The following is a 57120-nucleotide window of genomic DNA, read 5'->3' on the forward strand; positions in this document are numbered from 1 at the left end:
TCCGGTAACCTGGTTAGACCAGGCGTATATGAGATAGAATTGGGGCTGCCGGTTGAAGAATTTATCTATTCTGAGGAATGGTGCGGAGGTATCGCCAATGGCAAACGCCTGAAAGCTACTGTTGCCGGAGGATCATCGGTGCCTATATTGCCTGCCAATTTAACCTTAAAACTGGCTAATGGCGAGCCAAGATTGATGAGCTATGAATCATTGTCGGAAGGTGGTTTTGCTACCGGAAGTATGATGGGATCGGGTGGTTTTATCGCTTTTGATGAAGACCAGTGCATCGTTAGAAATACCTGGAACTTTTCGCGTTTTTACCACCATGAGAGTTGCGGACAATGCTCGCCATGTCGTGAAGGAACCGGCTGGATGGAGAAAGTGCTGCACAGAATAGAATACGGTCATGGCAAAATGAGCGATATTGATTTGCTGGTTGACGTGTCTAAAAAGATAGAAGGAAATACAATTTGTCCGCTTGGTGATGCTGCTGCCTGGCCTGTGGCCAGTGCGATCAGGCATTTCAGGGATGAATTTGAATGGCATGTAAATGAGCCGGTGAAGAGCTTAACTACAAATTACGGACTGGCAAATTATGCTGAGCCGATTGCAAAAGCCGTTACTACAGAGAATTAACATCAGACAATCTTTAACAATGAGTGATAAAGTTAAGGTAACCATAGACGGAATAACAGTAGAAGTAGCGCCCGGTACCTCTATCCTGAATGCTGCAAGACAGATTGGGGGAGATATTGTACCACCTGCAATGTGCTATTATTCTAAATTAGAAGGCAGTGGCGGAAAATGCCGTACCTGTATTGTTAAGGTGAGCAAGGGATCCGAAAAAGATCCGCGTCCGATGCCCAAACTGGTTGCATCCTGTCGTACAACAGTGATGGATGGGATGGAAGTGATGAACATTACTTCACCGGAAGTGCTTGAGGCACGTAGTGGTGTAGTTGAAATGTTGTTGATTAACCACCCGCTGGATTGCCCGGTGTGTGACCAGGCCGGAGAGTGCGACCTGCAGAACCTGGGCTATGAACATGGTTTACAGAAAACAAGATACGAGTTTGAACGCCGTACTTTTGAGCGTATAGATATAGGCGATAAGATACAACTGCACATGAACAGGTGCATTTTGTGCTATCGTTGTGTATTTACTGCCGATCAGATCACCAATAAAAGGGTTCATGGAATCCTGAACAGAGGTGACCACTCAGAGATCTCTACTTATATCCAGACTGCTGTAGACAATGATTTTTCGGGTAACGTTATTGATGTATGCCCGGTTGGCGCCTTAACTGATAAAACTTTCCGGTTTAAGAACAGGGTGTGGTTTACCAAACCTATTGATGCACATAGGGATTGCCCTACCTGCAGTGGTAAAGTAACCCTGTGGTATAAAGGAGAAGATGTGTTAAGGGTAACAGCACGTAAGGATATTTATGGTGAGGTGGAAGAATTCATCTGCAATACCTGCAGATTTGACAAGAAGAAAACGGCCGACTGGGTAATAGAGCACCCTACCCATATCAGCGATACTTCTGTGATTGCTTCCAATCATTATGAGACTTTAAAACCGCTTCCGGTAATACAATCCAATCCTAAACTCCAGGCCGCAAACAAGGTAGAACTAGAAAAAACCACTAAATTCTAATGGATATAGCTTTTGTAATAGAAAAATTTGTACTTGTGGCTATCATTTTTGGTATCAGTTTACTGATTGCCATGTATTCTACTTATGCAGAAAGAAAAGTGGCAGCCTTTTTACAGGACAGGCTTGGGCCTGACAGGGCGGGGCCAGCCGGGATGTTCCAGCCCCTGGCGGATGGCTTGAAAATGTTTATGAAGGAAGAGATCATTCCTTCAAATGCGAGTAAATGGCTGTTTATGGTAGGGCCCGGACTGGCCATGCTTACTGCATGTATCGGTACTGCGGTGATTCCATGGGGAAGCCCGATTACGATTGGCGATAAAGTAATTCCTTTGCAGGTAACAGATATCAATGTGGGCTTATTGTACATTTTTGGTGTAGTCTCTTTGGGTGTTTATGGTGTAATGATTGGGGGATGGGCATCTAACAATAAGTACTCTTTGCTGAGTGCCATACGTGCCGCTTCCCAAAACATCAGCTATGAAATTGCTATGGGCTTGTCTATTATTGCACTGCTCCTGGTAACCAATACATTGAGTTTAAAAGAAATTGTGGAACAGCAGCATGGCTGGCACTGGAACGTACTGTACCAGCCGCTTGGGTTTATCCTGTTTATGGTTTGTTCTTTTGCGGAGACCAACAGGGCGCCTTTCGATTTACCGGAATGCGAAACAGAGCTGATCGGTGGCTATCATACAGAATATTCGTCTATGAAGCTGGGTTTCTACCTCTTTGCTGAATACATCAATATGTTCGTTTCTTCGGCGGTAATGGCCACGCTATATTTTGGTGGTTACAATTATCCGGGCATGGACCAGATGGCCATATGGTTAGGCCCAACCTGGGCACCGCTTTTCGGAACACTCGTTTTCTTCATTAAAATATTTGCATTTATATTTTTCTTCATGTGGGTGCGCTGGACCATTCCGCGTTTCCGCTATGACCAATTGATGCATCTGGGTTGGAAAGCATTGATCCCACTTGCGATAGCGAACATCGTGATCACGGGTATTGTGATTGCAATAATTGAAAAGTTTTAAGGCCCGCATCTGCGGATAAATAATAAGGAGGTTTAATGGAACCATTGACCAGTAAAAAGAAAGTATTAGAGAAAAAGCCACTGACCCTTGCCGAGCGTCTTTATTTGCCGGCGATTGCCAAAGGGATGTCTATTACCATCAGCCACTTTTTTAAGAAAGAGGCCACGATCAGGTATCCGGAAGTGGAAAGGGAATTCTCGACCAATTTCAGGGGGATGCACTCGCTGAAAAGAGATGAAGAAGGACGGGAACGCTGTACCGCCTGTGGTTTATGTGCACTATCCTGTCCGGCGGAAGCAATTACCATGATTGCTGCAGAGCGCAAACCTGAAGAGAAGGATTTATACCGCGAAGAGAAATATGCTTCAGTGTATGAGATCAATATGCTGCGCTGCATTTTTTGTGGTCTATGCGAGGAGGCCTGTCCGAAAGAAGCCATCTACCTGGATGGACCGATTGTTCCGGCCGATTACCTGCGCAAGGATTTCATCTATGGTAAAGATAAGCTGGTTGAACAACCATTAACTAAGAAATAAATAAACTAAACAAGAAAAATTAATGGGTACATCGGTATTCTATTTTGTAGCAACATTAAGCATCATCTTTTCCCTCCTGGTTATTTTTTCAAAGAACCCGGTGCATAGTGTGCTTTACCTGATCGTTACATTTTTTACTTTTACGGTTCACTATATCCTGCTGAATGCACAATTTCTTGCTGTGGTAAACTTTATTGTTTACATGGGGGCTATCATGGTATTGTTCCTGTTTGTGCTGATGCTGCTGAACCTGAATAAGGACAATGAGCCGCTTAAATCGGGCTTGCTTAAAATAGTAGGGGTAATTGCAGGCTGCTGTCTGTTGGTTACGCTGGCCGGCGCATTGAAAGCCACGGCCATTTCTGATCCCGTGGTACTGAAAAATCCAAATCTGGGCCTGGTAAAAAACCTGGGCAAGGAATTGTTTGGACCTTTCATGCTGCCATTTGAACTTTGCTCCATTCTATTGCTTTCGGCAATGGTAGGTGCCATATTGTTAACTAAAAAAGAAAAAGTATAATGGGTAACATTACTCAGGAATTACAGGGTGTTCCGCTTAACCACTACATCTGGCTGAGCGCGATTATTTTCACCATCGGTGTGATTGGTGTACTGACCCGCAGAAATGCAATTGTGATCTTCATGTCTATTGAGCTGATGCTGAACGCAGTGAATTTATTGCTGACGGCTTTTTCGGTACACAGCAATGATCCTTCCGGTCAGGTATTCGTATTCTTTATTATGGCTTTGGCTGCTGCAGAGGTTGCGGTAGGCCTGAGTATCATTGTAATGGTTTATAGAAATACCCAGTCTACCGATATAAATGTATTGAATCGCCTTAAGTGGTAATTATTAAGAAGAATATAAGATGATAAATTTAGTTTGGCTGGTTCCGTTAATTCCTCTGTTGGGCTTTGTAATAAACGGTCTTGGGAGAAATTCACTATCTAAAAACCTGATTGGTTTTATAGGAAGCAGTGTGATATTCATTTCATTTGCAATCAGTGTAGGCATCTTTTTTGAACTGGGTGCAGATGCCAATAAATCTCATGAGATATTTCTTTTTAACTGGATCAGTGCAGGAACGCTTGACATTCCATTGTCATTCCTTGTCGATCCATTGAGCTCGCTGATGTTGCTGATCATTACCGGTGTGGGTTTTCTGATTCATATTTATTCGATTGGCTATATGCACAGCGATGAGGGCTTTGGTAAGTTCTTCAGCTATCTGAACCTGTTCATCTTTTTCATGCTGCTGCTGGTTTTAGGCTCAAATTATATTGTGATGTTCATTGGCTGGGAAGGTGTAGGGCTTTGTTCTTACCTGCTGATCGGCTTCTGGTATACCAATAGCAGCTACGCCTCTGCGGCTAAAAAAGCTTTTGTGATGAACCGTATTGGCGACCTTGGCTTTTTGCTGGGTGTATTCCTGATCTTCACTACCTTTGGCAGTATTGAATTCAGCAAGATCTGGCCTCAGGCAGCAAACATGCTTCCGGGAAATGGGACCATTGCTTTAATTGCCTTGTTGCTATTTATTGGTGCTTGCGGTAAATCCGCCCAGCTGCCTTTGTTTACCTGGCTGCCTGATGCGATGGCCGGCCCAACCCCTGTTTCGGCACTGATCCACGCAGCTACCATGGTAACTGCTGGTATTTATATGATTGCCAGATCGAACCTGCTGTTCGACCTTGCCCCAATGATCCAGCATGTGATTGCCATTGTTGGTCTGGCTACAGCAATTGTAGCTGCCATTATTGCTTTAACCCAAACGGATATTAAAAAAGTACTGGCCTATTCAACCGTATCCCAATTGGGTTACATGTTCCTGGGCCTGGGTGTGGGTGCTTATAACGGGGCTTTTTTCCATGTCATTACCCATGCTTTCTTTAAGGCATTGTTGTTCCTGTGTGCAGGTTCTGTGATTCATGCTTTGCACCATGAACAGGATATGCGCCATATGGGCGGATTGCGTAAAAAACTGCCGGTAACCTTTTTGACCATGCTGATTGGTACCATAGCAATAGCCGGTTTACCTCCATTCTCTGGTTTCTTTTCTAAGGACGAGATTTTAGCGCATGTTTACCTGCATGATAAGGTGATGTGGGGAATTGCCGTGTTTGGCGCATTTTTAACCGCGTTTTATATGTTCAGGATGCTGTTCCTTACGTTTTACGGTAAGTACAGGGGGACGCACCATGCTGAAGAAAAAATCCACGAGTCGCCTAAATCGATGACCCTTCCTTTGATCGTTCTGGCAGTTTTATCCGCTATAGGCGGGGCAATTGGTATTCCTGAGGCATTGGGTGGAAACCACTGGCTTTCGCACTGGCTGTCGCCGGTAATCAAACATACCGGAGAAGCACCTGACCATGCTACAGAATACATGCTGATGGCAGTTTCTGTAGTAGGTGTACTGATCTCCATTGGCCTGGCTTATGGTAAATATGTGAAGCAAAATCATATTCCTGTACCTGACGAAACGAAACGTCCGGCACTGGCCAGTCTTTCGTACCACAAGTTTTATTTTGATGAAATCTACGATGCGGTGATCAGAAAACCCCTGGATGTCTTATCAGGCTTTTGCTATAAGATTGTTGACAATAAGATCGTGGATGGCATTGTAAACGGCTTTGGCTGGACTGCATCTGAAGCCAGCAAAGGCATGCGTTTGATCCAGTCTGGAAATGTTGGCTTTTATATTTTTATGATGGTGATAGGCATCATCTCATTGTTATTGTATACTTATTTATCTCTGTAAAAGATCGTTCAAGAAAAGATAATGGAACAACTTTTAATACTTCTCCTATTTTTACCATTGCTTGGTGCCCTGGTTACCGCATTTTCCGGAAATGCAGCAAAGCATGTTGCATTGGGTTCGGCAGTCGCATCTCTGGCCCTGGCATTGATCATGGTATGCAATTTTATACCGGATGCAAGTACACAATTTGTTGTAAACTGTCCCTGGATAAGAGATCTTGGCATCAGTTTTCATGCAGGGGTTGATGGGATCAGCATGATCACCATATTGCTGACCAATGTACTTGTACCTTTGATCATCCTGGCTGCTTATCAGCATCAATATAAAAGTGCAAATGCATTTTTTGCATTGATCCTGTTTATGCAGACCGGTTTGCTGGTGGTATTTACGGCAATGGATGCCTTTCTTTTCTATATCGGATGGGAAGCAGCCCTGATTCCAATTTACTTTATCTGTGCAGTTTGGGGCGGTAAAAACAGGATAAAGGTAAACATGAAGTTCTTTGTATATACCATTGCGGGTTCTTTATTTATGCTGCTGGGGATCATTTATCTTTATCTGCAGAATCCGGCCAGTAATTTCGACATACAGGCTTTTTACAGCCTGAACCTGGATGGTACACAACAAACCTGGATATTCTGGGCCTTCTTTGTGGCCTTTGCCATTAAGATGCCGGTATTCCCTTTTCATACCTGGCAGCCGGATACTTATACCGAAGCTCCTGCGGCCGGAACTATGTTGCTTTCGGGTATCATGCTAAAGATGGGTATTTATGGGGTGATCAGGTGGTTGTTGCCTGTAGTGCCTGCCGGAGTTGCGCAATGGGGACAGCTGGCGATTATTTTATCCATTATCGGGGTGGTTTATGCCTCATTGATCGCTTTTACACAAAAAGATGCAAAGCGCCTGGTGGCTTATTCTTCAATCGGTCACGTAGGCCTGATCTCGGCGGGTATATTCGCTTTAAATGTGCAGGGGATGCAGGGCGCCATGATCCAGATGCTGAGCCATGGTGTCAATGTGGTAGGTCTATTCTTTGTGCTCGACATTATTGCCAGCCGTGTGGGTACTTATAAGATTGCGGAACTGGGAGGAATTGCAAAACAGGCGCCTAAGCTGGCCATCGTATTTTTGATCATTGTGCTGGGAACCGTTGCCCTGCCGGGTACCAATGGCTTTATTGGCGAGTTCCTTTTGTTGATCGGTATTTATCAATATAGCCTCTGGGCAGCTGTATTTGCTGGTCTTACCATCATCTTTGGTGCGGTTTATATGTTCAGGATGTACCAGAATGTAATGCTGGGTAAAACCAATGACCTGACCATTGGCTTTACAGATATTAAAGGTTCGGAACAGCTGGTGTTGTATATTATCTGTGCGCTGGTTATCGTTTTGGGGGTTTACCCTAAGCCGGTTTTGCAGTTGTCAGAAGCCTCGGTACAACATTTATTAGAACAGGTAACTCAAAAATTAAATCAGTAAAAGAAGGAAATGAATATCATCATAACAATAACTGTTACAGCTTTGGTAGTGCTTTACGCAGGTTTGTTTAAAGCTAAAAAAGCGTTATTACCCCTTACCTTACTGGGTTTGCTCCTATCGCTGGCATTTGTAGTTACAGGCTGGAATACCGATCAGACCTATTATGGCATGATGCAGATGGATAATTTTGCACTGGCTTTTACCGGCTTAACTGTTTCGGGGACTTTACTTATATTCTTACTTACACAGAACTATTTTGCTGCCGACAGTGAAAATATAGCGGAATATTTTACACTGATCCTGTTTGCGCTGGCGGGTATAGTGATCATGGTTTCCTATAAAAACATGTCGATGCTGTTCATCGGACTGGAGATCATGTCGGTCAGCCTTTACATACTGGCAGGTATCAGAAAAGGAAATTTTGCTTCTAATGAAGCGTCATTGAAATACTTTCTGATGGGGGCCTTTTCTACCGGCTTCCTGTTGTTTGGTATTGCGCTGATTTATGGCGCTACGGGGTCTTTTGACCTTGATACGATTAACAAGTTCCTGGTGAGCAATTATAAAACCATACCACCCATGTTTTACCCAGGGGTAATTCTGCTGCTGATCGGTTTGTGCTTTAAAATCGGGGCTGCACCATTTCACTTCTGGACACCAGATGTATATGAGGGGGCACCTACACTGATCACGGCATTTATGTCAACCGTAGTAAAAACAGCTGGTTTTGCCGCGTTCTTAAGGTTGTTTGCCGGCACACTTGCGCCATTGCACGATTTCTGGCTGCCGCCAATGATGGGTATTGTATGTTTAACGTTGCTGATTGGTAACGTTACAGCTCTTTTCCAGAAAAACTTTAAAAGAATGCTGGCCTACTCCAGTATCTCGCATGCAGGCTACCTGCTTTTCTCGCTGATCACCTTAACAGGAAATTCATCGAGTAACGTGCTGGTGTATGCGGCTGCCTATACTTTTGCAAGCATCATTGCCTTTGCAGTATTGATCCTGGTCAAACAAAAAACCGGAGATGACAGCTTTGAAAGTTTCAACGGGCTAGCCAAACGCAACCCTTTAACGGCATTGGTACTTACTATAGCTATGTTGTCGCTGGCGGGTATTCCTTTAACTGCAGGTTTTATAGGCAAGTACCTGATGTTTGTGAATGTAATGAAAGAATACCAGATATATCTGGTGGCATTTGCGATTTTAAATGCACTTGTTGGCTTTTATTATTACTTCAGGGTTATAGTTGCCATGTACTTCAAAGATGGTCATGAAACGGAGCTCCAGACGCCTGCGCAATACCAGGTGGCATTGGTGTTATCGGTAGTGATTACAGTGATTTTAGGCGTATATCCGGCGGTAATTTTAAATCTGATATAGTCTCTTCTCTAGATAATTATTTGTAGTTTTACGAATAATTGAAATATGCAAGATTTCTGGAATACGTTACAGCACTTCATTGATCCCGAAAAATTACTTAGAGAAGGTGGTTTTTACGTTGTAATGTTTGTGATCTTTGCCGAAACAGGCTTGTTCTTTGGATTTTTTCTTCCGGGGGATTACCTCTTGTTTCTTGCCGGGATGTTCGTGGCAACAGGTAAGTTAGACGTAAATATATATGTCCTGATTATCGGCCTATGTGTTTCTGCTGTATCCGGTAATTTTGTAGGCTATTGGTTTGGGCGAAAGACGGGGCCGGTACTGTATCACAGAAAGGAATCTTTCTTCTTTAAAAGACGTTATTTGAAGGCCGCAGAAGAATATTACCATAAACAAGGAGCCTTTGCGCTGATTATGGGTAGATTTGTACCGATTGTAAGGACCTTTGCACCGATTTTTGCTGGTGTTGTAAAGCTGGATTTTAAGCGGTTTGCTTTATACAACGTTGCCGGGGCATTGATCTGGATAGCATCCTTAACTTTGCTAGGATATTTTCTGGGCAAGAGATTTGAAAAAGAAATTAACGATTATTTATTATATATTATTATAGGCTTTATTGTTATTACAACTATTCCGTTAATCGTCACATTTGTGAGAAAGAAGGTAGTGAAAGATAACAACGACGAATTATCAAATACGCAACAATAAAATGAAAGACGACCATCATCCGTGGCACAGTGTTTCTCCGGGCAATAACGTGCCTGAGACTGTAAATGCCATTATTGAAATTCCAAAAGGATCAAAAGCAAAGTACGAAATCGATAAAGATTCAAACCTGATTAAATTAGACCGTGTGCTGTTTTCGTCAGTGATGTATCCTGCAAATTATGGTTTTATCCCGCAAACTTACTGCGATGATAATGACCCTCTTGATATTCTGGTACTGTGTTCTGTAGATGTTTACCCGATGACCATCATTGAAGCCAAAGTTATTGGTGTGATGCACATGGTGGACAATGGCGAACAGGATGACAAGATCATTGCCGTAGCTAAGAACGACATGTCTGTGAACTACATCAATGACCTGGCCGAACTACCTCCGCATACCATGAAAGAAATTGTAAAGTTTTTCCAGGACTATAAGGCCCTTGAAGAAAAGAAAGTAACCATTGAACATTTACTGGGTGTACGTTATGCCCACAAAGTGATACAGGAAAGCATAGAGCTTTACGACAAGAAGTTTAGAAATAATTCTTAAATGGAAGCATTTAAAATATTTTTTACCTTTTTTCTGGTAGCCCTTAATGGTTTTTTTGTTGCAGCAGAGTTTGCAATAGTGAAAGTAAGGGCTTCCCAGATTGAGATAAAAGCTAAATCCGGGAGCAGGGTTGCGAATATCGCAAAGCACATTACCCAGCATTTGGATGGGTATCTGGCTGCGACGCAACTTGGAATCACCCTGGCCTCACTGGGGCTGGGTTGGGTTGGCGAGTCGGTAATGCACAGCATTGTGCACGACCTGCTGATCAATTTCTCCTTGTCGGAGGTATACATCACTTCTATTTCTACCGGAATAGCCTTTATGTTCATTACCGTAATGCACATTGTATTTGGAGAGCTTGCTCCTAAATCGGTAGCCATTCAACGACCTGTTGCAACTACTCTTTTCATAGCATTGCCACTGCAAGGTTTTTATCTGATATTCAGACCCTTCATCTGGGTATTGAATGGATTTGCCAATGTGGTACTCAAGATCTTCGGCATTTCCAATGTAGGCGGGCATGATTCTGTACACAGTACAGAAGAATTGCATTACCTGCTGGATCAGGGGAAAGAAAGTGGTGCGTTGGATACCAATGAGCACGAGTTGATCAAGAACGTTTTTGATTTTAACGAGCGCGTGGTAAAAAATATTATGGTTCCACGAACCAAAATTATGGGTGTAGAGGTTTCTACACCAAAAAAAGAAGTTGTAGAGAAGATCATTGCAGAAGGATATTCCCGCTTGCCGGTATATGATGATATCATTGATAAGATCATCGGTATTGTACATGCCAAGGATATCCTTCCTTTACTTGCAGAAAATAAAGACTGGGGATTGAAGGATATCATCAGGAAGCCTTACTTTGTTCCTGAAACGAAAAAGATCAATGACCTGCTGAGCGAGCTCCAGCAGAAACGCATACAGATCGCCATTGTGATTGACGAATTTGGCGGTACTGCGGGTATGGTTACCCTGGAAGATATCGTGGAAGAAATTGTTGGCGAGATACAGGATGAATACGATGAGGAAAAGCCTAATGTTGAAAAGATTTCAGATACGGAATTCATCATCAACGCCTACGCCACTGTTTACGATGTGAACGAGCACCTGCCGCATGACCTGCCGGAGGATGAGGACTTTGATACGGTGGGTGGACTGGTTTCCCATGCTTTTGGTAAAATACCCGAGGTGGGCGACAGTGAAGAATGCTACGGTTATCTGTTTACGATCCTGAAGAAAACCGAACAGAACATAGAAACCATAAAGCTGGAACTGGTAATCAGTAAGAAGGATATGATCGACCTCCATTAAAATCAACACCATGCATGTTTTTTATACCCCGGATATCAGCGCTGATGCGTATTTGTTAAGTGAGGAGGAAAGCAGGCATTGTACAAAGGTATTGCGTTTGGGCATAGGTGCCCAGGTTTACCTGATCGATGGTGTCGGGGGGCTTTACAAGGCAGAGATTACCGGCGAAGCAAAGAGAAATGTAGCCCTTAGGGTAATAGAAACCCAAAGGGAATACAACAAGCGCAGTCAGCATCTTCATATCGCCGTTGCTCCTACAAAAAATATAGACCGGCTGGAGTGGTTCCTTGAGAAGGCCACTGAAATCGGTATTGAAGAAATTACGACGGTGATCTGTGAGCGCTCGGAACGTAAGGTGATTAAGGAAGACCGGTTGTATAAAGTGATCACATCAGCTGTAAAGCAATCGCTACAGGCCTATCATCCGGTATTGAACCCTCAAATTGCTTTGGCCGACTTCCTGAAACAAAATAACAACAGCACGAAGATGATTGCCCATTGCCTGGACAATGAGCCAAGGCAATATATGAGCGATTTGATACAGCCGGCACAGGGTTATACCATTCTGATAGGGCCCGAGGGCGATTTTACACCCAGGGAAATTGAAATGGCTTTGCAGGCGGGCTATAAACCCTTAACTTTAGGTAATACACGGCTCAGGACGGAAACCGCTGCCCTGGCAGCCTGTTTTGAAGCAAATTATTTAAACAGATGAAAATCAGGTTAGGCGGATTTCTGATATTGTTGCTGCTGAGCAGTTTTTGGGTTCCTACCTATAAAATGGCCAAGCTAAAGTATAACGGCGGGGGTGATTGGTATGCAAACCGGACAGCGTTACCCAATCTGATCGATTTCTGTAATAAAAACCTGAAAACGAATTTTAGTCCACAGGACGCGATTGTGGAAGTGGGCAGTGCAGAGATTTTCAATTATCCTTTCGTTTATTTAACCGGGCATGGCAATGTTGTTTTTAGTACTGCCGAAGCCACCAATTTACGAAGGTACTTAACAGGTGGTGGTTTTTTGCATATAGATGATAACTACGGCCTGGATAAGTTTATCCGTACGGAGATGAAAAAAGTATTCCCGGAGCTTAGCTTTGCTGAGCTTCCCGCAAACCACAGCCTGTATAACCAGAAGTATAAATTTCCTAATGGTTTGCCCAAGATTCATGAACATGATGGTAAAGCACCGAAAGGATATGCCTTGATGTGGGAAGGTAGGATGGTTTGTTATTATACCTATGAATGCGATTTAGGCAATGGCTGGGAAGATTTCGGCACCTATCCCGAAGATACACAGGAAAAACGGACTAATGCACTTAAAATGGGTGCTAATCTGGTGCAGTATGCATTAACACAATAAAAGAAGCAGATGAAAGTAAACGTAAATGATCATTATAATTTTGAGGTAGGGCTGGAGCGGGATGTGCTTACAGTGGAAGGTGCCGAGGTTCGTCTGGATTCAGCGGTGCTGTCTGACAAACATGTAAGCATCATCTACCAGAACAGATCTTATAACATAGAGCTGGTGTCAGAAGATAAAGGTGAAAAAACCAGTATAATAAAAGTAAATGGCAATTTATATCAGGTTGCAATTCAGGACCAATATGACCTGTTGTTACAGCAGCTTGGGTTCGACAATTCCAAAACCAGTAAGATGAAGGAGATTAAGGCCCCAATGCCTGGCCTGGTGCTGAATGTGATTGTCCAGGAAGGGCAGGAAGTGAACAAGGGTGATAACCTGCTGGTCCTTGAAGCGATGAAAATGGAGAACATCATCAAATCGCCCGCCAGTGGGACTGTCAAAAAGATCCTTGTCAGCAAGGGCGATAAAGTCGAAAAGAACGAAATACTGATACAGTTTTCATAAAAAAGGAGCAGGTTTAACCTGCTCCTTTTTTATGAAAGACGACTATGTCTTTAGCGGCTTTTAAAGGCTCTTCCTGCTTTCGGTTTAAACTGTGGTTTTCCGGTGGATCTGATTTCCGGCGCTCCCAGCATGGTCATTGCACATCTGAAACCGATATCGGCTGTAGCCTCATCTTGCTGCAGGAACCTTCTGCTGGCCGGGTTTAACCATAGCGCCTGGTCATTCCACGAGCCTCCTTTATAAACCCTTGATTTATCATTGATCAGGGTAATTTCTCCATAGAATTCACTTTGTGGATCCCTGTATCCCCTTTGGTCTGCATAAGTATTTTTTACAGAATCAGCTGGTTTGTTTGCTGAAGCCTGTTTCTCTGCCCAGGTCTGTTTTTTTGCATAAAGGGCATCCGTCATTACCGGTTTATTGTATTTATCAATAGCCAGTTTTCCGGTTGAAGGATCAGCAATTTTCTTATCCTGGTAATAGTTACCACGGTAAGGGTTAAACGCATCTGCAGCTTCAAAAGTATGGGAACGATAAACATCGGCCACCCATTCATTTACGTTTCCTGCCATATTGTAAAGTCCAAAATCATTAGGGGTATAAGACCTTACGGCTACAGTAATACTACCTTTATCATTCAATGATCCGCCTACACCCATATAATCCCCTTTGGTCCTTTTAAAGTTGGCAAGGATCAAACCGCGGGTACTTTTCCTGGCCGAGCTTAGACCCAGTCCGCTCCATGGGTATATTTTATTGCTATTGATGTTCTCATATTGGGTATTGCCAATAAGGCCCAGAGCGGCATATTCCCACTCGGCCTCTGTAGGTAAGCGGTAAGGCTGCTTTAAGATCCCATCCTCCAGGCGCACGGTTCTGGTAGCGGTATTTCTTCCTCCTGTGGTACCTGCTGCCGCTGTATTTGCAGGGTTAAGGTCTTTCATGGCCTTTCTACCTTTGTCGTCATGCTGGCCGGCCAGATAAGTATCTGTACTGAATGGGCCGGTTGGCAGTGGAGTTGCGGGGGCTGCCGCGTTGGCCCTTGCGGAACCGCCATTTAAATCTTTGAAGGTGGTCATATAACCACGCTCACGAAGCAGGAGTTCGTTTACACGGTCTGTCCGCCATTCGCAATACCTTTCTGCCTGTTCCCAGGAAACGCCTACCACAGGATAATCCTGATAGGCCGGATGTCTCAGATAATTATCTACATAAGGCTCGTTGTAGGAAAGCGGTCTGCGCCATACCAGGGTGTCTGGCATTTCATTGTAGTAATATTCGTAATCTTTAGGGAAGTTGGTGCGGATCCAGTTCAGGTATTCCAGCCAGTTGGTATTGGAAACCTCTGTTTCATCCATATAGAAAGAAGAAACTGTTGTTTCTCTTTTGTGGTTGTACGAACTCAGCTCCTGTCCCGGAACATTGATTGCGCTTCCGCTCATCACAAAAACCCCGCCCTCTATTTCTACCAGTCCGGGGCCTGGACCGCGTTTGTACCTGTTGTTAACTACAAAACCACCATATTCCTTCTTGTTGTAGTCCATACCGGTTTTGTCTGATTTACCTGATCTGGATTTACAGGAGACAAAAGACGTTACAGCCACAAGGGATATAAGTAAGTATAAGTATGTTTTCTTCATATGGGAATGATATATATGTTCTTTTAAGGTGCCTGATGTTTTGTATAAAAACACTTTAGCACTACTAAGAGTTAAAATTACGTAAAAAAAGGGTTACGCACCAAGAAGATAATTAATAAAGTGAAAATAACTTTCCGGATTAAAACCGGTAGTTAGGGTAACAATACTTTGAAATTACTGAACACTATGTTAACTTGCAGACAATAATTGTTTAAATTATTTATAGCGGATGAATTTTAGATGTATTGTTAAAGCTGCTTTAAGCGTTATCTCCTTAGTGGCAGCTGGAGCAACGCTGCGTGCCCAGGTAGTCCAGCCGGGCACCCAAACCAATGGCAGCCAAGCGAACAACATCATTACTGCGGTACCTTTTTTGCTGATCACACCGGATGCACGTGCAGGTGGTATGGCTGATGCAGGTGTGGCCGTGCAGCCCGATGCCAATGCCATGAGCATTAATCCCGCCAAGCTTGCTTTTTTAGAGAAAAAATACGGTTTTTCTGTTTCCTATAGTCCCTGGTTAAAAAGTCTTGTCCCGGATGTAAACCTGACTTATGTCAGCGGCTTTTATAAACCCGACGAACGAACCACGCTGGGCAGTTCACTGCGTTATTTCAACCTTGGAGAGATTCAGCTGACAGACATTAACCAGCAGGACCTGGGTGTTTATAGTCCGAATGAGCTGGCTTTTGATGTCACCTATTCCAGGCGTATGGGCGAAAGCTTTTCCCTGGGCACCTCATTGCGTTATATTTACTCCAACCTGAGTTCTGGGCAGTTTACGGCCGGACAGGAGACCCATGCCGGCTCGGCACTTGCAATAGACGCGTCGGCATATTTTAAAAAGCCAACAGTATTTCTGGGTACTGATGCCATACTTTCTGCAGGGCTCAACCTCTCCAATATTGGCACTAAATTGAGTTATTCTGATGGGGGGAGCCGGTATTTTCTGCCTGCAAATTTAAAAATCGGTGGAGCGTCCACTTTTTTGATGGACGACTATAACCAGTTTACCTTTGCACTTGATTTTAACAAACTGCTGGCGCCCACTGAGCCTGTTTACGATGTAAACGGAAAGATTTTGCGGGGCCGGGATCCGGACCGTTCTGTTCCTGCAGGGGTTTTCGGGTCCTTTACAGATGCACCTGGAGGTTTCAGCGAAGAGATCAAGGAAATAAATATAGCGGCAGGGATAGAATACTGGTATAACCAGCAATTTGCCTTCAGGGCAGGTTATTTTTATGAAAGTCCGAAAAAAGGAAACAGGCGTTACGCCACACTTGGGGCCGGGTTAAAATACAATGTATTTAATATAGACATTGCCTATCTCATTGCCAATGCCGAGAAAAGCCCCCTGGCAAATACACTAAGGTTTACCATGCTTTTCAATTTCGGGGAAGCCAGGCGTTGACCATGCATTTAACAAATACAAAAGATAAACAGATAAAGAGAATGAAGATTAAAGTAGGTTTTGGATTTGATGTACACCAGTTAAAGGAAAATCACCCTTTTATTGTGGGGGGCGTTCAACTGGAACACCATAGCGGGGCTTTTGGGCACTCTGATGCTGATGTGCTGCTGCACGCTGTATGTGATGCTTTGCTGGGTGCAGCGAATTTAAGGGATATTGGTTTTCATTTTAAAAACACAGATCCCCGCTGGAAAGGGATCAGTAGCTTGGTCCTTTTGCAGGAAACTGTAAAACTGCTCAAAGAAAAAGGCTATGAAATCGGGAACATCGATGCCATGTTGTGCATGGAAGCACCTAAGATCAACCCGCATATCCCTGCCATGCAGCAGAATATTGCCGAAGCGGCAGGGATATCCATAGAAGATATTTCTATCAAAGCCACAACCAATGAGCAGATGGGCTTCATCGGAAGGGAAGAAGGGGTTGTTGCTTATGCGGTGTGCCTGATACAGAAGTAGGTTAGGCTTGTTTTACAAACTGAAGTTCACCCAGGATTTTGACATCTTCGCTTACCATTACACCGCCTGTTTCCAAGGCGGCATTCCAGGTTAAACCAAAGTCTGTACGGTTAATCTTGCCGCTGATGGTAAAACCCGCTTTGGTATTTCCCCATGGGTCTGTAGCAATCCCGCCGAATTCTACGTCAAGTTTTACCGGTTTGGTAATGCCTTTAATGGTCAGGTTGCCTTTTAATTTGTAATCATCGTCATCTTTTTCCAGTGATGTAGATTCGAAAGTGATTTTCGGGAATTGATCGGCGTCGAAGAAATCGCCGCTTTTCAGGTGGTTGTCGCGGTCATTATTGCCCGTATCTATAGATGCTGTTTCTGCTTCAAATTTAACGCTGGCATCCTCGAAATCATCTGATGGACTGGTTAATGATGCGTTTAATGATTTCAGGCTGCCGGTTACAGTGGTAATCATTAAGTGTTTTACTTTAAATTGCAGTTCGCTGTGTGCGGGGTCTAATGCCCAGTTTGTAGTTGCCATAATATTGTTGTGTTAGGTATTTCAATTATTTAACAACACAAAGTTATGGCGCTATGTTTAGCCAGGCATTGATGTATGATAAGAAAGCATTAAGAAAAAGTTAAGCTTTAAAATGCTTATGCGCCAGGTCTTTGCGTACCCGGCTCAAAGATTCCGGGGTAATGCCCAGATAGGAAGCGATCATCCATTGCGGAACCCTTAAAGTAAGGTTGGGGTAGAGCTTGATAAAATTCAGGTAACGTTCTTCTGCCGTTGCGCTGAGCAGCATATTGATCCTTTTCTGCATAAACCTGATGGAATTGTTCAATATGGTGTGGTTCAGGTCGTGCATGCAGGGTACGACCTTAGCTGCTTCATTGATGTAATCTTTTGGGATTACGACAGCTTCGGTATGCTCAATAGCATCAATAAAGAAGTCCGAGCCTTCATTAAAAAGCATCCCGTTACGGTCCGACAGCCACCATTGTTCAGGAGCGAACTGAATGATGTGTGTTTTGCCTTTGCTGTCAATGGAATAACTGCGCAGCAGGCCGCTCATAACAAAATAACCATGCGTAGAAACTTCACCTTTCATCAGGATCATTTCATTCCGTTCAAAGGTTTTTATTCGCAATTTGTCAGAAATCAGTGCAAACTGTTCGTCGGTAAGGGCTACTTTATTTTGTAAATAGGCTTTAAACTGTTCCAGCATAGAGATATGGATGATGCTATTTTTTATGAGGTTCAATATTGGAGAAATCTACACCGCATTTGCAGTTACCCCCACAGGCACCTTTTTTTTGGAATATTGCGCGGTAAACCATGCGCCCCACATAAAATATGGCGGCAGCAAAAAGTAATATCACCAAGATGTTTTGAATATCCATAATACAAAATTAACGGACCTCAGGTCAATCGGGGTCTGTTGAATGTCAATTTACTGTTCCATCAGGCCAATTGTTCCGCCTACCCAGTCAAAATCCTGATTGTACCTCACTCCAATCATTTTACCCCGGCTTAGTCTGGCCAGGTTAATGCATAACCTGGGTTCTTCGCCATCGGGCCAGAGGTACATGAGCCTGACCTCCACTTTTACCCCTCCATCAGGAGCTTGTACCACCGGTTCATACACTACCTTTTTCTGCAGGACCCAGTTTTCAGGATCGGGAATGCCGTGAATGTCGGAGGCTTTTACATCTATGATTACACCCATCCCAGCAAAAGAGAACAAGGGTTTCAACACATAGTTTTCCAGATCGGGGGGAATGGTCTTTAAGGTGTTCAGAAAAATGGTTTCCGGTAAAAACCGGCTTTTCAGGAAAGGCATGGTATATTTACTGATCCTGTAAAACCAGTTGGGGTGGGTAATCCATTCTATATCCAGTTCTGCTCTTGGGTCAAAACTTTCCTTAAACAGGTCGGTCTGATCGGCGATCTCATCAAAGATCAGTCGGTTATATATTCTCCTTAACCTTATCTTTTGCCCTCCCTCCTGGTAAAACAACTGATTACCTTCTTTAAAGATATCGGTGAGGCTCAGTATTTTTATGCCCAGAAATGCTTGTGTGATATAAAAATCTATAGCCGTTTTCTGGTTGGGGGCATCCAGGTCCATCAGCGCCACTTCATGGGGCTGGTAAGGGCCCAGGATTACTTTTTTCAGCAGGTCTATGTATTTACCTTCATCCATTCCCTCAAAATAGGGCGTTAAATTTTCAGGCAGTTCAAATGTCTTTTTATAGGTTTTCCCTAAAACCGCCTGGAACCCATATAACGAAGGGAAGCCCTGCATTTCTATCAGCTTAGGCAGGAGGGCGCCCTGTTCATCTTTGCAGATCCCGAAATCGAAGGTCAGGAAATGTGGGTGTCCGTTTTCTCCGGGCACGTTCCATTGTGCCGGAATGGCGGCTTGAGTCAGTGCGATGAAATCGGGCCCCTTAATCAGGTTAATGATGTCTTCCCCGGCAGCAATCAGTTGTTTTTTTAAGGACGCCGGGATAAAAACAGGTGTCTCTGCTACACGGAAAGGAATTTTTGTATGGCCTTCCTGCAGGGCAAGGAGCAGTTTCCGGTACTTTTCTTCGGAAAAGGAAGCATTGAACTGTTTTCTGTACTGTGCGATCATATCAGGCCTCCTGTAAGGTGTTGATGGCCTCATTTAAAAAATTAGGCAGTACAATGCGCTGTGTTAAGGCAATCCGCATCGGGTCGTCCAGGCTATGGAGCATATCGTTATATTTTTGCTCACCATGATTTTCAATGATGACTTTCTTTTTATCTTCCTGCAACAGGTAGGTTTTCATGCCCAGAGGGTCAGCTTCCGGATGAAACTGGGTGCCTACAATCTCTTTGGTAAAGCGTATGGACATCACGCAGCGTTCGAGATCAACATGCGGGCGTTCTTTTTCCAGGGCCAGTACGCTGGCTTCGGCGGCGCAGAACAAAGCATCGTCGGGGTTGGTAACCTGCCAGTCGCGGCTGTCCACTGTATAAAAGGGGTTGGGCAATCCGTCAAATAAGGTGTCTTCTTCCCCTTCTTCCGTCAGAAAAACAGGGAAAATGCCAAAAGCCGTGGAGCGCCTTCTGATCACCCGGCCCAATCCGAATTTCCGGCAGGCCATCTGGAAAGAATGGCAGATTAAAAAAACGTGTTTTTTTAGCTGTGCGTTACCTTTATTAAAGGTCACAATATCATCCAGCAGCTTAAAGAAGTCATTTTCCCATTGCTGGCCTTCGCCATCGTAGGGACTACCAGGACCACCACTTGAAATATAGATGTCGTAATCCAGACCGGGTATTTCGCCTTTTTGTCTTAAATCAAACAGATCAAAAGATAAATCCACTTCCATTTCCTCCCTGTAACGCAGCAAGACTTCCTGTATCCCTCGCATCCCCTGGTTGGTAACCCCGTTATTCATGTCAATAACAGCTACCTTAATCTTATTTCTGTCGGTCATAACCACTACTTAGCCCCAATCAATGTTTGTGTAGTAATGTAGTCTACTACGGCCTCAAAGTTACCAAATTGTTCGTAAACAGACAATTGCCGGTCGGCCCCTGTTCCGTTTTCCAATATTTTCGTTACATAATTGATCTCGTTGCGGCAGCCCAGATCGTCTACCACATCGTCTACAAAGTCGAGCAGCTCCAAAACCAGGTTGCGGCAGTTCACTTCCATTTCCTTGCCAAAATCAATCAGGTTGCCGTCGATGCCATAGCGTGCAGCCCGCCATTTATTTTCGTTAATGAGTGCCCTGGAGTAACTGATGAACTTCATGTTCTGCAGGCGCAGTTTGTACAATTTGGCACATAAAGCCTGGAAGAGGGCCACAAAGGCCATAGTTTCATCGATCAGCATCGGGCAGTCGCAGATCCTGAACTCTATGGTCTCAAAAAATGGATGTACCCTGATGTCCCACCAGATCTTTTTGGCATTGTCGATGCTGTTGGTTTTAATGAGTAGTTTTACGTAGTTGTCGTAATCTTCAATGCTGTTGAAAATATCGGGGATGCCTGTTCTCGGAAATTTGTCAAACACCTTGGTACGAAAGGATTTATAGCCGGTATTCCTGCCCTCCCAGAAAGGAGAGTTGGTAGACAGCGCAAATACGTGGGGTAAAAAGTAACGCACCTGGTTGGCAATGTGTATGGCCAGCTCACGCGATTGAAAACCCACATGTACATGCAGGCCAAAGATCAGGTTAGAACGGGCTGCCTCCTGAAGTTCATTTACAATTTCGCTGTAGCGCGGGTGTTCAGTGATCAGCTGTTTTTCCCAATGGGAAAAGGGATGTGTACCTGCGGCACCGATCCTCAGGCCAAGCTCCCCGGCCAGCTGCGAAACGGTATAACGCAACTGTGAAATTTCTTCCCGGGCCTGCGTTGTATTTCTGCAGATACCAGTGCCCACTTCCACAACGGCCTGGTGCATTTCGGCCTTTACCTGGTCTTTATGTATTTTTTGTGCTGCCTCCACTATTTTCTGATCGTGTGAGGTCAGTTCCCTGGTCACAGGGTCTATCACCATATATTCTTCCTCGATCCCGAGTGTAAAATCGTTCATCATGTTTTTCCTTCCTAATGGTACCCGTTCTTATTTTTTAGCTGCAGTCTTTTTAGGTTTTAGTGCTGCTTCTTTTTTGGCCGTATTGCTCTTTGCCGCAGCAGGTTTAGCCGGCACTTTTTTTACCGTAGGTTTGCCAATTAGCGGTAAGCCTGTCGCGCCGGTTTTGATGTACTCGCCCCAGGTCAGGTTATCTCGGCCATCTACCTGCGCTTTTGCTCTTTCAATGGCGTACTTTGCACTGGTTTCTACTACCCAGTCAAAATTTTCCTGTCCAACGCTGGCTACGTCGGCATCCGGGGCCGGGTTGCAGAAATCTATGGCATACGGAATCCCGTCGCGCACGGCAAATTCTACGGTATTGAAATCGTAACCCAGGTACTGGTTCAGCTTCAGCACATAATTTTCGATGGTTTGCAGCAGCTTTTTACTGGAAGGAGGAGTGTCTACCACGTAACGCAGGTGAAAAGGGTTGCGGGGTTCGTACTGCATGATGCGTACATATTTCCCGCCGATGCAATAGCAGCGGAAGTATTCCTCAAAAATAATCTCTTCCTGCAGCATCATTACCGTTTGTTTGGTCTGACTGTGCTTGTCGAAAAAGTCCTCCTTATCGTTTAACTTGTATACTTCTTTCCAGCCGCCGCCATCAAAAGGCTTCATATAGGCCGGGAAACCGGTATACTGAAAAATCGCCTCCCAGTCTAACGGGAATACCAGGTTACTGAACGACTGGTCTGAGGTATCATCCGGTTGTTCGTAAGAAGGGATCAATGCTGTTTTTGGAACCGGTACGCCCAGTTTTTCTGCAAGGGCATTGTTGAAAAATTTCTCATCGGCACTCCACCAGAAGGGGTTATTGATAACAGCCGTTCCGGTAATGGCCGCGTTTTTCATCGCCGCGCGATAAAAAGGAACATCTTGTGAAATACGGTCGATAATGACCGCATAATTTAAAGGTTCGGCCTGGAAGATCTTGTCGATGCTGACAAATTCGGCCTGGAATTCCTTTCCTCCGATCTGGTTCACACGTTTTACAAAAGCTTCCGGAAAAGATCTTTCCTTTCCAAATAAAATTCCAATTTTCTTCATCTTTCAGTTTGTTTTTCAAGGGTATATACTCAGTTCAGGGATGTCGGTTGACAGGGTTTTTTTATGGTAATTGACTTAAATATTGAGGTAGCATTTGTCGCCATATCGGCCAGTCGTGGTCTGCATTCTGCCTGATGTCCAGCCAGTGATGAATTCCCTTGCCGGTCAGGATCTGAGACATGCGTTCATTGTCTGCACGGCACATATCCCGGTCTGTTGTGCCCAGAATGATCTTCATTTGCCAGAGTTCGGGGTTATTGTCATTTGGTACAAAATCTACGGGGTTGTTAAAATAGACGTCATCGTTATAAAAGCCGTCAAGCTGTCCTTTTATGTCGAACGCACCACTCATGCTGAACAGGTGGCTCACAAGCCAGGGGTGCCTGAAAGCAAAGTTGGCCGCATGATACCCGCCAAAACTGCAGCCGGCGGCAATGATTTTTGCATGCCCGGTTTCCTGTCGCATTAGGGCGGAAACTTCTTCAAGCAACAATTTATCATACCAGATGTGGTTTTTTACCCTGTCGGCCGGATGGATATCCTTGTTGTACCAGCTCATGCGGTCTATACTGTCTGCACAATAAACCTTGATTTTGCCTTCGTCTATGAACCAGCGGATGGAATCTATCATTCCAAAATCCTTGTTCTCAAAATACCGGCCCATGCTGGTAGGAAACAACAATATTGGGTAGCCGCTATGCCCAAAAGCGAGGAGTTCAAAATCGGCGTTCAGATTGTGACTATACCACTTTTTATATGCTTCTTCCATAGCGCACAGATTAGATGCTTTAAGTTAGACAAACAATTTGTTAAAGACCAAACAATAATTGCATTTATTCACCTTAATTTACTTTTTTGCAAAAAGCACTGAACCGCTTAAGTATTTTTTACAGAGATTATTACCTTTGCGAATTATTTGTGAGAAAGGGGAATCGCTGAATTATGTATACCGTCATGTTACTTCCGGAAGTTGTAAAAACTGAACATATTTTAAAGTCTGCCTACCTGAAAAGGGAAGTAGCGCTGGAAATCTTTATTCCGGAGAACCTGCTGGGCAATGAGCAGCTGAATCTGCTGTTGCTGAACGACGGTCAGGATACAGAGGCACTTCAGCTACAGGAAACATTGAACGGACTTTACCGTAATTTTAAGATTGAACCGCTTGTGGTGGTTGCCATCAAAGCAGGCACAGATCGCCTGCAGGAGTATGGTGTGGCCGGTAAACCCGATTTTATGGGCCGGGGAAGCAAAGCCGGAGCTTATACCGATTTTATCATCAAAGAACTCGTGCCATTTGTACAGGCTGAAGTTGAAATGCCGATCAATGGCAAACGGGCCTTTGCCGGCTGCTCATTGGGTGGGCTTACCGCTTTTGATATTGCCTGGAACAACGACAATTACTTTGATGCTGTAGGTGTTTTTTCGGGATCTTTCTGGTGGCGGAAAAAAGACCTGAAAGATGGTTACACCGATAACGACCGTATTCTGCACGAAAGTATAGCAGAAACAACTACAAAACCTGAACTGAAATTCTGGTTAATGACCGGAACTGAGGATGAGCAGGCGGACCGGAACAGGAACTTTATTATTGATTCTATTGATGATACGGTTGATGTCATCAAGGAACTCCTGAAAAAAGGCTATGAGCGGCCACATGACATCTGCTATTACGAAATGGTTGGGGGCAAACATGAAGTGCCTACCTGGGCAAAGGCGATGCCTGCGTTTTTATGCTGGGCGTTTGGCCGGAAAATTACACCTATAGATTAATTTCTGCATAAAAACTTAACACCCGGCTTAAGCTAATTGCTTGATATGTCGATAATAAACCCTATCTTTGCGCGAAAAATCAGACGCATTTTATGCAAAAAATTAGAAATATAGCAATCATAGCCCACGTTGACCACGGTAAAACTACACTGGTTGATAAGATCTTACACTCTTGTTCAATCTTCCGTGATAACGAACAATCCGGGGATTTAATACTTGACAACAACGATCTGGAACGTGAGCGTGGTATCACCATCGTTTCAAAAAACGTTTCGGTTAAATATAAGGATGTTAAAATCAATATCATTGATACACCTGGTCACGCCGACTTCGGTGGTGAGGTAGAACGGGTATTGAAAATGGCCGATGGCGTACTCTTATTGTGTGATGCTTTTGAAGGAGCAATGCCTCAAACCCGTTTCGTAACGCAAAAAGCATTGGCTCTAGGCTTGAAACCGATTGTGGTTGTAAATAAGGTAGATAAAGAAAACTGTCGCCCAGAAGAGGTTTATGAGCAAATCTTTGAATTGTTCTTTAACCTTGAGGCTACCGAAGATCAACTGGATTTCCCGGTAATTTATGGTTCATCTAAACAAGGATGGATGAGCACGGACTGGAAAGTGCCTACTACAGATATTTTTGCGCTTTTGGACGCAGTTGTAGAAAGCATTCCTGCTGCACCAACCAATGACGGTACTTTGCAGATGCAGATCACCTCACTGGATTATTCTTCTTTCGTTGGCCGTATTGCTATCGGTCGAGTACATCGGGGAAGCATTAAGGAAAACCAGCCGGTTACCCTGATCAAACGCGATGGAAAGATTGTAAAATCGAGGGTAAAAGAATTATACACCTTTGAAGGTCTTGGAAAAATCCGCACTACAGAGGTTAAATCTGGTGATATCTGCGCTGTAGTAGGTATTGAAGGATTTGATATTGGCGATACGATTGCTGATTTTGACGCTCCGGAGCAACTGCCGGTAATCAAAATTGATGAGCCGACGATGAACATGCTGTTCACCATCAATAACTCTCCTTTCTTTGGTAAGGAAGGTAAATTCGTGACTTCACAACGTGTGAAAGAACGTTTGTACAAAGAGATGGAAAAAAACCTGGCGTTGAAAGTAGTTGAAACTGAATCGCCTGATGCTTATCTGGTCTATGGAAGGGGTATCCTGCATTTGTCAGTCCTGATTGAGACCATGCGCCGTGAGGGGTATGAAATTCAGGTTGGTCAGCCACAGGTTATTGTGAAGGAAATTGACGGTAAAAAATGTGAGCCTGTTGAAACCCTGATTGTGGATGTTCCGGGGGAAGTTGCCGGTAAAGTGATTGAGCTGGTAACACAACGTAAAGGTGAGTTGCTGATTATGGAGCCAAAAGGAGATCTGCAGCACCTGGAGTTTGAGATTCCTTCACGCGGTATCATTGGTTTAAGAAATAACGTACTTACAGCAACTGCTGGAGAAGCCATTATGGCACATCGTTTCAAAGCTTATGAACCATGGAAAGGAACTATCCCGGGCAGATTAAACGGTGTTCTTGTATCTATGGAAAAAGGTAATACCACGGCCTATTCCATTGACAAATTACAGGATCGCGGACGTTTCTTCGTTGATCCGGGAGTGGATATTTATGAGGGGCAGATCCTTGGTGAACACATTCGTGATAATGATTTGGTGATCAATGTAGTTAAAGGTAAAGCACTGACCAATATGCGTGCTTCGGGAAGTGACGACAATACCCGTATTGCTCCGGCTATTAAATTCTCACTGGAAGAGGCCATGGAGTACATCCAGGCTGATGAATACATAGAGGTAACACCGGTAAGCATGCGTTTGCGCAAAATCTATTTGACAGAGAACGAACGTAAAGTCAATGCTAAGAAATTTCAATAATTAGCATTGTTGCTTTGAAAATAGAAAACCTGTAAGCATTTTGTTTACAGGTTTTTTTATGGGATTAATCGTTAGTTTTACGGTGGCGAACAAAATACACCGCCAGATTGGCCGCAATAATGATATGGTTGATCAGGTTGGGCACCAGCCCGTAATACCTGGTAAATATGCGGAAGCGTTCTTTTAAGCTAGCCAGGTGTTTTTTCTTGGAAATGCCGCCTACCAGGTATTTGGCCACATACATATGGGTGTTTACAATGCTGGAAGCATTTTTTGCGGCTCTGATGATCCAGTCTATATCCGAACTGTACTTATATTTCAGATTAAAGGCTCCGGCGATACTCCTTTTTACATAGATGGCCTGGTGGCTGATGCTCATGCCATATTTAAAGCTTTTCCAGTTGAAATGCTCGGGGGCACAATGGCGTCTCTGGCCCAGGCTTTGCCATTGTTCGTCGAACATTTCAGTTTCGCCGTAATAGATATCGGCTGATGCGGCGCTTTCGAATACTTCTTTAACGGTTTCTGGGGCGTACAGCTCGTCACCAGAATTCATGAACAGGACATAGTCGCCCGTTGCGAGCCGAAGCCCCTTGTTCATGGCATCGTAAATGCCTTTGTCGGGCTCGGAAATGAACTGGGCCAGTCTGGATTTATAATTATAAATGATGTCTTTTGTGCCGTCGGTTGATGCGCCATCAATGATGATGTATTCTATATTCGGGTAGGTCTGGTTAAGTACGGAACGCATGGTACGTTCTATATCTTTTGCATTATTATAGACGATGGTGATGACGCTTAACTTTGGTTGCATGGGCTTGGACAATGATTATTTGGGTTGGAGGTCGAGAAGCGAGTGGTACAATAGCTGATGCTTTTCGGCAATAACGGCCTCAGAGAACTGGGTCAGGATGGTCCTTCGCGCTTCTTTCTGAATATCAGGAGCGTTCTCGTCGTGATATAGCCATTCTATTCCTGTGGCCAGGTCTGCGGCCGACTGGTATTCGGCCAGGTACCCGTTTTCGAGGTGTTTTACCATATCGGGGATGCCACCTGTTTTAAATGCAACTACAGGCGTAGCGCAGGCCAGGCTTTCCATAACGGTATTTGGGAGGTTATCTTCCAGTGAGGGCGCGATGAACACATCGGCGGCTGAATAGCATTTGGCCAGGTGCTCATCGTTGTTAATGTTGCCTAAAAAGGTGGTTTTGAAAGGGAATTCGGGTACTTCAGCATGGTCTTTATTGCCGAAGATGACAAGTTCTATATTTTCTTTTACAATGCCGGGTCTTGTGGCCAGGTCGTTCAGGGCATCAATAAGATAGGAGGTGCCTTTGTGCTTGTCGTTTTTTGAGGCCATAAAGCCGCTCATCATAACAAATTTATCAGGGTGAATCTTCAGTATTTTTTTTGCCTCTGCTTTTACATAGGGCTTAAATACATTGGTTTCGATGGTGTTGGGGATTACGGTGACTTCCCTGAAACCCATAAGGCTGCTTATTTTTACCGATTTTGCCATCCAGTTGCTTGGGGCAACGATGTGGCAGTTGAGTTCGGAATAGGCTTTCTTTTTACGCAGCCAGGTTTTATGGGAAAGGTCATTTTTTCCGCTGAACCTGAGCAGGGGGCAGGACCCGCATTCTTTATGGTAGTTCTCGCAGGAGTAGCGTACATGGCAGCCGCCGGTAAAAGCATTGCTGTCGTGAAAGGTCCATACCACAGGCTTTTCGAGCTCGTCCAGTTCTGCCAGGAATTTTGGAGAGAGGAAGCCATGGTTGATCCAGTGCAGGTGTATGATGTCGGCCGATTTAACTTCAGGATGATGAACAACCGAGCGCCCGAACCACTGCAGGGAAAAGGGTGTTTTCAGTGCTTTTGAAAATGCTTTTGAGAGATAACGTTCGGCCAGGATATGAAAAATAGCCCATGCTTTTTGAAATGGATTTTTACTGAAGGTGCCTGTTTTATTGCTGGGTTTGAACTGGAAATATACCAGTACTTGCGATGAAGTCCCTGCGGCATTCAGGGCGTCACTTAAACGCAGGCAGGCGCGTCCGGCACCGCCGTTACCTTCGTATGTATTTAAGTGGACTACTTTCAATTTATCAAATTTAAGGATTATTCTGGAAGAATAACGATTATATTAGAGGGCATAAAATCATAAATTCATGTCATTTGAGTGGGGATATTCGCCCAAAGTTGAAAAATTTATACCGCTGGGGGATTTTCCTGCAGACAGGTACCTGATTATTGCCCGGCAAGCCATAGAAAACCTGGGTTGGAAATTGAGCCATTTGTCTGCTTCAGGCATCATTGCCTATACAGGTTTGTCTGTTCAATCGTACAGCGAGGAAATTTCCATCCGCATTATTTCAAATTTTGCTGTTTTTAAGAGCGAATGTATAGGGGTGCAGCTGCTGTTTACAGATTATGGTAAGAACCAGCAGAACCTGGATAAGTTTTTTCATGAATTTGAATATGTAGAATACCACCTGAAAGACATCTGGGAGGAGCGTTTGCAGGATTTCCATGCGCATATTGCCCAACATGACGATTCCTACCTGGATCAGGCACCCTTAAAGGCCAAGAACAGGATAAAGAATGTACTTTATCTTTTCTATCCGCAGAAAGATTACCTGGTAACACCGGTTATAATGATTCTGAATATTTTCCTCTGGCTGGCCAAGCTTTTCACAATTGTGGGAATGTCGGCTGTTTTTCATGCCCAACTGGCCGACAGGAGCTTAAGGGGAATGGATATATTGATGAAAGTAAATTATTATTTTGGGGTTAACTCGAGGTGGCTGACTTTAGATGGGCAGTGGTGGCGTTTACTGAGCAGTCAGTTTTTTCACTTTTCGCTGGCGCACCTTTTCTTTAATATGTATGCGCTGGTGTATATCGGCCTGATGATAGAGAACAAACTTGGCAGTGTAAAAACGCTGTTTATTTACCTTTTGAGTGGGACTTGCGGCGCGCTGCTTAGTGTTTATAGTCACGAACTGGGTTTTCTAGCAGGTGCTTCAGGAGCTATAATGGGCATGTTTGGCGCCTTTTTGGCCCTTTTGCTAAGTCAGGCCTTTGAAAAGACAGCCAACAAGGCCTTGCTGATCAGTACGCTGATCCTGGTGGCCTACATGTTGCTGAGCGGATTTATAGGCGAAAACCGGATAGACAATGCCGCACACCTGGGCGGACTGGTTTCGGGTTTCGTAATGGGTTATTTGCTGTATAATCAAGAGATATTGGGTGGTGTTGTTCCGGCACCCTACCGGTTTGGGTTGTCGGGTGTCCTGGTGCTTGTTTTCGGACTGGTTATTTTTAAAATTTCACCCCAGTACCAGGTGGATGAGTATGCTAGGCTGAAATACGATTTCAATGTGAACGATAGTAAGTTTGGCCAGGTATATCAGATAGAACGTGACATGCCGGTAGAGCAAAAATTGAAAATGGTAAAGCAGCATGGAATTGAGGTTTGGGAAAGGAACATTCGAATTACCCGGGAAATGGACAAACTGGTGCTGCTGGAAAAAGATGAGTTGGACAAGAAGTACCGCAAGGCTATTGCAAAAGCTGCGCATGAAGCAGTTTTGCTGCTATATGAAGATTATAAAGATGGAAACCTGAACAATAGAGATCGGATACAGGTCAAGATGAATGAGGTCGGCAGGCTGAAATCAAAGTTGCAGGCCATCCATGGCGAAGGTTTCGCTGATGCAGTGGTAGAAGAATAAAGCTAGCTGTTTAAGTGCTGGTGGATGTAACGCTTTAACCTTTGCCATAAGCTCCCTTTTCGGTGTGCCAGGAAATTTTTTATTGCGGCGTAGGCTTCGGGGTTTTCCCTGATCTCTTCCGGAAAGGAGGTGATGGGTTTGGGATTGATGATGACATTGTAGATTTCATTGATTCCGGAATGGACCCCTGTACCATCGTGTCCGATATTGTTAATGAGCGAACTGGAAGGGTTTAGGGTGAGCCCTCCTTTCAGGAAGATAGACGCATACCATCTGATGGCCCAGGAATTATTTTTTCCGTTTTTAAATTCTTTGACCTGTTTCCAGAAATTCATTTTATGACCGATAGAGAAATCGGCGATTTTACGTTTGTCGAATTGGCTGATGAGCACGTCGATATTGGGCTCGAAATGCTGCCAGGCCCTGTCCCAGGTTGCCCAGCCCCAGCTGCCGGCGGCACGGTAAAAAAAAGTCTGTGGTAAATGGTCGGTGTTGAGCGGATACATGTAAGCGCAGATGTGCATGACCTGTTCCTGATCGTGGTAACGTGTCAGGGCATCGTTAAAATAGGTTAGCGTATGGGGTGAGGAAATGAGGTCGTCTTCAAAAACAATGACGTTGCCGTAGTCGTTAATCAGCTGGGTAACCCCGTCGATGATTGAATTTGCCAGTCCCATGTTCTGGCTGCGGGTGATGATCTTTACCGATTTAAAGCCTTCGGTTTCCCGGATGATCGTACGGACATCATTTACAGCGGCCTCATCTTTTGCGGATTTGGGCGCATCGGAATAAATAAACAGGCGGCTTTCTCTTGCCAGGTCGTTCTGTTTAAGGAAAGAGAGTGTGCGGCGGGTGTGTTCTGGTCTGTTGTAAACGAACAGGGCTATGGGTGCTGGATTTTGCATTAAAACAAAATTATATGGGGTAAAGTTAAAAAAGATTACCTTCGGTTATAGAAATAAGAACAAGAATGATTGAGGAAAAATATGCTTTAGGGAAGGCCATTTATGGTGATGATTTTAATATTGACCAGATCAAAGCATGGTATGATGAAGAAAGTGAGGCTTATGCCGACCTGGGAAGTAAGGAAAAAGATACTTACGATTATAGTTACCATAAAATTAACCGTTTGCACGGGTTTAAATATTTGCCGGAAAAGCAGTTTGAGCGCGGCTTGGCCTTTGGTGCTGCCTGGGGGCATGAGATCCTTCCTATAGCAGACCGGATTACGGAGCTGCACATTATAGAACCTTCCGACCACATGCGGTCGGAGCAGATCGGGAATTTAAAGCCGGTATACAGTAAACCTACAGTAGAAGGTGCGATCCACTACCCTGATGGTCACTTCGACCTGGTGACCTGTCTGGGAGTAATCCATCATATTCCGAATGTCTCTTTTGTGATCAGCGAACTGTGCCGGGTAACCAAAGCGGGTGGTTATATTTTACTGAGAGAGCCTGTTATTTCTATGGGCGATTGGACTGTTCCCAGAAAGGGGCTTACCCGCAATGAAAGGGGCATCCCGCTACCTATTTTCAGGAAGATACTTGCAGAGCAGAATGTGGAGGTGGTAAATGAGGCACTCTGTTTTTGCATGAGTTCTTTTTTTCAGCGTTTTTGGAGCAGGTTTTCGAGCAGGCCGGTATATACGCTGGATACTTACCTTTGGTTTGATAAATGGATGTCTAGGCTGACGGAAGGTAACCTGCACTACCATGCAACCAGCAAATTACAGCGGATTGCAGGTCAGAGTGTATACTATGTGCTGAAAAAGAAATAATCATATACCCAGACAGTTTTCACTGCGGTAAAAGACCGAGGTTGCTTTAGGGTAGAAAAGACCAGGTGAAATGCCGCTGAAAGAGAGTTCTTTAAATTGATGGGCTTTAAAGAACTGTCGCGCCTCTTCATATTCCTTACGCTCTGAGTCGTCCAATACCACTACGCCGGCAGGTGTAAGGGCACTGATGCTGTTTTTGCAGCAGTTTACCCTGTCGCGGCCATCCACTATAATGATGTCGAATTTTTCATCTAGCAGACTGGCTTTTTTGCTGTATTCACCGCCACGTTCCAGCTTAGTAAAGATCATTTCTGCATTCTGCGCCTTGCTGTCCACAATTTTATGGTACCAGCTTTCGTCATGTTCTACCGAGACTACCCGGCTTACATGTTTGGCATAGAACAGGGTAGAGCTTCCGGATCCATATTCGAATATTGTCTGGGTTTTATTTAAGCGGGTTTTTATGAAGTCAATAAATGAGTAGGTTACCCAGGGTATGGGTTGCCCGTCTTTGTCAACGGCAGCATGCTGTTCAAAGGCATTGAACCATCCTATATTTTCGAGGTACCCTTTGTGATTGAAGGATAACAATGCTTTAAGCCTTTTTGGCTTGGTAATGAGGGTTGCTAGTGCTTTTAAGTTGCTCAACGTTTAAATATTTTTTGAAATGCAGTCAGCAAAAATAGGGATTTTAACATCATTATTCCCTGTCCACGCAATTTTGGTACCAGTAATATAGAGAAGGTGGATACGAAATAGGAGATCAATGTGGCTATTGCGGCCCCCAGGCCTCCCATGTGCGGGATGAGCCAGAGGTTAAGGAGTACGTTGAGTATAGCCCCAATAGTGGTCCTGACAAATGTGAACTTGTTAAAGTTTTCGGCAATCATATACTGGGTGTTGGCCGTGCCCAGGAAAACAAAGATGCCCGACCATACGTGTATGGCGAGTATGGGTGCTGCGCCGGCATATTCTTTGTTAAATAACCCATAGATCACAGGCGCGGCTATGGTAACCCCGAGGGCGAACAGCATACTGAACCACACCATGATGTCGTACAGGTTCTGTAGTCTTTTCTGGTAGCGTGCAGGGTCATCGCGCCGGGCATTCAGGATGGCCGGGAAGAGCGAAGAAACGATAATGGTTGGCACGAAGTACCAGGCGGAACTGAAAGTAACGGCAGTGGTGTATAAACCCTGGGCGTCCGGGCCAACCATTTCATGAAGCATGAGCTGGTCAATATACATGTACAGGGATACCATTAAACCAGAAATGATGAGCGGCCATGAGAAAGACATCAGGCGTTTGGCCAGTATGCGGTCAAATTTCCATTGCCCAATACTTCTTCCTTTTCTGTTGTAAACGATGAGGTAGCCTATTGCCAGCGTGAGGAAATCGAAAATAGACGCATATACGAACCAAATTAACGCACAATTGCCGAAGATCAGCACCAGTTTTATAATCGCGGCAAGCAGTGTGGCGGCAATTTGTACCTGCATGATGTATTTAGACTGGACTTCTGACTGGAAATAGGAATCAATGATATTGAAGGACTGAAAAAGGCCGGTGAAGGAAAGAATCAGCACATAAATATAAGGGGTTTTTTCCAGGTCGTGTAACTGCCAGGCGATATAGATTACGGGAATGCAAAGCAGGCCGGCCATGACTTTCATCGCAAAGGCGGTACCCAAAATGCGGTCGCGCTCTTTAGGATAAGCGTGCAGTTCCTTTACCGTAAACTGGTCGAGCCCCAGAGAGGCCACAGCTGCAAAAAGCGCAACATATACGATGGCCCCGTTTAATATCCCATAATTAAAGGCCCCAAGGTGATTGGCAATCTGTATACCGACCAGCATTTTTATGACCAGGCTTCCGATTTTTCCAAACATGAGCATGCCGGTATTTTTCAGGTACTTGTTGAATGCTGTTTGATCAAAGCCTTTAATGGCGGGAAATTTCATGCCTGCAAAGATGCAAATTAAAAATGATGGAGCAGTTCTTCCAGGTTATTGATCTGCCATTCCACATCTCCGGGTTTTTCTTTGTTCAGTGGGTTGAAATAGATTGCTTTTATCCCAAAGTCCTGTGCCCCTCTGATGTCGGCCTCCAGGCTATCGCCGATCATGATGCATTCATGCTTTCGTGCCCCGGCCTTATTCAGGGCATATTCAAAAATGGCTTTGTGTGGCTTATTTATACCTACATCTTCAGAGATAATCACATTCCGGAAATAGGGGTTCAAACCCGAAACATTCATTTTGGTAAGGGTAGTCTCTTTGAAACCGTTGGAAATGATGTGGAGGCTATATTTTTTATAGAGGTAGCCCAATACCTCTTCAGAGCCTCTGAACAGGTGCGTTTTGGTGGGGCTAATCCTTACATAGTCTTCTTCAAACTGTGTCGGGATCTGGTCGGGCGGTACTCCCAACTGTCTGAAGGTTTTGTTGAACCTTTGTGACCGCAGCTGTTCTTTGCTGATCCTGCCTACATGGTACTCTGCCCAAAGCCGATGGTTGTTTTCTGTATAAGTTGCAATGAATTCCTCACAGGAACTGAGGCCAACTTTTTGGAGCTGGTACAGTTCATAGAGTTCCTTTAGCGTTTCCTGGGCATTGCGGTCAAAATCCCAGATGGTATGGTCTAAATCAAAAAAAATATGCCTGATCATTCTTTACGTTTTCGGGGAGTGGGGGGCTATATTTTTGGTCCATAGGCCAGGTCCCCGGCATCTCCCAATCCGGGCACAATGTACGATTTACTGGTCATTTCTTCATCAATTGCGCCCATCCATAATTTTGCTTTGGGCAGGTTTGCCCTTACATGCCTGATGCCTTCGGAACTGGCGATGGCCGATACGATGTGCAGTTCTTTGATCGGGTAACTGCGCATGAGCTCTTTACAGCAAAGTACCATGCTCATACCGGTAGCCAACATGGGGTCCGCCATGATCACGATCCTGTCGCTGAGGTCTGGCGCAGAGACATATTCGAGTGCGATTTCGAAGCTACCGCTTTTGTGAACTTTTCTAAATGCTGCCAGGAATGCGGATTCGGCCCTGTCGAAGATATTCAGCATGCCTTTGTGCAGGGGGATGCCTGCGCGGGTGATGGTGGCAAGTACCGGCTGCTCGGTCAGTTGAACTGTTTGTGCAATTCCCAATGGGGTTTGTGTTTCAGTTCTGGTATAGGAAAGGCTGCGGCTGATCTCCAGTGCAAAAAATTCACCTATACGTTCCATATTGAAGCGGAAGCGCATGGGATCTTTTTGAATGTTCTCATCTCTGATCTCAGCGATAAAAACATTTGCGATGGAATTGATTTTACTGAGTTCAAATATCATTACATAAAGATAAAAAATAAAAATGGCCATTTACGAGTTTAACACCGTCTAAAAGTTCATTTACCTGTAATAACAATGCTTCGGTGGTTTTGTTGTTAATCAGGCCCAGATCTGTGGCAGCAACAGGATGTATGGTTAGCCTGGTGGTTTGCTCCAGCTGAAGGTCGTACCATGGAAAGGGACTGCAGGTTCCGGCCCTGAATCCGGCTTGGTTGCTGTAATACATGCTGTAATCGTTTCCGATATTGTTTTTTATCAGCCTGATATAAGTCTTTGGCAGCTGCATCTGCGCATCGGAGTGATGGGCGGCATTAGCTGGCGAGATAAAGGTTTGCGGGGCTTTGATGAACCCTTCCTGCTGCATTTGTACGATAAGCTGGTGTACAAGGGCCAGTTTTTCCGGCTCATTTGTAGTGATCCTGCGGATCAGTGATTTGAAATAGCTGGCCGTACGGGCAATGGGATTGGTATTTTTTGCTGTATTTTCCGGGAGGACATATATGGGGTTAAAAGAGAATTCCCTGGGGCCAAAGGAGAGAGCGGGGAACTGTTTTAACAGAATGTTTTTAAGAAGCAGAGCCCAGCCGTCTATCACCGGAAATTTTAACAGGCCCAGGTGGTATTGCAGGCTTTGTGTGGATGTATAGGGGCTATTTTCCTGCGTTGATCGCAGGTATTCTTCGTACCTGCTGAGGAAATAGAAGGATGCGGCAAAAACATCGAAGGGCAATGTACTTTTTTCGACTGCGAAAGGTACTTTATTGTCGCCAAATGTAGTTGTGCGGATTTGCTGACTGGTTATTTTATGCTCGAACAGCAGGTTTGTGCTTTTAAAGAACAATTCGCCTCCGATAGGCTGGGAAGCGTAACAGAATTTAGGTAGCGCGGATTGCGTAAACTCTTCTATGTTTACGCTGAAACCTACCTCTGTTTTAAGGATGTCGTTAAATATAAAGTTGAAGATGTACTTTATGCGGGGCGTAAGCAGGGGTACGTAAATCAGAAGCTTCATGGGGAATAAATTTAGCATATTATTCTTTATATTTGATGTCCATCTCAGCTCATTAATCACATATACTTAGGAATGAAATTTAAAATTGTTTCAGATTATAAACCTACAGGAGATCAACCCACTGCCATTAAACAATTGGTTGAGGGTGTTAACGCCGAAGAGCATTACCAGACCCTGCTTGGGGTAACCGGTTCGGGTAAAACCTTTACCATTGCAAACGTAATCCAGCAAACGCAAAAGCCTACCCTGATCTTGAGCCATAACAAAACGCTGGCGGCCCAGCTGTATGGCGAGTTCAAACAGTTTTTTCCGGAAAATGCGGTAAACTACTTTGTTTCTTATTACGATTATTACCAGCCTGAGGCCTTTATTGCGAGCAGCAACACTTATATAGAAAAGGACTTAAGTATTAATGAGGAGATTGAAAAACTAAGGCTGCGGACAACTTCGGCATTGATGTCGGGCCGCAGGGATGTGATTGTGGTTTCTTCGATCTCCTGCATTTATGGTATGGGTAATCCTGAAGATTTTTCAAGGTCGGTATTCCGTTTTTCTGTGGGTACCCGGATTTCGAGGAATTCTTTTTTGCATAGCCTGGTAGAGATTTTATATGCCAGGACAACAAATGATTTTAAGCGGGGGACTTTCAGGGTAAAAGGCGATACTGTAGATATTTTTCCGGCTTACCTGGATACGGCCTACCGGATTTCATTTTTTGGTGATGATATTGAAGAACTCAGTGTGATTGATCCGGTTACAGGGAAAACGCTGGAAAAGCTGGAGGACATGGCTATTTATCCTGCAAACCTATTCGTGACCCCTAAGGAGCGGTTCAATTCATCGATTTGGGGAATACAGGAAGAGCTGGAAGTGCGTAAGAACCAGCTGATTGGTGATCGCCATCTGCTGGAGGCAAAGAGGCTGGAAGAGCGGGTGAACTTTGATATAGAAATGATGAAGGAGCTGGGTTATTGCTCTGGTATTGAAAATTATTCCCGGTTTTTCGATGGCCGGGCTCCGGGGATGCGTCCTTTCTGTTTATTGGATTATTTTCCGGAGGACTATCTGATGGTGATTGATGAAAGCCATGTTACTGTGCCTCAGATCAGGGCCATGTATGGTGGCGACCGGTCCAGGAAGATGTCCTTGGTGGAATATGGTTTTCGTTTGCCTTCGGCACTTGACAACAGGCCCCTTAATTTTGATGAGTTTGAGCGTCTGGCGCCGCAAACCATATATGTAAGTGCTACGCCTGCAGATTATGAATTGCAGAAATCGGAGGGGGTGGTGATTGAACAGGTGATCAGGCCTACTGGCCTGCTTGATCCGCTGATCGATGTGCGGCCGGCAATTAATCAGGTGGACGACTTGCTGGATGAGATTGATAAAACTATTAAACAAGGCGATAGGGTACTGGTGACCACGCTGACCAAACGTATGGCCGAGGAACTGACCAAATATATGGACCGGCTGAACATTAAATGCCGTTATATACACTCAGAGGTTAAGACATTGGAGCGGGTGGAAATTTTAAGAGGCTTGCGTTTGGGCGAATTTGATGTGCTGATCGGGATAAACCTGCTGCGGGAGGGCCTGGATTTGCCGGAGGTATCGCTGGTAGCCATTCTTGATGCGGATAAGGAAGGTTTCCTACGCTCGGACAGGGCGCTGATCCAGACCATTGGGCGCGCTGCGAGGAACGACAGAGGGAGGGTGATCATGTATGCAGACAGCATGACGGAATCTATGCAGCGTACCATTGAAGAGACCAACAGAAGAAGGGAGAAGCAGGTGGCTTATAACCTGGAACATGGCATCATCCCTAAAACAGTAGGAAAAAGCAGGGAAGCTATTCTGGAACAGACCTCGGTGCTGGACTTCTCGTCAGGCGAAAGCAAGCGGGCAAGGCCTTATGTAGAGGTGGATGAAGTAAGCATTGCGGCTGATCCTATTGTACAGTACATGACCAAGCCTGAAATGCAGAAATCTATAGACAAAACCCGGAAGGAGATGAGCAAGGCTGCGAAGGATATGGACTTTTTACTGGCTGCACGATTGCGGGACGAAATGTTTGCCATGGAAAAACTGTTTGAAGAAAGATTTGGGAAGTAGTATTTTTGCAGGATGGACGGAAAAAGCAGAAAAGATATTTATCCCGGGCTGGAGGTAGACATCATCCTTAAAAAAGACCAGCGCAGTGGAAAGCTGACCCGTGGAATTGTTGCCAATTTACTAACGTCGGCTGCTTTTCACTCGAGAGGCATAAAAGTGCGATTGGAGGACGGACAGATAGGGCGGGTAGCAAATATTGTTGAATAAAATCCAAAACAATATATATTTGTAATTGTTTTAAAAAAAATGGGGATTATAAAATTCATATTAATTACATTACTGGTATTGTATATCATCAGGATCATCCTGCGCCTGGTATTTCCGGTAGTACTGAGGAATATGTTTGCGAAGGTGCAGCAGCAGGCTCAGGACCAGCACAAGCAGCAACAGCGTCAAAATAAACCGGAAGGATCCATCTCTATTGACTACATGCCTCCGCCCCCACCAAAAAAGGGCAATTCAGATAAGCTGGGCGATTTTGTAGATTACGAAGAAGTAAAATAAACATTTTTGAAAAAAGCTTGCAGCGAGTCCGGTAAAAATAAATCATTTTACTAAGTTTGGGGTTAGTTTAAATCTTAAACAAACCTTAATGAATAACTGGTTAAAAGCAAATGGCATTCACCTGGCCATAATTGGATTTTTTGTAATTATCTGTTTCGTTTATTTCAGTCCTGTTTTACAAGGCAAGGGCCCTGCGCAGAGTGACGTTCTGCAGGCTAAGGCAACTGCCAAGGAAATCATGGACTATAAAGCCAAAGATGGTAAAGGCCCGCTCTGGACCAACCAGATGTTTGGCGGTATGCCTGCTTACCAGATCTGGGTACAGCATCCTTATAACATTTGTACTTATGTGATCGACTTCATGAAAACGGTGTTCCCTGATCCCGTGGACGTGGTTCTGATGTATCTTTTAGGGGCATACCTGCTTTTCTGCGTGCTAAAGGTGAACCCCCTGCTGGCAGCAGCAGGAGCAATTGCATTTGCTTTCACCTCGTATAATTTTATCATTATTGCTGCAGGACATAGCAATAAGGCCCTTGCAATTTCATTTATTGCTCCTATCATTGCCGGGATTATTTTAACACTTAGAGGTAAATACTGGCTTGGCGGAAGTTTAACAGCCTTGTTTTTAGCCCTCGAGATCAGGGCAAACCACATCCAGATGACCTATTACCTGATGATTGCCCTGCTTGTTTTCATGGGCATAGAAATTTATCATGCGGTAAAGGAAAAGAAACTGGCGCAAATGGGCCGCTCGATGGGCTTTCTGGCCATTGCGCTGGTATTGTCGCTGATGGTAAATGCCGGTAAATTGTGGACTACTTATGAGTACGGCAAAGAATCGAACAGGGGTAAATCCAATTTAACTACTGACAGTGCGGAAGAGAAAAATGGACTGTCGAAAGAATATGCCTATGGCTGGAGCCAGGGTGTGGGCGAGAGTTTTACCTTTTTAATTCCTGACCTTTACGGTGGTGCAACTAGTATAGATGCATTGGTAAAGCCGGAAAGCAATACTTATAAGGCTTTGCAAAGTGTTACCGGAGGAGATCCGACACAGGCCATACAGCAACTTGCGGGGCAGATTGGCTTACAGCAATACTGGGGAGAGAAACCGGGAACCTCAGGACCTTATTATTTTGGTGCCATTGTGTGCTTTCTGTTTGTATTTGGCTTGCTCATTGTAAGGAACAGGTTGAAATGGTGGGTGTTAGGGACTACAATTTTGTTCATGCTGCTTTCATTTGGCAAGAACTTTCCGCTGGTTTCCGATCTCTTCTTCGAGTATTTCCCTATGTACAATAAATTCAGGGCGGTAGAATCTATCCTGGCTTTAGTGGGCCTGATGGTCCCTGTTCTGGCTTTCTTAGCCATAAAAGAGGCACAGGAAAGCAGCCTTGACCAGAAAACACTGGTTAAGAAATTGAGTATTGCTGGTGCCATAACCGGTGGTTTTACTTTGCTGGTAGCGGTAATGCCTACAGCATTTTTCAGTTTTACGAATTCCATGCACGGACAAATGGTTCAGGCGCTCACCCAAATTGCCCAGAACAATGCCAGTGTAGCACATAGCATTGCCAATGCTTTGGTGGAGGACAGGGTAGGTATAGCGCGTGCAGATGCTTTGCGTTCTTTGCTGTTCATTGCTATAGCTTATGGGCTGATGTGGGCTATGATTACTAAAAAAATGGGCCTGCAGATGGTGATGATTTTACTGGGACTTGCCGTGTTGATTGACATGTGGCAGGTAGACCGTCGTTATTTGAACAACAAGAATTTTGTGAGCAAAGCCGAGCTGAACAATCATTTCCAGGCCAGGGAAATTGACCATATGATCCTGGCAGATAAAGACCCGGATTACCGCGTACTGGACCTTACCATTTCTACTTTCTCTGATGCCAGTGCCTCACAATTCCATAAAACAGTTGGCGGCTATCATGCAGCCAAACTGAAACGTTACCAGGAACTGATCGACAAGCAGTTTTCAAAAAGCATCAACCAGGATGTAGTGGACATGCTGAATACGAAATACATCATTATGCAAGACCAGCAGAATGGCTCAATTAAAATGCAACGCAATGCTACTGCGGCCGGGCATGCCTGGATTGTGCAGACCGTTCAGTTTGCCAAAGATGCAGATGAGGAAATGAAAGCGATCAACAGTTTTGATCCGAAAAAAGAAGCTATTGTGGATGTCATGTATAAGGGGCTGATTGACGAGAAACGCCTGAGCCCAGGAACAGGTGCGTTCATCAAACTGGAGAGCTACCATCCGGATCATCTGGTGTATTCTTACAGTGCCCCGACAGATGTGATTGCGGTATTTTCGGAGATTTATTACGATAAAGGCTGGAACATGTACGTAGATGGGGCTAAAAAACCTTATTTCAGGGCCGATTACGTTTTGCGCGCTGCACAGCTTGAGGCTGGGAACCATAAAGTAGAATTTAAGTTTGAGCCTGTTTCGTATTATGCGGGCGAGAAAATTTCACTCGCGGGATCAATTTTATTGATAGCAGGATTGGGATTTGCGTTTTATTCTGAAAAAAAGAAGGGAAAAAATCAATAATATTGCTCATCGCCAAATCTTTTCTGAAGGACAAAGATTTGCATGTCTTCGAAACCCATTGATTTTTTCTGGTAAAAAAATATTAAACCCCGGCTGTTCAGTTGGGGTTTTTTATTATAACACTCTCTTAACTTATTGTTAATCTGAATATTCCACATTTGTGGAATAAACTAATGCCGCTATGCTGGAGTTGTTTTTTATAATATGCCTGATTGTGATTGTCGCACTTTTTTTTGGGCCGTATGAATTAACAATGGATGAAGACGATGTCTAAAAGAGAAGTTGATATAGCCGTAATCTCTGATGTACATTTAGGTACCTACGGTTGTCACGCTAAAGAATTATTGAAATACCTGAAAAGCATTAAGCCTAAAATGCTGGTCCTGAACGGAGATATCATAGATATCTGGCAATTCAGCAAAAGGTACTGGCCCGAAACACATATGAAAGTGGTGAGAAAACTGATGAAGTTTGTGGTAGAAGGCGTTCCGGTTTATTATCTGACAGGCAATCATGACGAGTTGCTGCGAAAATTTGCAGATATGCACCTGGGGGCATTTCATCTTCAGAATAAACTGGTGATAGAACTGGATGGTAAAAAGGCCTGGTTTTTTCATGGGGATATATTTGATGTGACCATGCAGCATTCCAAATGGCTGGCCAAGTTGGGGGCTGTGGGTTATGATACTTTAATTCTGATTAATAGTTTTGTAAACTGGTTCCTGGGGCTTATCGGACAGGAAAAGATGAGTTTTTCGAAGAGGATCAAGGCAAAGTTTAAAGATGCTGTTAAGTTCATCAACAGCTTTGAAAATACGGCGGCTGAGCTGGCCGTGGAAAAAGGCTATGAATATGTAATCTGCGGGCATATCCACCAGCCCGAGATGCGGAGCATCAGAACTGAGGAGGGAGCGGTAACTTATTTGAATAGCGGCGATTGGGTGGAGAACCTGACTGCTTTGGAATATTACGATAAATCCTGGAAAGTGTTTAAATATGAACAGAAGGATTTCGAGAAAGATGAAATCGAGGAAGGCGAAATGTCGGACGGTGAAGACCTGCATAGCAAGCTGGATGTACACACGCTGCTGCAAAAGATTAAATTAGAAATTGCCTAAGGCCTAAAAATTACGGATATTCGGTGCGGATGAAAATACTTTACGCCATACAGGGTACGGGTAACGGGCACATTAGCCGTGCCAGAGAGATTATACCCCTGTTACAGCAATATGGTGATGTCGATTTACTGGTAAGCGGTACGCAGGCTGATGTGAAGCTGGTTCAGGAGGTTAAATTTCAGCTACATGGTTTCAGTTTTATCTTTGGTAAAAAGGGAGGCGTGAATCACTATGAAACCTGGAAATCCATGAATCTGCCTCGCTTTGTAAAGGATATGCGTAGCATTCCCCTGGAAGATTATAACCTGATCCTGAACGATTTTGAGCCTGTAACGGCCTGGGCTTGTAAAAGCAGGGGCATCGAAAGTGTGGGGCTAAGCCACCAGGCGTCGTTCCGGTCCAGGAAAGTTCCTAAACCCAAGAGTATAGACTGGGCGCAGCTGGTGATGAAATATTACGCACCAGCTACACATTATATAGGTTTTCATTTCGACAGGTATGATGATTTTATTTATACCCCGGTGATCAGGGCAGGGATCAGGAATATGGAAACCAGTAATCTGGGACACTATACGGTTTACCTGCCCGCAATAGACGACCTGTACCTGGTACCTTTGCTGAAACAGATCCCCCAGGTACGCTGGGAAGTGTTTTCGAAGCACAGTAAGCAAAGTTATACCGATGGAAATGTAGCTGTGACCGCGGTGAACAATGAGTTGTTCAATAAAAGTCTGGCCTCATGCGAGGGCTTACTCACCGGAGGCGGTTTTGAGGGGCCTGCAGAAGCCTTGTTCCTGGGAAAGAAGTTATTGGTTGCGCCAATGAAGTTTCAGTACGAGCAGCAGTGCAATGCTTATGCGCTTAAGCAGTTTGGCTTACCGGTAATATGGGGAAGCAACAAGAACTGGTTGCCTGTAATTAAGGACTGGGTGGAACGTCCACAGACACATCAGTTTCATTTTCCTGATGAGACCGCTGCAGTAATTGATAAAGTTGTAAAGCAGTTTGCCAGATAATTTGCTTTACTTTGCCTTTAGGCATGATTAATCAATTTAGAAATTTAAACCCTGTAAACCTGCTCATTCTGTTCGCATATACCTTTTTTATGCGGATAGCTATATTTGCCGATCTTCCGGAGCATCTTAACTTTGAGTTCCTGGAGCCCTACACTAAGTTTTTTGTGAAGATACCAGTGCAGGATTTTTTTTCGCCCGCAGGGAATGTTTTTTTTGCAGGTATCATTATTTATGGTCAGGCTGTGCTGTTTAACCGGGTGATCAATAACCATGGATTGTTGAATAAACCTGGATTTTTGCCGGCACTGATGTATGTGACCGGAGCCAGTTTGTTTATGCCTTTTCTGGTATTAAGCCCTACGCTGATCTGTAATTTTCTGCTGATCTGGATGATGGACAAATTTCTGAAGATTGGAAAATCGCCCAATGCGATCATGATCATGTTTGATATCGGTATGATCATTGCCCTGGGTACGTTGATCTATTTTCCATTTATTGTAATGCTGGTGATGATATGGCTGACGCTGTTGCTTTACAGGAGTTTTAACTGGAGAGAGTGGGTGTCTGGGCTGGTTGGTTTTTTAACGATCTTCTTTTTTGTAGGTGTGTTTTACTACTGGAACGATAGTTTGTCGATGTTCTATAAGATATGGCTGCCGCTTGGTAATAAATTTCCTTCGGTTTTCAAAATAAAATATAACGATTATCTGGTACTGGTGCCTGTTCTGGTAATGATGGTGCTAGCCATTCTGCAGTTAAGGGAGAATTTTTTCAGAAGTTTTATCAGTACAAGAAAGGCATTTCAGATGTTGTTTTTTATGTTCATTGTGAGTATCCTGAGCTTTTATACGAAACCGGATTTTCGCCTCTATCATTTTTTGCTGTGTGTGCCTCCGGGAGCCGTTTTACTGGCCTATTATTTTTCGAATGCAAAAAGGAGATGGTTTTATGAGAGTTTATTCCTTATCCTGGTTTTTGCGATCCAGTACTTTTTGTTTGTTTAACTTTTTTTAACAATTGGACAGCTTGAAACTAGCTAAAGATTAATAGATTTGTGCAATGAAGTCCGGAGTAGTTAATGCATAACCTCGTTATAGATATAGGTAATACGAATAGTAAACTGGCTGTTTTTAATGGGAGAACATTGGTTGACTACCAGATTCTTCAGCAAATTACCCCGGCTGTCCTGAGCGGTTTAATCCAACAATACGAAGTGAGCAGTTCAACAATTTCGAGTGTTGACCGCATGAATGAAGCATTGGAAGAAGTAATTGCATTGCTGAAATCGAATACCAATTACGTTCCGTTTTCCACAAAAAACAATACCGGTATAAAAAACCATTACCAATCCATTGCAACCCTTGGTCTGGATCGCTGGGCAAAAGTGATCGCAGCGCAGCGCTGTTATCCCGGGAAAAATTGTTTAATGATAGATGCGGGTACCTGTATCACCTACGATCTGTTGAACAGTGCAGCAGAATATTACGGAGGCAGTATCAGTTTGGGCTTAACGATGAGGTTTGAGGCTTTGCATCATTTTACAGAGCGCCTGCCGCTGGTGAACTGGGACAATAAAGAGACTGAAGTGCCTGATGGAAGGGATACCATTACCGCAATTAAGAATGGGGTTTTACAAGGCGCAATTCATGAAGTAGAGGGGTTTATTGCCTCATATAATAATAAAAATACAGGCCTGACGGTATTATTGACAGGGGGTAACGCTGCTTTTTTGCTAGAACAATTAAAAAACAGCATCTTTGCGCCTCAAATTATTCACGATCCGTATTTGGTATTAAAAGGATTAAATGAAGTTATTGCATTTGAATATGTACAAAAAAATTAATTATATAGCAGCAGTAGTGTTATTGCTGGCCAGTTTTTCGGTTAAGGCACAGGTTACTTCACAGTCTCCTTATTCCAGGTATGGGCTTGGAAATGTTAAAGGTATGCTGTTGCCACAACTCCGGGCGATGGGTGGAATCTCTACTGCGGTCAATAAGCCGAGTACTTATTACAGCAATATCAACATGCAAAATCCTGCGTCTTATGCGGGCATTACCATGGCTACGGCGGATATAGGCATGAGTGCCGGATTTAAGGAGCTTAAAAAAGGAAGCCTTAGTGAAGGTAGCTTTAACTCCAGCCTAAGCCATATTGCATTGGCCTTCCCGCTTAAGGCTGGTCGTACCGGTTTGAGTTTTGGTCTCGTGCCTTATACAGAACTGGGCTACGAGTATACCAATACGGAGCAGCTGGATACCACTACTGTGAACAAACTGTATGCCGGTGAGGGCGGTTTAACCAAGGCCTATTTCGGTTTAGGGCAGCAATTCGGCGATCATTTCAGAGTCGGTGCAAATGTGGAATATGTTTTTGGTAACCTGATAGAAAGCCGTTCTACTGAACTTCAGGCTGCGGGAGTTTTAAATACCAAACAGCAGGATAAGAACAGTGTTGGTGGCATTGGATTTTCTTATGGCGCCCAGTATGAAATTCCTTTGAGCCTGAAGAGCAGGATTACATTAGGTTATTCAGGCTCGTACAAATCGAATATCAATACCAAGACAAGTTTTGTAGCTACCCGTTACAAGCTTAACAGTGTAGGAGAAGAAGAGCCAGCACTCGATTCAGCAGTTTTTCTGGAAAACAATTCTGCGAAACTGAAACTGCCTTTGGTGCATAATTTTGGGATTTCAATTCAAAAAGATAACAAATGGCTGATCGGTGCAGATTACAGAATGGGGAAATGGTCGCAGTTGAGTATCAATGGTGTGAACAATGGTTTGGAAGACAGCTGGGGATTCTCGGCAGGCGGACAGCTTACACCTGACATGACTTCGATTGGCAGTTACTTTAACCGTGTAGACTACAGGTTGGGCTTTACCTACGACAAGACTTATATCAAGATCGGGAACCAGGATGTGAAGCAGATGGCCGTGACTTTTGGTTTGGGGCTTCCGCTGGCGTTTAACAGGTATGCTTTCCATAAACTGAACTTTACTACCGAGCTTGGAAGAAGAGGGACGACGAGCAACGGGCTGGTGCAGGAGAACTACATCAATTTTCATATCGGCTTTACGCTTAACGATACCTGGTTCAGAAGGTTTAAATTTGACTAATGAAACGTCCGGGTATAATTTTTGGCCTGGTGATCCTTTGTGTGTTTCAGCTTTCGCTGTATTCCTGTGGTGAGGACGATCTGAAAAAAGCGGTAAAGCTGTCTAAGAAGATCAGTCTGGATACCAACCGAACGACTTCTGTTGAGATTATTTACAGTGATTCTGCAAAAGTTAAAGCCAAAGGCTTTGCGCCTATATTGAATGAGATTACTCCTGCAAATGGGGCTAAACTAGAGGAAATGCCCAAGGGCATAAAAATTCAATTCCTCGACGAACAGCAGAAAGTAACCGGTTCTATTACTTCTGATTATGCGATTATGAAGGATACGGAAAAGCTCATCATTTTTAAAAGGAATGTAATTGTGGTGAACCAGAACCTGACCTTTAATACCGAGGAACTGACCTGGGACCAGAACAAGCAGATGTTTTTTTCACCTAAAGGAGTAGTAACCCAGCCAGATGGTTCTTTTGCCAATGCAGTGGACTTTAGTGCACCCCAGGATTTCAGTTATTATAAGACCGGAAGTGGTTATGGGGAAACCTATCTGAAGGAAGGTTTCGGGGAATAATGAAGGCAAAATTGCAGCACTTATTTCCTTAATTTTTAATTACTTATTCAAATACAATTTAATGTTTTCTTTTTTTTGCAAAAGTTGTATCTTGCGCCCTCTTAAAAAAGATTTATAAATAAGAATATTATGGGATTAATGACATTTTTGCGGAATCGCGCAGGCTATATCCTGATTGGGGCCATCGGTTTTGCAATTGTTGCATTTTTAGTTGGTGATGCAATTAACGTAGGTAAGCCTTTCTGGGCCGAGTCTCAAAAAGTTGTGGGATCAGTTGACGGTGAAGAAATTAGCATAGATCAGTTTGGTCCGAAGGTAGACCAGAGTTTAGCTCAGTTTAAACAACAATACGGTTCAAGCAATGCACAAATGCAGGCCATGGCTGTAGATCAGGTATGGCAAGGTGAAGTTGCGGGAGTGCTATTGGGTAAAGAATACAACAGGTTAGGCCTGACGGTTTCGAGCGATGAATTGTTTGATTTACTGCAGGGAAAAAATCCGAGCCCGCTGATTGTTCAGTATTTTGGTAATCCGCAGACCGGTGAGGTTGACAGGGCGCAGGTGATTGCTTCATTGAAGCAGCAGGATAAAAACCCTCAGTTGAAACAACAGTGGGACCTTTTACAAAATGAGATTGAAAAACAGGCTTTACAGAAAAAGTATGCTAACCTGATCAGTAATTCCATTTATGTGACTACACTGGAAGCTAATGACGAGCACCAAAACCGTAACAAGCTGGCCAGCTTCAAATACGTAAGCCTGGATTATGCATCTGTTCCCGATGCAACAGTTAAACCAACGGATGCCGATTATTCTGATTATTATAACGAAAATAAAAAACGTTTTGAGAATCCTTCTGAGACGCGTTCATTTGAATATGTTTCATTTAGTGTAAATCCTACTAAAGAAGACTCTGCAGCTGTAAAAGCACAGGTAGATAAACTTGCTGCTGATTTCAAAAATGCAGGTAATGATTCCCTGTTTGCTGCTGTGAACTCAGATGTTAAAGTTCCTTATACCTATATGTCGAAAGGTAAATTAGATCCTGCTGTTGATTCAGTTGTATTTAATCTGCCTGCAGGTAGCTTTTATGGCCCTAGATTCTCAGGTAACTCTTATAAACTGATTAAGGTTATTGATACCCGTTTTTCTCCGGATTCAGTAAAGGCGAGTCATATTCTGATCGACCCATCTAAACTGGGCGGAGTGGATAAGGCTAAGAAACTGGCTGATTCCCTGAAAGGCCTGGTTCAGAATGGTGCGAGCTTTGCTGAACTGGCTGCTAAATACAGTATTGACGGTTCTAAGGACAAAGGTGGAGACCTGGGTACTTTTGGCCGCGGGCAAATGGTGCCGGTTTTTGAAGATGCTGCATTTAACGGTAAGGCAGGCGACCTGAAAGTGGTTGCTTCGCAATTCGGTGTACACCTGATCAAGATTGAGAAACAGGTGGGTTCTTCTAAGGTAGCCAAGCTGGCTTACATAGAAAAAGGCCTGGTTTCAAGTAATAAAACAAGAGATGCTGCTTACAAAAAAGCAAGCAGCTTTATGAATGAGGTTAAAAACAACAACTTTGCTGAACTGGCACAGAAAAAAGGCTATACAGTTGGTGTTGCGGACAAGGTTACCCCTACCCAGGGTTTTGCCCCGGGACTGGATAACCCGCGTCAGCTGATTCGTGATGCGTATTCAACCGATAAGGGAGAGATCCTTAAAGAAGTGTACCAGATGGATAATGCATATGTAGTTGCACGTTTGACCGATATTAAACCTAAAGGCGCACTTTCGCTTGAAGCAGTGAAGAAAGATATTGAGCCGATGGTACGCAATGCTGTGAAAGCTAAAATGCTGCTCGAAAAAGCAAACAAAGCTTTGCAGGGCGCCGGTAGTCTGGAGCAGGTTGCCCAGAAACTGGGTAGAACAGTTACCCCTGTTGAGAACATCGTATTTGCCAATCCAATTCTGCCGGGTGCCTCCCAGGAGAATAAGTTGGTAGGGGCTGTATTTGGTGCTCAACCAGGAAAGCTTTCCAAAGCGATTGACGGGACTCAGGGTGTATATGTATTCAGAGTAGATGGATTTAGTAAGCCTGCCCCTTTGGCAAATACCTATAAACAAAAAGAAGCGATGATGCAGATGGCTGCACAACGTTCTTTAGGCGCAGCTTTCCAGGCTTTACAGGACAGAAGCGAGATAAAAGACAATAGGGTGAAATTCTATTAAGCTTATTTTACGTAATTTTGTAGCCGGAAGTGATTGAACTTCCGGCTTTTTTATTGTTAAAGCGATGGATATTCAGGAAAATTTTGTTAACAAAGTAGCTGCAAGTGGTTTGATTACCCTTAATCTGGAGGATTATTTTCATCCGGGCGAAAGACTTGTTTATGATATCAAAGAAAACCTTTTTCATGGGCTGATGCTGCGGGAAAAAGATTTCAGGGAATTTATTAAGAACCACGATTGGCAGGCCTACAGTGGGAAAAACATTGCTGTCATTTGCAGTGCGGATGCCATTGTGCCTACCTGGGCTTACATGTTGCTGGCCAACAGGATGAAACCTTATGCAAATGAGGTAGTTTTTGGGAGCCTTGAAACCCTTGAAGCCGTTCTGTTTACCAAAGCGCTGGCGAAAATTGACGTGAATGCTTTTGCGGGGGAGCGTGTGGTAATTAAGGGATGTGCTGATATTGATGTTACGGTTGAAGCTTATGTAGAGATTACGAACCTGCTGACTCCGGTGGTGAAAAGCATAATGTACGGAGAACCTTGTTCTACGGTACCTATTTATAAGCGAAAGGATTAATTTGGATTGCTTTTTGTATAGCTTAGTTATGAGATCATCTTTTTTGTTTGTAATTTTTGCATTCCTAAGCTTTAAGGGCATGACCCAGGAGCTCCCTTTTGTGAAGGACCCTGTTTTTCAGGCAGGTGAAAAACTGACTTATAAATTGAAGTATGGTTTTATCACGGCTGCAGAAGGGACACTCCAGGTACAGGAATCCGACCTTAAATTTGATGGAAAACCCACATTCAGATTGCAGGTAGATGCACAGACTTCAGGCACTTTTGATGTTTTCTATAAAATAAGGGACCATTATGATTCTTATATAGATAAGGACGATTTAAAGCCTTATTTCTACCAGGAGAACATCAGAGAGGGCAGTTACAGAAGGCAGGATAAGGCAAGGTTCAATCAGGATGCCAAAAAGGTGGTAGCTACTAAAGGGACATTTACTACGCCTACCACGCAGACTTTTGACCTGGTGTCGGCTTATTATTTTGCCAGGAGCCTGGACATCTCTAAAATGAAAATAGGCGACTATGTGAAGTTGAACTATTTTCTGGGCGACGAGATCAACCAACTGGAGATCCAGTTTACGGGAAGAGAGGAAGTGAAGACCAAGCTGGGGAAAATTAAGTGTCTGAAATTTAGTCCTTCCATTAAACCCGGGCGGATTTTCAGAAAGGACAGCAGGCTCTATCTCTGGATCACTGACGACGGTAACAGGGTGCCGGTAAAAGCACAGGTAGAAATTATTGTTGGGGCGGTAACCATGGAAATTAAATCGGCCGATGGGTTAAAGTACCCGCTGGCCATAGTAAAATAAAAATAATGATTGAAATACAGCATACACTGGTGCATGAAGACGTTATCTCGGAGAGTTTTGTATGTAACCTGAACAAGTGTAAGGGAATTTGTTGTGTAGAGGGTGATGCGGGTGCTCCGTTAGAGGTGGCCGAGACAGCTATCCTTGCCGATGTTTATCCTAAAATTAAGCATTTGCTTGAGCCCAGGGGCATCGCTGCAATTGAGGAACAGGGAACATCTGTGACAGATGCCGACGGTGACCTGACTACGCCATGTGTTGACGGGAATAAAGAGTGCGCCTATGTAACGTTTGAGAATGGCATTACTAAATGCGGGATAGAAAAAGGTTACGAGCAAGGGCTTGTAGACTGGCAAAAACCAATCTCCTGTCACCTCTACCCGATAAGGGTAACACAATATCCGGAGTTTGATGTCTTGAACTATGACAGATGGCACATTTGCCATGATGCCTGTTCTTTTGGCAGAGAACTTAAGGTGCCTGTATATCAATTTTTAAAAGGGCCACTGGTAAGAAAATATGGTGCGGACTGGTTTGCTGAACTGGAACACGCTGTGGCGGCTCCGGATCCGGAAAATTAAGCGTCATTTATTCGGGAAAAAATCTATCTTCGAAAAAGATAAACCCAATTGACCATTATTGAACATTAACCTCAAATTAAGATAACTTGAAAGGAATAATTTTAGCAGGCGGAAGTGGTACAAGACTTCATCCGCTTACCCTGGCAATGAGCAAGCAGATGATGCCTGTTTACGATAAACCAATGATCTATTACCCGCTGTCTATCCTGATGCTTGCAGGGATTAAGGAAATTCTGATCATTTCAACACCTCATGACCTTCCCAACTTTGAAAAACTATTGGGTGACGGGGCAGGCCTGGGATGCAAATTTTCTTATGCTGTACAAGAGCAGCCAAATGGTTTGGCCCAGGCTTTCGTTATTGGCGCAGATTTTATCGGAACAGACAAGGTGGCCCTGGTGCTTGGTGATAACATTTTTTATGGTGATGGGATGTCAAAGCTTTTGCAGGCCAGTGCAGATCCTGAGGGAGGAGTAGTGTTTGCCTACCGGGTTTCTGACCCGGAACGTTATGGCGTTGTGGAATTTGACGAACAGAATACAGCCATATCTATTGAGGAAAAACCAGCACAGCCGAAGTCGGACTATGCTGTTCCTGGTTTGTATTTTTATGACAATAGCGTTGTAGAAATCGCAAAAAATATCAAGCCTTCGCCGAGAGGGGAATATGAGATTACCGATGTAAATAAAGTATACCTGGAACAGGGGAAATTAAAGGTGGGGGTGTTGAGCAGGGGTACAGCCTGGCTGGATACCGGAACTTTTGCTTCGCTGATGCAGGCTGGTCAGTTTGTTCAGGTGATAGAAGAGCGGCAGGGGCTAAAAATTGGCTGTATCGAAGAGATAGCCTATCGAATGGGTTTTATTGATAAGGAACAGCTGCGTACCATCGCTACGCCACTGGTAAAGAGCGGTTACGGAGAATATTTATTGAAAATGATAAAATAAGCATGTGTTCAGCACCATGTATAAGATTTAAAGCCCCGGGTAATTCCGGGGCTTTTTTGCTAAAAAGTTTATGCTTTTAACAGGCGGAGCGTCTTTAAACAGAGAAAGATGCTAAAATCGTTTAATCATATGATAATATCATAAAATAATTAAAGCCAGAAATCCCGTCCTTTGAATAACCAAATATTTAAACCCAATGGCTAAAAACAAATATCTTTTTCCTTTTATCATGATCACCTCGCTATTCTTTATGTGGGGATTTGTCCATAATCTTGATCCGATATTGATTCCGCATTTGCAGCGGTCCTTTAGCCTCAGCACATTACAGGCCTCTCTGGTGGATTCAGCGGTGTTTATCGCCTATTTTGTGATGGCTTTACCAGCCGGGTTTATTATGAAGAAGTATGGCTATAAGGCAGGGATCATTTTTGGTCTCGTGTTGTTTGCCCTGGGTTCTTTTTTATTTATACCTGCAGCGAATACCCAGGCTTACGTATTTTTTCTGGGTGCGCTTTTTATCATAGCCTGTGGTCTTACTATTTTGGAAACAGCAGCAAATCCTTATGCTTCTTTACTCGGACCAAAGGAAACAGCTACTTTCAGGTTGAATTTTTCACAATCATTTAATGGCCTGGCGGCTACGTTGGCGCCAATTGTTGGTGCCAGGATTATTCTGATCAAAGGAGTTTCTGATGAAGAATTGAGCACCATGAGCAGCTCGGCGCAACAAATGGTGCTGGCCTCAGAGGCATCCTCTGTGAAGACACCTTACCTGGTATTGGGAAGTATCATATTAGTTATTGCCGTCATCTTTATCTTTTTAAAGCTCCCGGAGATTACAGAAGAGGAAAGCACAGGAGAGAAGCGCGGAATTATGGATGCGCTCCGGCACAGGCACCTTAGCTGGGCAGTAGTGGCACAGTTTTTCTATGTTGGCGCCCAGGTTTGTGTGATGAGCTTATTTGTGTTGTATGCTACTAAAGCAGCAGGAATTACCAAGGTCCAGGCTGCTGATTATTTGGGCTATGGTATGGGACTTGCATTTTTGTTCGGAAGGATTATTGGTACTTTTCTGATGAAGTTCATCAGTGCCGAACGGCTTCTGGTAATTTATGCAGTCATATGTGTGTTATTGAGTGGTTCGGCAATGTTTACGAGCGGCAATGTGGCTTTGTTTTCCGTAACAGGGATAGCTTTTTTCATGTCTATCATGTTCCCTACTATTTTTTCACTGGGTATAAAAGATCTTGGCAATGATACGAAGTTAGGCAGCAGCCTCATCATTATGTCTATTGTTGGCGGGGCCATACTCCCTCCACTTATGGGTTATATCAGTGATGAAACCAACAACATACAAATAGGTTATATAGTGCCATTGATCTGCTTTTTTGTCGTGTTACTGTTTGGTTTAAACGGGCATAAAGTGATAAAAGAAATTAAGAACTAAGTTATGAAGAGATATTGTTTGGCCCTGGACCTGGTTGATGATCCTGTGCTGATTGCGGAATATGAGGAGATGCACAAGAAGGTATGGCCTGAAATTTTGGAGAGCATTACTTCATCTGGAATTGAACAGATGGAGATTTACCGGACCGGAAACCGGCTGTTCATGATCATGGAGGTAAACGAGGGCTTCAGCTTTGAAAACAAAGGAGCTATGGATGCAGGGAACGAAAAGGTACAGGAATGGGAACAACGGATGTGGAAGTACCAGCAAGCGATTCCAGGTTCCAGGCCAGGAGAGAAATGGATAATGATGGATAAAATATTTGAGTTAAGGAGCTGAGATGTCAGTAAATACAGTGAAGAGTTTTTTACAAATCCACCCGGACGATAACGTACTGGTGGCTTTGCAGGATTTGCCAAAAGGGCAGATTATAGTGTGGAATGGCAAAGAGATCATTTTGCAGCAGGATGTGCATGCCAAACATAAGTTTTTTATAGACGATCTTGAGGTTGGAGGTATGGTGCTGATGTATGGTGTATTGGTTGGAAAGGCGACAGATTTTATCCCCAGGGGTGGGCTGATGACTACCGCCAATGTGCACCACGCCTCGCAGGATTATGCTTACCGGAAAGTGAATTATGAGTGGCAGGTGCCAGACATTTCGCAATTCGAGGGCAGAACTTTTAATGGTTACCATCGTACTGACGGACGTGTCGGGACAGCCAATTACTGGTTGTTTATACCTACGGTTTTTTGTGAAAACAGAAACCTGGATGTCATTAAGGAAGCTTTGTATAATACTTTGGGGTATGCAGTAACCGATAAGTATAAACAGTTTACAGAACAGTTGTTGGAAGCCTACCAGCATGGCGAAGATATTAGCTCTTTCAGCGCAGAAGGGCTTGCACCTGCAGCACCGCAGAAGAAAAGAGTGTTTAAAAATGTAGATGGAATTAAGTTTCTAAACCACCAGGGTGGTTGTGGTGGTACGCGGCAGGATTCAGCATTGCTGAGCCAGTTGCTGGCGGCTTATGCCGACCACCCGAATGTTGCCGGCATAACGGTGCTGAGCCTGGGTTGTCAGCATTTGCAGACCCAGAGTTTACTGGAAGATGTAAAAAGCAGGAACCCTTCCTTTGATAAACCTGTTTTGATATTTGAGCAACAGCAAAGCCAGAGCGAGGAACAGCTGATTAAAGATGCAATCCGGAAGACCTTTATGGGCTTAACGGAAATCAATAAAGCGGAGAGAAAACCTGCTCCGTTAAGTAAGCTTTGTGTTGGGGTTAAATGCGGGGGCAGTGATGGTTTTAGCGGCATATCTGCAAACCCCGCCGTTGGTTATACCTCAGATTTATTGGTAACTTTAGGAGCAAAGGTTTTGCTGGCAGAATTTCCGGAGTTGTGTGGCGCAGAGCAGAATATTATTGACAGATGTGTGAACGAGCCCACTGCCGGGAAATTTATCCGGCTGATGCAGGAATACGATGCACAGGCGCATGCGGTAGGCTCTGGTTTTCATATGAACCCTTCGCCCGGCAATATTAAGGATGGTTTAATTACGGATGCGATAAAGAGCACAGGTGCTGCAAAAAAAGCAGGTACCTCGCCCGTAGTCGATGTACTGGATTATACAGAGCCGGCAACGAAAGCGGGGTTAAGCCTGGTATGTACTCCAGGAAATGATGTGGAGGCTACAACAGGCAAGGCGGCAAGCGGTGCTACATTGATTCTGTTTACAACAGGATTGGGTACACCTACGGGTAACCCGGTATGTCCTGTGATTAAAGTGGCCACCAATACGGCCCTGGCTACGCGGATGAGTGACATTATTGATATAGATACCGGGGCAATCATCAGGGGAGAGAAAACGATTGAAGAAATGGGGGTTGAAATTCTGGAATATTGCATCAGGGCGGCAAGCGGAGAGGTAATTCCTAAAGCTGTTCTGTTGAACCAGGACGATTTTATCCCTTGGAAAAGAGGAGTTTCATTATAATTATTAAAAATGTTTAGTTTAAAAGGAAAGTCAGCAATTATTACAGGTGGGGGAAGTGGGATCGGTAAAGCCATATCCTTGCTTTTCGCCAGGCAGGGTGCATATGTTCATGTTATTGAATTGAATGCAGAAGCGGCAGCCCAGACTGTGAAGGAAATAGAAGCAGAAGGTGGAAAGGCAGCAGCACATGGTTGTGATGTAACCAGTCAGGCCGCGGTTGTTGCCGCATTTGAGCAGATTGGTGATATTGATATCCTGGTAAATAATGCAGGTATTGCTCATATCGGGCGTGCCGACAATACTTCGGAGGCTGATTTTACAAAGGTATTTGACGTGAATGTAAAGGGAGCCTACAATTGCCTTTACGCGGCCATTCCGGCAATGAAGCGTAAAGGGAAGGGGGTGGTGCTGAACATGGCATCTATAGGAGCCCTGGTTGGTCTGGCCGACAGGTTTGCCTATTCTATGAGCAAGGGTGCCATTTACGCGATGACATTGTCGGTAGCCAGAGATTACATGGCTGAAGGCATACGCTGTAACAGCATTTCGCCGGCAAGGGTACATACCCCTTTTGTAGATGGCTTTATTGCTAAGAATTATGCGGGACAGGAGGCAGAGATATTTGAGAAACTTTCTAAAAGTCAGCCTATAGGGCGCATGGGTAAACCTGAAGAGGTGGCCTCCCTTGCATTGTACCTGTGTTCGGATGAAGCCGGTTTTGTAACCGGGAATGACTATCCGCTTGATGGTGGTTTTATTAAATTGAACAACTAAACCGCAAACTTTTGTTATTTTAACAGGGTTAAATTAAAAAGGTGGTACTATTGATGCCGCCATTGAATCGAAAACATAAATAGCATATGAAACTAATTAGATGGGGAGCCGCCGATCAGGAAAAAACCGGTGTAATTTTAAACGATAAATGGTACGATACTTCAGCTTTTGGCGAAGATTATAACGAGCAGTTTTTTAATAACAACGGATTGGAGCGGCTGGCTGCATTTGTTAAAGAGAATGAAGGCAAACTGCCGGTTATTGATGCATCAGCAAGGCTGGGATCTCCGGTAGCGCGCCCCTCAAAAATTGTATGCATTGGACTGAACTATGCAGACCACGCCAGGGAAACCAATGCACCTATTCCACCCGAGCCAGTTATCTTTATGAAGTCAACCACTTCACTTACTGGCCCTTTTGATGATATTGTTATCCCAAAAAATTCGGTAAAAACAGATTGGGAAGTAGAGCTGGCCATTGTTATCGGTAAAAAAGCATCCTACGTTGAGGAAGCTGAGGCGTTGAACTATGTTGCAGGTTATGTATTGCACAATGATGTATCCGAGCGTGCCTTTCAACTGGAAAGAAACGGTACCTGGGATAAGGGAAAAGGCTGTGATACTTTTGCCCCTTTAGGCCCTTTTCTGGCAACACAAGACGAGATTGCTGATGTAAACAACCTG

At 44.1% G+C, this 57120-nt stretch carries 58 protein-coding genes (2 of these 58 only partly in view); 41 read left to right on the top strand and 17 right to left on the bottom strand.

Going from position 1 to position 57120, the window contains the following annotated elements; genetic code table 11:
* The 15 genes in view from nuoF to ABIE26_RS23305 are tightly spaced (at most 45 nt apart) and all read left to right on the top strand, a layout consistent with a single transcriptional unit that may run on beyond the window.
* A protein-coding gene (nuoF, locus tag ABIE26_RS23235; protein ID WP_310145865.1) for an NADH-quinone oxidoreductase subunit NuoF crosses the window boundary here: on the top strand, window positions 1–636 show its final stretch. The gene continues 729 nt to the left of window position 1, outside the view; only the last 636 of its 1365 coding nucleotides appear in the window; the start codon falls outside the window, past its left edge; it ends in the stop codon at window positions 634–636.
* Window positions 637–655: 19 nt separating this feature from the next.
* Window positions 656–1660 (top strand): 2Fe-2S iron-sulfur cluster-binding protein, encoded by a 1005-nt coding sequence (locus ABIE26_RS23240; protein ID WP_310145864.1) that lies wholly within the window; start codon window positions 656–658, stop codon window positions 1658–1660.
* Window positions 1660–2697, top strand: coding sequence for an NADH-quinone oxidoreductase subunit NuoH (nuoH, locus tag ABIE26_RS23245; protein WP_310145862.1), 1038 nt, complete (start codon window positions 1660–1662; stop codon window positions 2695–2697). The genes ABIE26_RS23240 and nuoH overlap by 1 nt, the downstream gene beginning before the upstream one ends.
* Window positions 2698–2732: 35 nt before the next feature.
* Window positions 2733–3233, top strand: coding sequence for a NuoI/complex I 23 kDa subunit family protein (locus tag ABIE26_RS23250; RefSeq protein ID WP_310145860.1), 501 nt, complete (start codon window positions 2733–2735; stop codon window positions 3231–3233).
* Window positions 3234–3255: 22 nt separating this feature from the next.
* Complete coding sequence (locus ABIE26_RS23255) at window positions 3256–3753, top strand: NADH-quinone oxidoreductase subunit J family protein (RefSeq protein ID WP_310145859.1); 498 nt, start codon at window positions 3256–3258, stop codon at window positions 3751–3753.
* On the top strand, window positions 3753–4082 hold the full coding sequence (gene nuoK / locus ABIE26_RS23260) for an NADH-quinone oxidoreductase subunit NuoK (RefSeq protein WP_310145858.1): 330 nt from the start codon (window positions 3753–3755) through the stop codon (window positions 4080–4082). The genes ABIE26_RS23255 and nuoK overlap by 1 nt, the downstream gene beginning before the upstream one ends.
* Before the next feature lie 19 nt (window positions 4083–4101).
* A complete protein-coding gene (nuoL, locus tag ABIE26_RS23265; protein WP_310145857.1) occupies window positions 4102–5994 on the top strand; it encodes an NADH-quinone oxidoreductase subunit L in 1893 nt (630 codons plus the stop codon).
* 21 nt (window positions 5995–6015) lie between these two features.
* Window positions 6016–7476, top strand: coding sequence for a complex I subunit 4 family protein (locus ABIE26_RS23270; RefSeq protein ID WP_310145856.1), 1461 nt, complete (start codon window positions 6016–6018; stop codon window positions 7474–7476).
* A 9-nt stretch (window positions 7477–7485) separates the two neighbouring features.
* Entirely contained in the window at window positions 7486–8859 is a 1374-nt protein-coding gene (locus ABIE26_RS23275) for an NADH-quinone oxidoreductase subunit N (protein WP_310145854.1), read from the top strand.
* Window positions 8860–8904: 45 nt separating this feature from the next.
* A complete protein-coding gene (locus ABIE26_RS23280) occupies window positions 8905–9567 on the top strand; it encodes a DedA family protein (protein WP_084238883.1) in 663 nt (220 codons plus the stop codon).
* Window position 9568: 1 nt separating this feature from the next.
* A complete protein-coding gene (locus ABIE26_RS23285; RefSeq protein WP_310145853.1) occupies window positions 9569–10117 on the top strand; it encodes an inorganic diphosphatase in 549 nt (182 codons plus the stop codon).
* Entirely contained in the window at window positions 10118–11434 is a 1317-nt protein-coding gene (locus tag ABIE26_RS23290; RefSeq protein WP_084238885.1) for a hemolysin family protein, read from the top strand.
* A gap of 10 nt (window positions 11435–11444) precedes the next feature.
* On the top strand, window positions 11445–12149 hold the full coding sequence (locus tag ABIE26_RS23295; protein WP_310145851.1) for a 16S rRNA (uracil(1498)-N(3))-methyltransferase: 705 nt from the start codon (window positions 11445–11447) through the stop codon (window positions 12147–12149).
* Window positions 12146–12799, top strand: a complete 654-nt coding sequence (locus ABIE26_RS23300; protein WP_310145849.1) for a DUF4159 domain-containing protein — start codon at window positions 12146–12148, stop codon at window positions 12797–12799. Before ABIE26_RS23295 ends, ABIE26_RS23300 begins: the two co-directional genes overlap by 4 nt.
* Window positions 12800–12808: 9 nt before the next feature.
* On the top strand, window positions 12809–13306 hold the full coding sequence (locus tag ABIE26_RS23305; RefSeq protein WP_310145848.1) for a biotin/lipoyl-containing protein: 498 nt from the start codon (window positions 12809–12811) through the stop codon (window positions 13304–13306).
* A 50-nt stretch (window positions 13307–13356) separates the two neighbouring features.
* Here the strand turns inward: ABIE26_RS23305 and ABIE26_RS23310 are convergent, their stop codons facing one another.
* Entirely contained in the window at window positions 13357–14946 is a 1590-nt protein-coding gene (locus tag ABIE26_RS23310; protein ID WP_310145847.1) for an SUMF1/EgtB/PvdO family nonheme iron enzyme, read from the bottom strand.
* Window positions 14947–15175: 229 nt separating this feature from the next.
* On the opposite strand from ABIE26_RS23310, the gene porV reads away from it, so the two are divergent.
* Both porV and ispF read left to right on the top strand, forming a co-directional pair.
* A complete protein-coding gene (gene porV / locus ABIE26_RS23315) occupies window positions 15176–16357 on the top strand; it encodes a type IX secretion system outer membrane channel protein PorV (RefSeq protein ID WP_310145845.1) in 1182 nt (393 codons plus the stop codon).
* A gap of 41 nt (window positions 16358–16398) precedes the next feature.
* Window positions 16399–16875 carry a 2-C-methyl-D-erythritol 2,4-cyclodiphosphate synthase gene (gene ispF / locus ABIE26_RS23320; protein WP_310145844.1) on the top strand — a complete coding sequence of 159 codons (477 nt, stop codon included), beginning with the start codon at window positions 16399–16401 and terminating at the stop codon, window positions 16873–16875.
* Between the two features lies 1 nt (window position 16876).
* On the opposite strand, the gene ABIE26_RS23325 is transcribed toward ispF, so the two are convergent.
* The 8 genes from ABIE26_RS23325 to ABIE26_RS23360 form a co-directional block, all read right to left on the bottom strand.
* Window positions 16877–17407, bottom strand: coding sequence for a YceI family protein (locus ABIE26_RS23325; protein WP_310145842.1), 531 nt, complete (start codon window positions 17405–17407; stop codon window positions 16877–16879).
* A gap of 100 nt (window positions 17408–17507) precedes the next feature.
* Entirely contained in the window at window positions 17508–18098 is a 591-nt protein-coding gene (locus tag ABIE26_RS23330; RefSeq protein ID WP_084238900.1) for a Crp/Fnr family transcriptional regulator, read from the bottom strand.
* A 16-nt stretch (window positions 18099–18114) separates the two neighbouring features.
* Window positions 18115–18273 carry a FeoB-associated Cys-rich membrane protein gene (locus ABIE26_RS23335; RefSeq protein WP_310145840.1) on the bottom strand — a complete coding sequence of 53 codons (159 nt, stop codon included), beginning with the start codon at window positions 18271–18273 and terminating at the stop codon, window positions 18115–18117.
* A gap of 50 nt (window positions 18274–18323) precedes the next feature.
* On the bottom strand, window positions 18324–19544 hold the full coding sequence (locus ABIE26_RS23340) for a hypothetical protein (RefSeq protein WP_310145839.1): 1221 nt from the start codon (window positions 19542–19544) through the stop codon (window positions 18324–18326).
* Complete coding sequence (locus ABIE26_RS23345; RefSeq protein ID WP_310145838.1) at window positions 19513–20343, bottom strand: type 1 glutamine amidotransferase; 831 nt, start codon at window positions 20341–20343, stop codon at window positions 19513–19515. The genes ABIE26_RS23340 and ABIE26_RS23345 overlap by 32 nt, the downstream gene beginning before the upstream one ends.
* 5 nt (window positions 20344–20348) lie before the next feature.
* Window positions 20349–21449 (bottom strand): carboxylate-amine ligase, encoded by a 1101-nt coding sequence (locus ABIE26_RS23350; RefSeq protein ID WP_200815663.1) that lies wholly within the window; start codon window positions 21447–21449, stop codon window positions 20349–20351.
* Window positions 21450–21479: 30 nt separating this feature from the next.
* Window positions 21480–22541 (bottom strand): ATP-grasp domain-containing protein, encoded by a 1062-nt coding sequence (locus ABIE26_RS23355; protein WP_310145837.1) that lies wholly within the window; start codon window positions 22539–22541, stop codon window positions 21480–21482.
* Window positions 22542–22602: 61 nt separating this feature from the next.
* Entirely contained in the window at window positions 22603–23310 is a 708-nt protein-coding gene (locus tag ABIE26_RS23360) for an esterase family protein (RefSeq protein ID WP_310145836.1), read from the bottom strand.
* A gap of 185 nt (window positions 23311–23495) precedes the next feature.
* On the opposite strand from ABIE26_RS23360, the gene ABIE26_RS23365 reads away from it, so the two are divergent.
* The gene (locus ABIE26_RS23365; RefSeq protein WP_310145835.1) at window positions 23496–24311 is read left to right on the top strand and encodes an alpha/beta hydrolase; all 816 of its coding nucleotides are present in this window, start codon (window positions 23496–23498) and stop codon (window positions 24309–24311) included.
* A 92-nt stretch (window positions 24312–24403) separates the two neighbouring features.
* Window positions 24404–26209 carry a translational GTPase TypA gene (gene typA / locus ABIE26_RS23370; protein ID WP_310145834.1) on the top strand — a complete coding sequence of 602 codons (1806 nt, stop codon included), beginning with the start codon at window positions 24404–24406 and terminating at the stop codon, window positions 26207–26209.
* A 64-nt stretch (window positions 26210–26273) separates the two neighbouring features.
* On the opposite strand, the gene ABIE26_RS23375 is transcribed toward typA, so the two are convergent.
* Both ABIE26_RS23375 and ABIE26_RS23380 read right to left on the bottom strand, forming a co-directional pair.
* Window positions 26274–27023, bottom strand: coding sequence for a glycosyltransferase family 2 protein (locus ABIE26_RS23375; RefSeq protein ID WP_310145833.1), 750 nt, complete (start codon window positions 27021–27023; stop codon window positions 26274–26276).
* A 15-nt stretch (window positions 27024–27038) separates the two neighbouring features.
* The gene (locus ABIE26_RS23380) at window positions 27039–28310 is read right to left on the bottom strand and encodes a glycosyltransferase family 4 protein (RefSeq protein WP_310145832.1); all 1272 of its coding nucleotides are present in this window, start codon (window positions 28308–28310) and stop codon (window positions 27039–27041) included.
* 67 nt (window positions 28311–28377) lie between these two features.
* Here ABIE26_RS23380 and ABIE26_RS23385 point away from each other — a divergent pair, with 67 nt between their 5' ends.
* Window positions 28378–29943 (top strand): rhomboid family intramembrane serine protease, encoded by a 1566-nt coding sequence (locus ABIE26_RS23385; RefSeq protein WP_310145831.1) that lies wholly within the window; start codon window positions 28378–28380, stop codon window positions 29941–29943.
* 2 nt (window positions 29944–29945) lie between these two features.
* Here the strand turns inward: ABIE26_RS23385 and ABIE26_RS23390 are convergent, their stop codons facing one another.
* The gene (locus tag ABIE26_RS23390) at window positions 29946–30848 is read right to left on the bottom strand and encodes a glycosyltransferase (protein ID WP_310145830.1); all 903 of its coding nucleotides are present in this window, start codon (window positions 30846–30848) and stop codon (window positions 29946–29948) included.
* A 65-nt stretch (window positions 30849–30913) separates the two neighbouring features.
* Between ABIE26_RS23390 and ABIE26_RS23395 the strand changes: the two genes are divergently transcribed.
* A complete protein-coding gene (locus ABIE26_RS23395) occupies window positions 30914–31723 on the top strand; it encodes a class I SAM-dependent methyltransferase (protein ID WP_310145829.1) in 810 nt (269 codons plus the stop codon).
* On the opposite strand, the gene ABIE26_RS23400 is transcribed toward ABIE26_RS23395, so the two are convergent.
* From ABIE26_RS23400 to ABIE26_RS23420, 5 genes are read right to left on the bottom strand one after another with little or no spacing between them, the layout of a single operon-like run.
* Complete coding sequence (locus tag ABIE26_RS23400) at window positions 31724–32371, bottom strand: FkbM family methyltransferase (protein ID WP_310145828.1); 648 nt, start codon at window positions 32369–32371, stop codon at window positions 31724–31726.
* Window positions 32368–33684, bottom strand: coding sequence for a flippase (locus ABIE26_RS23405; RefSeq protein ID WP_310145827.1), 1317 nt, complete (start codon window positions 33682–33684; stop codon window positions 32368–32370). Before ABIE26_RS23405 ends, ABIE26_RS23400 begins: the two co-directional genes overlap by 4 nt.
* A gap of 17 nt (window positions 33685–33701) precedes the next feature.
* Window positions 33702–34391, bottom strand: coding sequence for a YjjG family noncanonical pyrimidine nucleotidase (locus ABIE26_RS23410; RefSeq protein ID WP_310145826.1), 690 nt, complete (start codon window positions 34389–34391; stop codon window positions 33702–33704).
* 26 nt (window positions 34392–34417) lie between these two features.
* Window positions 34418–35062, bottom strand: a complete 645-nt coding sequence (gene upp, locus ABIE26_RS23415) for a uracil phosphoribosyltransferase (RefSeq protein WP_310145825.1) — start codon at window positions 35060–35062, stop codon at window positions 34418–34420.
* A complete protein-coding gene (locus tag ABIE26_RS23420) occupies window positions 35052–36074 on the bottom strand; it encodes a DUF7033 domain-containing protein (protein ID WP_310145824.1) in 1023 nt (340 codons plus the stop codon). Before ABIE26_RS23420 ends, upp begins: the two co-directional genes overlap by 11 nt.
* Window positions 36075–36146: 72 nt before the next feature.
* Here ABIE26_RS23420 and uvrB point away from each other — a divergent pair, with 72 nt between their 5' ends.
* The 20 genes from uvrB to ABIE26_RS23520 form a co-directional block, all read left to right on the top strand.
* Window positions 36147–38186 (top strand): excinuclease ABC subunit UvrB, encoded by a 2040-nt coding sequence (gene uvrB / locus ABIE26_RS23425; protein WP_310145823.1) that lies wholly within the window; start codon window positions 36147–36149, stop codon window positions 38184–38186.
* 12 nt (window positions 38187–38198) lie between these two features.
* A complete protein-coding gene (locus ABIE26_RS23430) occupies window positions 38199–38393 on the top strand; it encodes a YwbE family protein (RefSeq protein WP_084238937.1) in 195 nt (64 codons plus the stop codon).
* A 39-nt stretch (window positions 38394–38432) separates the two neighbouring features.
* On the top strand, window positions 38433–38690 hold the full coding sequence (locus ABIE26_RS23435; RefSeq protein ID WP_310145822.1) for a DUF4834 family protein: 258 nt from the start codon (window positions 38433–38435) through the stop codon (window positions 38688–38690).
* Between the two features lie 88 nt (window positions 38691–38778).
* A complete protein-coding gene (locus tag ABIE26_RS23440; protein WP_310145821.1) occupies window positions 38779–41259 on the top strand; it encodes a hypothetical protein in 2481 nt (826 codons plus the stop codon).
* A gap of 266 nt (window positions 41260–41525) precedes the next feature.
* Entirely contained in the window at window positions 41526–42377 is an 852-nt protein-coding gene (locus tag ABIE26_RS23445; protein WP_310145820.1) for a UDP-2,3-diacylglucosamine diphosphatase, read from the top strand.
* Between the two features lie 29 nt (window positions 42378–42406).
* Window positions 42407–43393, top strand: coding sequence for a glycosyltransferase family protein (locus ABIE26_RS23450; RefSeq protein WP_310145819.1), 987 nt, complete (start codon window positions 42407–42409; stop codon window positions 43391–43393).
* A gap of 23 nt (window positions 43394–43416) precedes the next feature.
* Window positions 43417–44397 (top strand): DUF6427 family protein, encoded by a 981-nt coding sequence (locus ABIE26_RS23455; protein ID WP_310145818.1) that lies wholly within the window; start codon window positions 43417–43419, stop codon window positions 44395–44397.
* Window positions 44398–44471: 74 nt separating this feature from the next.
* The gene (locus ABIE26_RS23460) at window positions 44472–45236 is read left to right on the top strand and encodes a type III pantothenate kinase (RefSeq protein ID WP_310145817.1); all 765 of its coding nucleotides are present in this window, start codon (window positions 44472–44474) and stop codon (window positions 45234–45236) included.
* Window positions 45199–46512, top strand: coding sequence for a hypothetical protein (locus tag ABIE26_RS23465; protein ID WP_310145816.1), 1314 nt, complete (start codon window positions 45199–45201; stop codon window positions 46510–46512). The genes ABIE26_RS23460 and ABIE26_RS23465 overlap by 38 nt, the downstream gene beginning before the upstream one ends.
* Complete coding sequence (lptC, locus tag ABIE26_RS23470) at window positions 46512–47081, top strand: LPS export ABC transporter periplasmic protein LptC (RefSeq protein ID WP_310145815.1); 570 nt, start codon at window positions 46512–46514, stop codon at window positions 47079–47081. Before ABIE26_RS23465 ends, lptC begins: the two co-directional genes overlap by 1 nt.
* Window positions 47082–47210: 129 nt before the next feature.
* Complete coding sequence (locus tag ABIE26_RS23475; protein WP_310145813.1) at window positions 47211–49304, top strand: peptidylprolyl isomerase; 2094 nt, start codon at window positions 47211–47213, stop codon at window positions 49302–49304.
* Between the two features lie 64 nt (window positions 49305–49368).
* Window positions 49369–49884, top strand: coding sequence for a DUF2480 family protein (locus ABIE26_RS23480; protein WP_310145812.1), 516 nt, complete (start codon window positions 49369–49371; stop codon window positions 49882–49884).
* Window positions 49885–49912: 28 nt separating this feature from the next.
* The gene (locus ABIE26_RS23485) at window positions 49913–50689 is read left to right on the top strand and encodes a DUF3108 domain-containing protein (protein ID WP_310145811.1); all 777 of its coding nucleotides are present in this window, start codon (window positions 49913–49915) and stop codon (window positions 50687–50689) included.
* A 5-nt stretch (window positions 50690–50694) separates the two neighbouring features.
* Entirely contained in the window at window positions 50695–51270 is a 576-nt protein-coding gene (locus ABIE26_RS23490) for a DUF3109 family protein (protein ID WP_310145810.1), read from the top strand.
* Window positions 51271–51356: 86 nt separating this feature from the next.
* Window positions 51357–52217 (top strand): glucose-1-phosphate thymidylyltransferase RfbA, encoded by an 861-nt coding sequence (rfbA, locus tag ABIE26_RS23495; protein ID WP_310145809.1) that lies wholly within the window; start codon window positions 51357–51359, stop codon window positions 52215–52217.
* Between the two features lie 196 nt (window positions 52218–52413).
* Window positions 52414–53664: an L-fucose:H+ symporter permease gene (gene fucP, locus ABIE26_RS23500; RefSeq protein WP_310145808.1), complete on the top strand. Its 1251-nt coding sequence runs from the start codon at window positions 52414–52416 to the stop codon at window positions 53662–53664.
* A gap of 3 nt (window positions 53665–53667) precedes the next feature.
* Window positions 53668–54003, top strand: a complete 336-nt coding sequence (locus ABIE26_RS23505) for an L-rhamnose mutarotase (RefSeq protein ID WP_310145806.1) — start codon at window positions 53668–53670, stop codon at window positions 54001–54003.
* Between the two features lies 1 nt (window position 54004).
* Window positions 54005–55663 carry a UxaA family hydrolase gene (locus ABIE26_RS23510; RefSeq protein ID WP_310145804.1) on the top strand — a complete coding sequence of 553 codons (1659 nt, stop codon included), beginning with the start codon at window positions 54005–54007 and terminating at the stop codon, window positions 55661–55663.
* A 9-nt stretch (window positions 55664–55672) separates the two neighbouring features.
* A complete protein-coding gene (locus ABIE26_RS23515) occupies window positions 55673–56437 on the top strand; it encodes an SDR family NAD(P)-dependent oxidoreductase (protein ID WP_310145802.1) in 765 nt (254 codons plus the stop codon).
* A gap of 86 nt (window positions 56438–56523) precedes the next feature.
* On the top strand, window positions 56524–57120 hold the 5' portion of the coding sequence (locus ABIE26_RS23520; protein WP_310145801.1) for a fumarylacetoacetate hydrolase family protein. The gene runs 261 nt beyond the window's last position; 597 of the gene's 858 nt are visible here — the first part of the coding sequence; the start codon lies at window positions 56524–56526; its stop codon lies off the right edge, out of view.

This window comes from Pedobacter africanus (genome assembly GCF_040548825.1).
In the GTDB taxonomy this organism is placed as follows: domain Bacteria; phylum Bacteroidota; class Bacteroidia; order Sphingobacteriales; family Sphingobacteriaceae; genus Pedobacter; species Pedobacter africanus_A.

What these genes read in the sequence shown, in the direction of transcription:
- ABIE26_RS23240 (WP_310145864.1), top strand. Translation starts at nt 656, where the DNA reads ATGAGTGATAAAGTTAAGGTAACCATAGACGGAATAACAGTAGAAGTA.
- nuoH (WP_310145862.1), top strand. Translation starts at nt 1,660, where the DNA reads ATGGATATAGCTTTTGTAATAGAAAAATTTGTACTTGTGGCTATCATT.
- ABIE26_RS23250 (WP_310145860.1), top strand. Translation starts at nt 2,733, where the DNA reads ATGGAACCATTGACCAGTAAAAAGAAAGTATTAGAGAAAAAGCCACTG.
- ABIE26_RS23255 (WP_310145859.1), top strand. Translation starts at nt 3,256, where the DNA reads ATGGGTACATCGGTATTCTATTTTGTAGCAACATTAAGCATCATCTTT.
- nuoK (WP_310145858.1), top strand. Translation starts at nt 3,753, where the DNA reads ATGGGTAACATTACTCAGGAATTACAGGGTGTTCCGCTTAACCACTAC.
- nuoL (WP_310145857.1), top strand. Translation starts at nt 4,102, where the DNA reads ATGATAAATTTAGTTTGGCTGGTTCCGTTAATTCCTCTGTTGGGCTTT.
- ABIE26_RS23270 (WP_310145856.1), top strand. Translation starts at nt 6,016, where the DNA reads ATGGAACAACTTTTAATACTTCTCCTATTTTTACCATTGCTTGGTGCC.
- ABIE26_RS23275 (WP_310145854.1), top strand. Translation starts at nt 7,486, where the DNA reads ATGAATATCATCATAACAATAACTGTTACAGCTTTGGTAGTGCTTTAC.
- ABIE26_RS23280 (WP_084238883.1), top strand. Translation starts at nt 8,905, where the DNA reads ATGCAAGATTTCTGGAATACGTTACAGCACTTCATTGATCCCGAAAAA.
- ABIE26_RS23285 (WP_310145853.1), top strand. Translation starts at nt 9,569, where the DNA reads ATGAAAGACGACCATCATCCGTGGCACAGTGTTTCTCCGGGCAATAAC.
- ABIE26_RS23290 (WP_084238885.1), top strand. Translation starts at nt 10,118, where the DNA reads ATGGAAGCATTTAAAATATTTTTTACCTTTTTTCTGGTAGCCCTTAAT.
- ABIE26_RS23295 (WP_310145851.1), top strand. Translation starts at nt 11,445, where the DNA reads ATGCATGTTTTTTATACCCCGGATATCAGCGCTGATGCGTATTTGTTA.
- ABIE26_RS23300 (WP_310145849.1), top strand. Translation starts at nt 12,146, where the DNA reads ATGAAAATCAGGTTAGGCGGATTTCTGATATTGTTGCTGCTGAGCAGT.
- ABIE26_RS23305 (WP_310145848.1), top strand. Translation starts at nt 12,809, where the DNA reads ATGAAAGTAAACGTAAATGATCATTATAATTTTGAGGTAGGGCTGGAG.
- ABIE26_RS23310 (WP_310145847.1), bottom strand. Translation starts at nt 14,946, where the DNA reads ATGAAGAAAACATACTTATACTTACTTATATCCCTTGTGGCTGTAACG.
- porV (WP_310145845.1), top strand. Translation starts at nt 15,176, where the DNA reads ATGAATTTTAGATGTATTGTTAAAGCTGCTTTAAGCGTTATCTCCTTA.
- ispF (WP_310145844.1), top strand. Translation starts at nt 16,399, where the DNA reads ATGAAGATTAAAGTAGGTTTTGGATTTGATGTACACCAGTTAAAGGAA.
- ABIE26_RS23325 (WP_310145842.1), bottom strand. Translation starts at nt 17,407, where the DNA reads ATGGCAACTACAAACTGGGCATTAGACCCCGCACACAGCGAACTGCAA.
- ABIE26_RS23330 (WP_084238900.1), bottom strand. Translation starts at nt 18,098, where the DNA reads ATGCTGGAACAGTTTAAAGCCTATTTACAAAATAAAGTAGCCCTTACC.
- ABIE26_RS23335 (WP_310145840.1), bottom strand. Translation starts at nt 18,273, where the DNA reads ATGGATATTCAAAACATCTTGGTGATATTACTTTTTGCTGCCGCCATA.
- ABIE26_RS23340 (WP_310145839.1), bottom strand. Translation starts at nt 19,544, where the DNA reads ATGAGGCCATCAACACCTTACAGGAGGCCTGATATGATCGCACAGTAC.
- ABIE26_RS23345 (WP_310145838.1), bottom strand. Translation starts at nt 20,343, where the DNA reads ATGACCGACAGAAATAAGATTAAGGTAGCTGTTATTGACATGAATAAC.
- ABIE26_RS23350 (WP_200815663.1), bottom strand. Translation starts at nt 21,449, where the DNA reads ATGAACGATTTTACACTCGGGATCGAGGAAGAATATATGGTGATAGAC.
- ABIE26_RS23355 (WP_310145837.1), bottom strand. Translation starts at nt 22,541, where the DNA reads ATGAAGAAAATTGGAATTTTATTTGGAAAGGAAAGATCTTTTCCGGAA.
- ABIE26_RS23360 (WP_310145836.1), bottom strand. Translation starts at nt 23,310, where the DNA reads ATGGAAGAAGCATATAAAAAGTGGTATAGTCACAATCTGAACGCCGAT.
- ABIE26_RS23365 (WP_310145835.1), top strand. Translation starts at nt 23,496, where the DNA reads ATGTTACTTCCGGAAGTTGTAAAAACTGAACATATTTTAAAGTCTGCC.
- typA (WP_310145834.1), top strand. Translation starts at nt 24,404, where the DNA reads ATGCAAAAAATTAGAAATATAGCAATCATAGCCCACGTTGACCACGGT.
- ABIE26_RS23375 (WP_310145833.1), bottom strand. Translation starts at nt 27,023, where the DNA reads ATGCAACCAAAGTTAAGCGTCATCACCATCGTCTATAATAATGCAAAA.
- ABIE26_RS23385 (WP_310145831.1), top strand. Translation starts at nt 28,378, where the DNA reads ATGTCATTTGAGTGGGGATATTCGCCCAAAGTTGAAAAATTTATACCG.
- ABIE26_RS23390 (WP_310145830.1), bottom strand. Translation starts at nt 30,848, where the DNA reads ATGCAAAATCCAGCACCCATAGCCCTGTTCGTTTACAACAGACCAGAA.
- ABIE26_RS23395 (WP_310145829.1), top strand. Translation starts at nt 30,914, where the DNA reads ATGATTGAGGAAAAATATGCTTTAGGGAAGGCCATTTATGGTGATGAT.
- ABIE26_RS23405 (WP_310145827.1), bottom strand. Translation starts at nt 33,684, where the DNA reads ATGAAATTTCCCGCCATTAAAGGCTTTGATCAAACAGCATTCAACAAG.
- ABIE26_RS23410 (WP_310145826.1), bottom strand. Translation starts at nt 34,391, where the DNA reads ATGATCAGGCATATTTTTTTTGATTTAGACCATACCATCTGGGATTTT.
- upp (WP_310145825.1), bottom strand. Translation starts at nt 35,062, where the DNA reads ATGATATTTGAACTCAGTAAAATCAATTCCATCGCAAATGTTTTTATC.
- ABIE26_RS23420 (WP_310145824.1), bottom strand. Translation starts at nt 36,074, where the DNA reads ATGAAGCTTCTGATTTACGTACCCCTGCTTACGCCCCGCATAAAGTAC.
- uvrB (WP_310145823.1), top strand. Translation starts at nt 36,147, where the DNA reads ATGAAATTTAAAATTGTTTCAGATTATAAACCTACAGGAGATCAACCC.
- ABIE26_RS23430 (WP_084238937.1), top strand. Translation starts at nt 38,199, where the DNA reads ATGGACGGAAAAAGCAGAAAAGATATTTATCCCGGGCTGGAGGTAGAC.
- ABIE26_RS23435 (WP_310145822.1), top strand. Translation starts at nt 38,433, where the DNA reads ATGGGGATTATAAAATTCATATTAATTACATTACTGGTATTGTATATC.
- ABIE26_RS23440 (WP_310145821.1), top strand. Translation starts at nt 38,779, where the DNA reads ATGAATAACTGGTTAAAAGCAAATGGCATTCACCTGGCCATAATTGGA.
- ABIE26_RS23445 (WP_310145820.1), top strand. Translation starts at nt 41,526, where the DNA reads ATGTCTAAAAGAGAAGTTGATATAGCCGTAATCTCTGATGTACATTTA.
- ABIE26_RS23450 (WP_310145819.1), top strand. Translation starts at nt 42,407, where the DNA reads ATGAAAATACTTTACGCCATACAGGGTACGGGTAACGGGCACATTAGC.
- ABIE26_RS23455 (WP_310145818.1), top strand. Translation starts at nt 43,417, where the DNA reads ATGATTAATCAATTTAGAAATTTAAACCCTGTAAACCTGCTCATTCTG.
- ABIE26_RS23460 (WP_310145817.1), top strand. Translation starts at nt 44,472, where the DNA reads ATGCATAACCTCGTTATAGATATAGGTAATACGAATAGTAAACTGGCT.
- ABIE26_RS23465 (WP_310145816.1), top strand. Translation starts at nt 45,199, where the DNA reads ATGAAGTTATTGCATTTGAATATGTACAAAAAAATTAATTATATAGCA.
- lptC (WP_310145815.1), top strand. Translation starts at nt 46,512, where the DNA reads ATGAAACGTCCGGGTATAATTTTTGGCCTGGTGATCCTTTGTGTGTTT.
- ABIE26_RS23475 (WP_310145813.1), top strand. Translation starts at nt 47,211, where the DNA reads ATGGGATTAATGACATTTTTGCGGAATCGCGCAGGCTATATCCTGATT.
- ABIE26_RS23480 (WP_310145812.1), top strand. Translation starts at nt 49,369, where the DNA reads ATGGATATTCAGGAAAATTTTGTTAACAAAGTAGCTGCAAGTGGTTTG.
- ABIE26_RS23485 (WP_310145811.1), top strand. Translation starts at nt 49,913, where the DNA reads ATGAGATCATCTTTTTTGTTTGTAATTTTTGCATTCCTAAGCTTTAAG.
- ABIE26_RS23490 (WP_310145810.1), top strand. Translation starts at nt 50,695, where the DNA reads ATGATTGAAATACAGCATACACTGGTGCATGAAGACGTTATCTCGGAG.
- fucP (WP_310145808.1), top strand. Translation starts at nt 52,414, where the DNA reads ATGGCTAAAAACAAATATCTTTTTCCTTTTATCATGATCACCTCGCTA.
- ABIE26_RS23505 (WP_310145806.1), top strand. Translation starts at nt 53,668, where the DNA reads ATGAAGAGATATTGTTTGGCCCTGGACCTGGTTGATGATCCTGTGCTG.
- ABIE26_RS23510 (WP_310145804.1), top strand. Translation starts at nt 54,005, where the DNA reads ATGTCAGTAAATACAGTGAAGAGTTTTTTACAAATCCACCCGGACGAT.
- ABIE26_RS23515 (WP_310145802.1), top strand. Translation starts at nt 55,673, where the DNA reads ATGTTTAGTTTAAAAGGAAAGTCAGCAATTATTACAGGTGGGGGAAGT.